Genomic DNA, 57,671 nt, shown 5'->3' on the forward strand with positions numbered 1-57,671 from the left:
ATATCCGAATCTCCCACAACATAGGTTTTACTGACATTGAGAGTCGAAAGGTAACTCTTAACAGTATCAGGCATAACATCATAAGGTACAAGAATAATTGGGATTTGCTTCATAGAAGCAATGGATGCAACCGATAAAGCATCGGGATAGTCTTCGCCAGTGACCACAAACAACGTTGCTGGCTTGGAATTGACTTGTTGAGCAACTTGAACCGCAGTGGCATACCGATCATTCCCGTAAATTCGTGTTGTCCCAAGCCCCATCGTTTGAAGTTCAGACTGGACCGCCTGAGATATCACCGCTGTTCCACCAATAATAACTACCTTTTTCACTTGCAAATCCAACAAAGCCTGTTTTGTAGTGCTTGGTAAACTTCCAGTATCCGTTAATAAGATGGGGGCATTAAATTTCTTGGCTAAAGGAGCAGCGGACAGTGCATCAGGATAATCTCCACCGAAAGCTAAAATAGCATAATCAGATTGAGACCAGCCTGACCTGGCGATCTGGGATGCCGTTTCATAACGATCAATACCTGCCAATCGAGTAATGGTCGGCGATGAATCTGCTAAAGTTACTGTAGGAATAGCCAAACTAATCAGAGTGATTACGATTAAAATTAAGCATAACTTTGAGTTCTTTTTTCTTAAAGACATTATGAGACTTCACTTCTTTCATATTTATTTATTGGCTGCGTTAAACTTCAGTGTTGATATTTTCAGTTAATGAATTCCTGTAACATCGCCGCCGTATGTAATGTATCTACTAGTTGTAGCCACCCTAATAGAATTGGTTAAGCCAAGAACATCAACACTACTCTTTAACTGGCCAATTAGAATAAAGTATACCATTTTGCCTCTTGTGTTTTTTGTCACAAAATGTTACATTTTGTCCTTAATAAAAATTTAATATTTATCCTCCCTCTCCCTTCCTCTTTGGCAAATATCTAATTCTCTGGCAGCCTGGCGGGTCATTTGGCTATGTCTATCTCTGATGCAGCCAGCAGCACCAGACTTTTGGGCTGCATCTGCCTTTGTGGCTATATCCGCGCCGAAGCCGTGAAACGTTGACCCAATTATTATTGACGCGGAAGCAAAAAAACCATATAATAAAATCACTTCCACGGAAGCAATAATAAGAAACGGAGAACGAGATTGAACATCACAGAGGACATTATTGATGCTTTGCAAAGGATGCAAGAGGATATTGAATCAATGACTCATAAGTTAGATGATACTCTTAATTTGTCAAAAATACATTGTATCCACTCCATAGGAAACATCGAAAACCCTAATGTAACCAAAATAGCGGCTGAATTGGGAATGACAACAGGCGCTATCACTAAAATTTGCAAGAAACTGTTTCGCGACAATTATATTGAGAAGTATCAAAATCCCGAAAATAATAAAGAAGTCTATTACAAGCTAACCGCAAAAGGGCATGAACTGTATGAAATCCATAAGGTTATTCATAACGAAATTTACAATTTTAAAATAGATATTATAAACAAGTACAGTTCCGAAGAACAAACTATCATTTTAAACTTTTTAAAAGACATCTATGCCATGATGAATAAAGTATCTGCGAAGGCAATAAAAAGTGTGCCTTTAGATTAAGGAGAAATGGAATGTCTAAATATGTGGTATGCCAAAATACAAGGAAACATGATGAATTAGTCCAAGCCTTAAATCAGCAAAAGATTGAGTTTGAGACGATCGATTGTATGAAGAAATGCCTAAAATGCCGTACCCGTGTAATGATTATGCAAGATGATACATGTCTTTCAGCCTCTACCGTGGAAAAATTATTAGCCAAATTGTCCGGTCCCCATCGCTAAAGCAATTATGGCAACTAAAAAGACCAAAGCCAGATGAAGCCCTCCTGAAGCCGTATTTTTTCGGTATCAGGAGGGCCATATTCACTATGGTTGATTATTATCTGTAACCTGAGACTTCCCTTTATGGTCAAATTCATCACCATTGACGAATTGAATAGCCATCAATGTCGGGGGAGGCAAGCAGTTTTATCCTCTACTCTACACAGAGCTGTACCAGCCCGTCGAGGCAAAAAAGAACGGCGGCCACGTGGCCGCCTCATCCTTTATAACAGTCTTGACAAACCCAGACCAGTTTCCAGTTCATAGTTAACTCAAGAGCCTGCCGGCGATGACCATCCTTTGCACTTGCTGAGTCCCTTCATAGATTTGCAGAATCTTGGCATCCCGCATCAGCTTTTCCACGGGATAATCCCTCATGTAGCCGTAACCGCCATGAATTTGAATAGCATCCACCGTCACTTCCATGGCTATATCCGCCGCATAGAGCTTGCACATGGCGCCGAATTTAGGGTCTACTCTCTTGGCATCGATCTCTGAAGCAGCCAGCAACACCAAACTCCGGGCCGCTTCCACCTTAGTGGCCATATCCGCCAGCATAAAAGCAATCCCTTGATGCTGGCCGATAGGCTTGCCAAACTGAGTTCTGACTTTGGCGTATTCGATGGACTCTTCCAGGGCCCTGCGCGCCACGCCGACTGCTGCCGCCCCTATACTCATCCTGGTGCGGTCCAGGGTCTGCATAGCAATTTTAAAGCCATCCCCTTCCTGTCCCAGCAGATCTTTGGCCGGAACCCGCACATCTTCGAAAATCACTTCCGCTATGTGGGAAGCCCTGTCCCCTAATTTATCTTCCACTTTTCCCATGGAGACACTGGGATTGTCACCGGATACCAGAAAGGCACTGATCTTCTTAGTCCCTTTCATCTTGGCAAACACTGTGTACATACTGGCGATGCCGCCGTGGGTGATAAAACACTTGCTGCCATTAATAATGTATTCGTCACCGACTTTTTCCGCCCGGGTGACCATGGATTTTACATCGGAACCAGCTCCGGGCTCGGTGAGACAAAAGGCCCCCAACAAGGGTTTTTCGGCAAATTGGGGCAGCCACCTGTCTTGCTGTTCTTCGCTCCCTGCGATCAGGATTGGGGTCAGAGCCAGGGTATTGCCATCCCAGGCTCCGCTGATTCCCAAACACCCATAAGCCAATTCTTCTATTAAGATAGCTTCCGTGACATGGTCCAGTTCCAAGCCATTGTATTTTTGAGGCAGATTAAAATTCCACAGGCCAATCTCAAAGCCCTTTTGAATGATGGGCCAGGGCATTTCACTTTTCTGGTCGTATGCCGCTGCCACGGGAATAATCTCGTTTTTGGTAAATTTCCGAACCATAGCCTGCAGCTCTTTTTGTTCATCGGTAAGTTCAAAGCTTATCATAATTCCACCTCCAAAAACTAGCTATAATCCTGCTCAAGAGGATCGTTATTCCACCCAGATTATTGCTCCCGCGCCCTGAGTTAAGCCGCCGCAGATGGCACAGGCCGCCAAACCTCCGCCGTTCTCTTTTAGATTGTAGGCTGCCGTCATCATAATGCGGGCTCCGCTGGCGGTATTGGGATGACCGGTGGCAATAGCGCCGCCGTTGACATTGAGCTTGTTCTTTAAATCCTGATATTTCCGGGGATCATTATCCAAAATCGGCTTTTCCGAGGCCTCTTTCACCATCTCCTGATAATCACTGCTTAAGAACCGGCCGTTGGCGAGAAGCTTGCAGGAAACCAGAGGCACACAGGCAAAGGCTTCATTAATCTCCAGGTATTTCAAATCATCCATGGTCAACTTTGCTTCAGTCAAACACTTCTTAATGGCGAAAGCGGGAGAGACGGGCATGATTCTCGGCTGCAGGGCAATGGCGGCAATGGAGACTAAGGTATAGCTTACTTCCAGCCCCAGTTCTTCGGCATGTCCTCTGGTCGTGAAAATCTGGGCGGCGGCGCCGTCATTCATTCCTGGGGCGTTGCCCGCGGTGCAGGTGGGATTGCCGAAGATCGGTTTTAACTTGGCCAGAGCTTCCAGGGTAATATCCGGGCGATATTGTTCGTCTTTGTCCAGCCTTAAATTAGAAATAACTTGGTCCTTTTTACCTTTTTTTACGATTTCCAGCGGAGAGATTTCCTTTTGAAAGAAACCTCGCTCCCAAGCCGCGCCATAGTTCCGGTGGCTGGCACAGGCCAGTTCATCCTGTTCCTCCCGTGTTACTCCATATTCAATAGCCACATTGCCGGAATCAACGGCAACGGGGGCATAATCCTTGTAGCCCAGGGGAATGATGGGGTCTTCGACCATAAAGGAGCTGTGCTTCTTGCCTTCCCAGCGAAGATCCCGCAGTAAAAAAGGCACGGTGCTGAAACTGGTGGAACCGCCTGTCATGACCACTTTAGCCTCACCTAATTTAATACTTCTGACTCCGTATTTCACAGTGGTCAAAGCCGACGTGCAGGCCTGGTCGAAGGTTACGGACGGTGTTTCCGGGGCAATCCCGGCCTTGAGCATGGTTTGCCGGGCTACCACGGGAGTAAAGGGATCTTTGCAGTTAGTGGTATCACCGTTGCCCCACCAGACTTCATCAATCAAACCCGGGTCCAGTTTGATTTTCTCCAGGGAATTCCTCATAGCAATGGCGCCCAAATCGTAAATATCAATATCTTTCATGCTCCCGCCAAAACGGCCGAAGGGCGTTCGGACAGCACTTACGCAAACAATATCATCCTTACTTTTCTTAAAACTCATCTTCTTCACTCCCCAGATTTTGTTTAAACTTGCCTGCCGGATCAGACAACCAGCCCGCCGTCAACCCCCAGCACCTGACCTGTTATATAGGAAGCGTAATCCGACGCCAGGAACAGGTAAGTGTGAGCTACGTCCTGCACTTCACCCAGCCGGTTCAGAGCTGTTTTTTCCTTCATGACTCCCAGCAGCTTCTCCGGAACCTTGGCAGTCATGTCGGAGATGATAAAGCCCGGGGCCACGGCATTCACCCGGATACCCTTTCTGCCCAGTTCTTTGGCCCAGGACTTGGTCATGCCGATGACCCCCGATTTGGTTGCGGCATAGTTGGTCTGGCCGATATTGCCAAACACGCCGACCACTGAAGAGGCGTTGAGAATAACGCCCCCTCCCTGTTCAATCATGGCAGGAGCCACAAGCTGAGTACAATTAAAGACACCCTTTAAGTTAACCCCAATGACCCTATCCCATTGAGCTTCCGTCATTTTTAGCAACATAGCATCGGCGGTAATCCCCGCATTGTTGACCAGGATGTCGATTTTACCGAAACGTCCCTTGGTTTCCTCGACCATGGCCCGGACATTATCCCTGTCTGTCACGTCCACTTGTATGAAAATGGCCCGGCCGCCGGATGTGTTGATGTCGCCGGAGGTTTTTTCTCCCGCTTCCTTATCGAAATCAGCCACCACCACTTTGGCCCCCGCACGGGCAAAGACCAGGGCAGTTTCCCTGCCGATTCCTCTCGCCCCGCCGGTAACAATGGCTGCCTTGTCTTTTAAGAGCATAGATTTCCCTCCCTTATTTTAACCTCAACCCACTGTAAACTACTGTCAACCGCATTAGGAAGCCCAATTTGCCCGTGTATCAAAGGACAATGCCTGATAGATTGTCTTCCCTTGTTTCTGTTTAAGCACGGCCCGGGCAACTTCCTTGCAACTCAGGAAAGCACCAGCGGCTTAATACGTATAGAAACCCCTGCCGGTTTTGCGGCCCAGATCACCGCCTCTGACCATCTGCTGGAGCAGCGGCGCGGGGGCGTATTTATCCCCAAAGTCCCTGCGCATGGTTTCCAGGCCATTGAGGACTATATCCGCCCCTACCAGATCAATCAGAGCCAGGGGACCAATGGGGAAGTTGCAGCAGAGCTTCATAGCCTTATCGATTTCCTCAGGATCATTGCCATCCATCACGCACTTCACCGCCTCATTGAGCATGGCGTCCAGAACCCGGCTGACGATAAATCCCGCATAGTCCACGGCTACGGCCGTTTCCTTACCTAGGGACTTGACAAACTCCAGGCTGATCTCCAGGGTTTCATCGGAAGTGTGACGACCGCGAATCAATTCCACTCCCTTCATCAAGGGAACAGGATTCATAAAGTGGATGCCTACGAATTTGTCCAGCCGTCCCGTGCCGCCGGCTATGGCCGCGATGGGAAGGGTGGATGTGTTGGAGCCAAAAATAGCGTGTTGGGGAGCGATTTCATCGATCCGCCGGAAAATATCCTGTTTGAGAGCCAGGTTTTCAAAAACCGCCTCAATCACCAGGTCGGCAGCCTGCACGGCTTCGGCCAGGTCCGTGGTGGTTTTGATCCGGCCCAGAATCTCATCCCGGGATTCAGGCGTCAGCTTGCCCTTTTCCACGCTCTTAGCCAGGGACTTGGCAATGGCTTTCAAGGCCTTTTCCAGACCGCTCTCCGCAATATCATTCAAACTGACCTGGTAACCTGCCTGAGCAGCCACCTGGGCAATCCCCAGGCCCATGGCGCCGGCCCCGATCACCGCCACATTTTTAATGTTCATGTTGCTTAGCACCCCTTTTAATCGTCATTAACCCGGAATCATTAGTCCAACGTCGTTTAGTTCAGAGTCATTTAGTCCGGAGTTACTTAATCCAACGGTATTTATCCGCAATCATGGGTCCACAATCATTTTTTCAGCTTCACCTGCCCGTAAATCTGGGCTTTCTTTTTTCCGCAAAAGCAGCCATGCCCTCTTTTTGATCAGAGGTTGAGAAGCAGGCCGCAAAACACTCGATTTCATAATCCAGCCCACCGTTAAGATCCAAACTGACGCTTTGGTTCAGAGCCGCCTTGGCCATGTTCAAGGCAAACCCGCTCTTCTCAGCGAGGCTGGCGGCCAGCTTTTTAGCTTCATCAAGCAGTGAATCTGCCTCTGCCACTTTGTTGACCAAACCTATCTCCAGGGCTTCACGGGCGTCAATAATTCTGCCGGTTAAGACCAGATCTTTGGCTCTGGCCAAACCCACCAGATGGGTCAGCCGCTGAGTTCCACCACCGCCGGGGATGATCCCCAGGTTGATTTCCGGCTGGCCGAACCTGGCTTTCTTGTCAGCAATCCGAAAATCACAGCACATAGCCACTTCGCAGCCGCCTCCCAGGGCAAAGCCGTTCACCGCCGCGATCACCGGTTTGTTCAGGGAGGCTATCTTATCCTGGGCCGCTTTAACGGTCAGGGCCAGTTTACGCCCCTCGATGATGGTCATCGTTTGCATTTGACTGATGTCTGCCCCTGCGGCAAAGGCCTTGTTACCGCTGCCGGTTAAAATCACCGCCTTAACCCTGTCGTCTGCTTCCAGTTCGGCAAAGATTCTGCCCAGTTCGCTAAAAACCTGGCCGTTCAGGGCATTCATTACCTCAGGCCGGTTGATTACAACCATAGCCACGCCTTCCTCTATCTCACAGAGAAGGGTCGTATACTCCTGATTTTCCATTCACATCACCACCTGCTCCTTTATCGTCCCGGTGAGCTTAATCAACGCTCTATGCCGGACGGAGTTAAACCTTTAAAACAACTTTAAGAGCGTTATCCACCCGGTTTTCAAAAATTTCATATCCCTTCATGATTTCAGCAAAGGGTAAAACATGAGTTATGAGAAAGTTCGTGTTTATGCGCCCTTCTTTAATCAGTTCCATGAGCAAGTTCATATGGGTAACTTCAACCAGCCCCATCTTCACCGCCAGGTTTCTGCGCCAATATTGATTAATAGGGAAATCCACCCCCATGGTGTATACCCCCAGCAGAGAGACTGTTCCTCCCGGCCGGATATAGCTGAAAGCAGCTTCGAAGCTCGCCTTGCTGCCCACTGCTTCGATGACCACATCAGCGCCCCGGCCATTTGTCAGCTCTTTGATTACTGCAAGGGGGTTGTCTGTTTGGGGATTAAGGGCCTTATCGGCGATTCCTTGTTCCAAAGCAACACCTAAGCGGTGATTGTTCAAATCAACGGCTATGATCTGCCCGGCTTCAAACAAGCGGGCCGAGATCATAGCACACATGCCCACGGGGCCGGAGCCAATCACCACAACTGTGTCGCCGGCTGTTATTTCACCGCGCTCGGCCCCGTAATACCCGGTGGAGAGTATATCCCCCACGAAAAGAACATCTTCATCGGACAAAGTATCCGGTATTTTATGCATGATTTTAGCGGCGAAAGGGATTCTCACATACTCCGCGTGGGCGCCCCTATTGTCGAGTTTTCCCGAGCCGCCGAAAACACTGCCTTGCGGGCATTGAGAGTGAAAGCCCTTTTGACAATAAAAGCACTCCCCGCAGCTGAAAGCACAGGCCACCGCGACCCTGTCACCCGGGGTGAAGCCGCCGGCCTGCTCTCCTACCTGCTCAACGATACCCACAAATTCATGGCCGATGATATTGCCGGGTTTAACTCCCATGGCTTCGCCGTGATGCTTGATATGGATATCCGAACCACAGATTGTGGAGGTGGTCACCCGTACCAGAGCATCACTGGCCTTAATTAACTGGGGCCGGGGAACCGACTCGAACCTGAGATCATCGTTGCCCTGAAAGACTACAGCTTTCATATAATCCATCTGTCTTCACCTCTTTCACTTTCAGCAGCTCAACTGAACTGTCATTTTCCGATTCTGGTTTGGCATCGTTTGGCTATTATTTCTATTTTTCAGCTATTGATTTTTGAACCTCATTATTTTTTAACTTCAGGGCATTAATCACCACGGAGTTCAGATCAATAATCAAAGGCTTCAATTGGGATGTCGATGGCCGAAGTATCCCCATGCTTAATGATCCCGGCAGTGGCCATCACATTGGGGACCACATTATTCAAATAATACTTAGCTGCAGCTGCTTTGCCGGCGTAGAAAGCATAGTCATAATGATCCGGACCTAATTCTTTAATCTTCTTCGAGGCCAGAAGAGCCTGGTCGAGAAGCAGACTGCCGGCATATAACTGGGCCGTAACCGTCAGGATTCTGCGGGAGTAAAGAGGAATCATCTCCGGCCGCTCCTCATTTTTGTAAGCTTGCATGGCAGCCTGGATCTCTCCGTAGGCCTCCAGAGCCTGGCGGAGAATTTTAAATTCTCCCCGGAAATCCTGATTGGTCTGATTGCTTGCGTAGAAATCCCTGATGCTTTGCAGGAAGTGGGCAAAGACCTGTCCTTTCTCCAGAGACCATTTGCGCCCCACCAGATCCATGGACTGGATAAAGTTCGTTCCTTCCCAAATAGAATAAATCTTGACATCCCTGGCTATCTGGCTGATGGGATATTCGTTCATGTAACCATAGCCGCCATAAGTCTGCAGGGCTTCGCCGATCAACCACCAGGCTTCGTCACTGGTATAGGCTTTGCAGAGGGGAGTGGCCACCTCAATGAGGTCAGAGGCTTTTTTGCGGGCTTCCGGGTCCGGATCACGGTGGCGCACATCAAAAGCCAAAAATGTCTTGTACATCATGGCCCGGATGGCCTCCATATGCGCCTTGCCCAGAAGCAGGGTCCTTTTGATATCTTCATGCCGGATAATCGGCACCCGGTCACCCTTGGGGTCTGCGGCCAGCCGGCCCTGGATTCTCTCCCGGCAATAGTCCCGGGCATTGTAAAAGGCATTGCCCAGACAGGAGAGGGCGGAGAGCCCTGTTTCCAAACGGGCTAAATTCATCATTTGAAACATTTGCGCCATGCCGTTGCCTTTGCCTTCGTTCTCCAGAGGATTGACCCCCAGCAGCCAGCCCCGGCAAGCATTATTTTCTCCAAAGGTCAGGGAAGCGGTAATAGAGCCCAGCAGGCCCATTTTATGTTCGATGCCGGTGGTCTGCACGTCGTTGTCTTCCAGACTGCCGTCGGCATTAACCCAGTACTTGGGGACAATAAACAGGGAAATCCCGGCGGTTCCCGGTCTGGCCCCCTCCACTCGGCCCAGAAAGAGGTGCACGATATTCTCGGTAAAATCATTGTCACCCCCGGTAATAAAAATCTTGCTGCCTTTAATTTTAAAGATCCCGGGGTCAGCGGTAGGATAGGCTTTGGAAGTGATATCCCCCACATCCGAGCCGGCGCCGGCTTCCGTCAGACACATAGTTCCCGACCAGCTGCCATCCATCATTTTCGCTAAAAACATCTTTTTCAGTTTCTCATCCCCAAAGGCCTGAATTAAATTGGCCGCTCCGTCGGTCAGCTCAATATAAGGAGTCAGGGACGGATTGGCCGCTCCGATTAACTCCCAAATCATAGCGTATAAAATATGGGGCAGGACCATAGCCTCCTCGTCCTCACTGATGTTGCTGGTTCCCCAACCTTCCTGCTGCAGGCGCCTGAACAGGTCCCCCATCCCCGGAGGAGAAACGACCTTGCCATTCTCAAACTTAGCGGGGTTTTTCAGGACTTCTTCGGCCACCGGTTCCACCACTTGTTTGCATAATTTGAGGATGGGGTCCAGAATCAACCCTATATCTTCTTTGGCATAGTAGCCCTGGAATTTGTCATAATTAAAGACTTTCTCGCTGGGAAGCCATTCTTGTATAATGAACTCCAGATCTCTGGTATTTTTATAAGCGAAATTTGCTCCCATTTTTCCTTACACCCTCTTAACATATTAATATTTACACAAATTACCTTTTTCTGGCGTTATCTTTTACAGTCACACCCGCCTGATCAGCAGCATGAGGGTCGGTTCTTCTGTCTGGCTCTGGGGCGGAGCGCTTGTCTGCACGCGTCTGCGAGTTCCGCCGCTGGCTCACTGGACGGTTCGCGAGCGCGTCCGAACCTCTGGGTATTTCTGCATGTGAACCTGCGGCGCGCTACGGGGACGCGAACCGTCTGCGCTCGCCTTAGCGCGGCTCCACTGACGCATCCGCTTAGCAGACAAGCGCTCCTTCAGCCATTTTGTTGGGAATGTAAGCAGAACTTTGAGGGGGGACTGCTTCGTGGAATCTTTTTCATCTTCTGCCGGTGCTGCCTCCACATCATGGAGGTCTACTCTGAAAAGGTTCACATCAGGTACTGCCCGGAGGTTTGGCACGAAAGTATCCGGTGGACATTTTCGCTCGAAGCGGCTACCTCCATAGAATACTTATCCGCTGAAGATAGCTCCCGCAACCGCGAGCGGGCGAGCCCCGGAATGCTGGGTGAGGGACGTGGCCGAAGCTGCCCGCCCCGACGGTATCCCCATTTTCATCCTCTGCCGGCGCTGCAGCGACATAAGCGCCTAATCACACAGCTCGATAATCGCCGCTCCAGCCGGACCGCCGCCGGAACACAATGAAGCACAGCCATACTGAACCTGACGCCTTCTCATTTCATAAATCAGCGACACGATCAGCCTGACTCCCGTACACCCGGTGGGATGCCCCAGACCAATTCCGGAACCATTGGCGTTCACCATATCCATATCGATCTTCAATTCGCGATTGCAAGCCAGCCATTGGGCCGCAAAAGCCTCATTGATTTCGAAATAACCGATCTGGTCCTGAGTCAAGCCGGCATATTTAAGCGCCCGGGGAATCGCGTAAACAGGACCAATGCCCATAATGCCGGCATCAACCCCATAATTGGCAGTGGCCACTACCTTGGCCAAAGGTTTTAAACCCAGCCCGGCTGCCTTTTCTTTGCTCATTATGATCAGAACAGCGCCCCCGTCATTCAGACCTGAAGCATTTCCCGCCGTAACCGTGCCGTCTTTTAAGAAAACCGGGGACATCTTAGCCAGTGCTTCCCTACTTATGTCGGCGCGGGGATGCTCATCATCAGCAACTATTTTTGTTCCTTTTTTGGAGCTGATCTCAACCGGAATAATCTCTTCTTTAAACTTACCTTCCCGGATAGCCTTAACCGCACGGGTGTGGCTGATAAAGGCTAATTCATCCTGCTCTTCCCGGGAAATTTTGTACTTTTTCTGTAAATTCTCAGCGGTAATGCCCATGTGGTAGCCCATAATGCCGCATTGAAGTCCATCATAAATCATCGCATCCCAGGGACCATCGTTGCCGTGAAACATCCGGTATCCCTCCCGGGCTTTGAAAAGGTAGTAAGGAGCGTTACTGAAACTTTCGATCCCCCCGACAAAGGCTGCCTCACTTTTGCCCAGAAGGATATCGTGGCAAGCTATCTCCAGGACGCGAATCCCTGAGGCGCATTGCTGGTTAACCGTGACGGCGTGTGCTCCCTGATCCATAGGGATGCCGCAATTATTCTGAATCTGACGGGCAGGGTTCCCTTTGGCCCCTGCCTGTAAAGTCTGGGCTACCACCACTTCATCAATCACACCGGGATCAACCTTAAACTTCTCCAAGGCTCCTTTACCACTGATAGTTCCTAACTCAACGGCCGTCAGTTTTTTTAAAGCTCCCTGAAAATCGCCGATAGCAGTACGGGCTGCCGCGACAATCACTACTTCCCGATTCAAACGAACTCCCCCTCTAACTTCATTAGTATCTGCTTTCTTTGCCAAGGCAGCCGGTCCAGACTTGCTGACTCAACCTGACAGTACTCTTCCTTCTTAGAGCGAAGGAATTTGGACTACCGTCTTTCTCATACTTAAACGATTTTGTTGGACCGCCGCCAGATCTTGTTTTTCTGAGCCTCTCTGATCAATTCATCGCGGAAGCTCGGATGGGCCACCTTGATCAGTTCCTCCGCTCTTTCCCAGGTACTGAGCCCCTTGAGCAGTCTGGTTATGCCGTACTCGGTAACCACATAGCTGATTAAGCTTCTGGGTACCGTGGCTATTCCGCCGGGAGTCAAAATGGGTTTTATCCTGGATATCAGCTCGCCTTGCTTATTCGTCGTAGTTGAACTCAGACAGATGAACCCTTTGCCGCCCTTGGATTTATAGGCTCCGAAATGAAAATCCAATTGTCCTCCGGTGCCGGATATCTGCCTGGTTCCCGAGGATTCCGAACAAATTTGCCCGTAGAGATCAATCTCCAGGGAGTTGTTGATGGAGACGACCTTGTCATTTTGAGCAATGACATAGGGATTGTTGGTATAATCGGCGGGAAAGCTGGCACAGGCTGGGTTGTCATCGATGAAATCATAAAGTCTCTGGGTGCCCATGGCGAAGGTATAGACTATTTTCCCTTGGTCTAGGGTTTTTCTGGCTCCGGTAATTTTGCCCGCTTCATACATGTCCACCATGGATTCCACTAGCATTTCCGTGTGAATCCCGATATCCTTGAGATCGGATTCGGCGATCAGTTTGCCAATAGTATTGGGCATGCCGCCGATCCCTAACTGGAGACAGGCGCCGTCTTCAATTTTTTCCATGATCAGGGCGGCAATGGCCTGGTCCGCTTCACTGACCCGGGCGGGAGGAATCTCAATCAGGGGCTTATTGTCCCCTTCCACGATGCAGTCAACTTGGGAAATGTGTACAGCCTCTTTAACTCCCCCCAAGCACCTGGGGATGGAGGTATTCACTTCCACAATGACCTTTTTCGCCGCGGCTAAAACATTGGGAGTCACTGAATTGGAAACACCCAGGTTAAAGTAACCGTGTTTATCCATTGGAGCTACCTTCAGCAACGCTACGTCCACAGGTATGGTGCCCAAGTCGTAGTAGCTGCCGCATTCATGATAGGTAATCGGCAGGTGGTAGCCCCTATCCTGGTCGTGTAATTTGCGGGTGGCCCCGCTCATAAAGGATTCATGCAGGATAAAGTGCTCTTTTTCCGGATCTGACAGCACTGTTTGCGGGGGAAATAAATTGGATACCGTTCTGATCACGACGTCAAAGAGTTCGTCCTTTCTCCTGGCCAAGGCTTCGTCCAAGACGTGGGAAGCCATGGCAAACTCCCCATAGTGAACGGTGTCCCCTGACTTGACCACCTTGACCGCCTCATCAGCTGTTCTAAGCTTGCTCCGGTATTCCGGCATGTAGTTCATATTTGCCTCACTCCAATCTAAGAAAACTTGGCCGGTGCCCGCAGATATTGTCTTCTCACGGGCCAGCCTGCCTGAAAGCCCGGGCCGGCGACCGCCTTTGTTGCCCTCACACTCTCGGTTATTGGCCTTTAAATTCCGGTTTTCTTTTTTCCAGGAAGGCAGCCATTCCTTCCTTTTGATCCTCTGTCGCAAACAATAATGCCCAAACCTTTTGCTCATAGAGCAGACCGGAGGATAAACTGCCGTTTGCTCCGTTATTGAGACAGCTCTTGGCCAATCTCATGGCCACCGGGGATTTGGCGGCTAATTCCCGGGCCAATTCTCCGGCCCTGGTCATCAGTTGCTCAGCCGGAAGGATTTCCGTGACCAGGCCGATCTTCAGGGCCAAATCCGCCTTAATTATCTTCCCCGTCATAATCAAATAGTTCACCCACCCTGAGCCGACGACCCGGCTGAGTCTCTGAGTACCGCCTGCCCCCGGGATGATGCCTAAGTTAATTTCCGGTTGACCGAACCTGGCATTGTCCGCGGCTATGCGGATATCACAGGCCAAAGCCAGCTCACAGCCCCCGCCCAGGGCCATTCCCGCTATGGCGGCAATCACCGGCTTGTCAAAATCAGCGATCCGGTCATAAACCTTATGGCCGAGGGCAATAAACCTCTCCATTTCCAAAGGTGTGGCCTGAGACATGTACTGAATATCCCCGCCGGCGACAAACACCTTCTCTCCCCCGGTCAGAATCAGTACTCTCACCTCTTCATCCTCTGCGATCTCGTCCAGGAGTTCTGCCAGTTCTCCTAACAGCTCGCTGTTTGTGGCATTGAATACCTGGGGACGGTTCAGAGTGATGATGCCGATATTAGCTTCCTTTTGATAAATCAAGTTTTTAAATTCAAGCATTGGCTCTCCCTCATTGCTCTTTCTCATTGCTTCGCGTAATCATAGAACCCTTTGCCGGTTTTAACACCCAAATGCCCAGCTCGGACTTTCTGCTTAAGGATCAGGGCCGGGCGGTATTTTGCTTCGCCAAATTCTTTAAAGAGATACTCCGTGACATTTAAGACCACATCCAAACCAACTAAGTCGGCCAGGGCCAGCGGTCCCATGGGCAGGCCCGCCCCCAGCTTCATGGCCTTGTCGATTTCTTCGGCACTGGCCCTGCCCTCCTGGTAAACCAGAGCTGCCTCATTCACCAAAGGGTTGAGGATGCGGTTCACCAGAAATCCCGGCGCCTCCTGGGCAATGACCGGTTCTTTTCCAATTCTTCCGGCTAATTCCACAATAGCCTGGGTGGTGCCCGGACTGGTTTCCAGACCGGGAATCACCTCAACCAGTTTCATGACGGTCACGGGATTGAAGAAATGCATGCCCAGAATGCGGTCAGCCCTTTTAGTAGCGGCAGCTATTTCCGTGATACTGAGCGCCGAAGTATTGGTTGCTAAAATTGTTTGTTCGGGACAAATATCAGCCATAGCCTGAAAAACCTTTTGTTTGACACCGATTTCTTCAACGATGGCTTCGACGACCAGATCACAGTCCCGAAACCCGGACATATCTCCGCCGCACTCAAGCAGGGCTTCCCTGGCAGCCTTGGCAGCAGTATCGATCTTTCCTTTATCTAGGGCTTTTTGCCAGGACTTCTTAATTTTCTCCAAAGCTGACTGCAGCATATTATTGTCAATGTCAACCAGTATTACTTTCAGGCCTGCTTCGGCAAAAACCTGGGCAATACCGGCTCCCATGGTTCCGGCGCCTAAGACGCCTACATGCTTAATTTCCATATGGTTACCTCCAAACGATCAGCGGAAATTTGTTAACTTTTTCAGATATTGTTAAAACATCTTGACTTGCAATACTGACTCTTCAGAAAACTTAGAGCCCATGCTTCCGTATTACCAGTTTTTAAGAGCTTAAGTTCCTTAAATCCCCAAGTTCCTAAGTTCTTAAGTTGCCTAAGGTCCTTACCAGGCATTCCATCCGCCATCAACCAGCATAGTCTGTCCTACCATGAAATTGGCCAGATCAGAGACTAAAAACACTACCGGCCCGACAACTTCCCCGATAGTGCCCAACCGCCCTATAGGAGTCCTTCTCATAATATCTTTATACCGCTCCGGATCATTTCTCATATTAGCCGTAAGTTCTGTGGCAATATAAGCCGGTGCGACGGCATTTACGTTAATGTTATGTTCAATCAGCTCCAGGGCGAGGGCCTTTGTCAATTGATTGACTCCGCCTTTGCTGGCGGCATAGGCAGACAACCCCGGCATGGCAGTAAAGCCAAACATGGAACACATATTTATGATCTTGCCGGATTTTTGTTTTATCATTACCGGAGCTACCGCTCTGCTTCCAATCCACATTCCGGTCAGATTGACGTCAATAATTCTTCTCCAATCCGCCACCTGCATGTCGATACAATTGCTTTTAGCCGCGATCCCGGCATTATTTACTAAAATATCAATCCTCTTAAATCGCTTAACAACATGCTCGACAAAGTCTTGAAACTGACCATCGTCGGTTACATCAAGATCAAAAAACTCGACGTTTCCGCCCTTAGCATTAATCTCCTGCGCAGTTTGTTGACCGATTTGCTCATTTACATCCCCAATTGCCACTCTGGCTCCAAGTGAAGCCAGTCCGGCTGCAATACCTTTCCCCAGACCCATCGCTCCGCCGGTTACGATAGCCACCTTTCCATCCAATCCCAGGTCAAAATTCATTTTTCTTAAGGCCTCCCTGCGCCTGTTTTTCTCCCGGCATTTCGAGACGCTTGATATTTTTGCTTAAACCGCTAATAATCCGCCGTCAATACTCAGAGTAATTCCCGTACAATAACTCGAGCCCGGAGAAGCAAGGAATAAGACTCCGGTCTTTAATTCATCCTCTGTACCCAGACGATGCATAGGAATCAAGTGTTGCGAAATCTCTTCATGATGCTCTTTGTTTCCGTCACTTAATTGAGATGGGAACCAGCCCGGAGCAATGGCATTAACGGTTATGCTGTATTTCGCCCATTTTACCGCTAAATCTTTGGTTAACCCGAGGAGAGCGGCCTTGCTCACCGGATAAGGCACGGCATCCATATATTCGCTGAAGGTTCCCACAAAGGCCAGGTACGAGGCTATGTTGATAATCCGCCCGTAGTTTTGCCTGGTCATGATTTGTCCGGCTTTTTGGGCCATAAGCCAGGCACCGGTCAAATTGGTTTCAATCACCTTATTCCAGCCGCTTAAGGGAAGTTCTAAGGCAGGAGCCCCCCAGGTCGTGCCCGAATTATTAATGAGAATATCCACCCTGCCAAACTCTTGCATAACCAGAGCATAGAGATCATCGATTGTTTGAGGTTTCCTTAAATCCAGGGCAACAGCAAGCACGCGTACTCCCAGTTCCTCCGCCATCTGCTTTGCAACCTCCTGGCAGCGCTCTAAATTCCGGGCCGCGATGACCAGATTAGCACCGGCTTCTCCCAGGGCATAGGCCATCTGCTTTCCGATTCCTGTTGCTCCTCCGGTTACGATGGCCACCTGACCTGTGAGGTCCAACAATTCTCTGATATGTCTCATGTACTTCTTCTCCCTTCCAGATAACTTAATTGGAATAATTGTTTTGCTATTGCAATTGTCATGCCAGGCTAATTCGCACATTTATTGATAAAATCTCCTGAGCCTTTACGATGCCTGCAAAGGAGGGGCAACCTGAAAAATTCGAATTGGCCAATCAAGGTACCATCCTCTTAAATCAAACTTGAGAAACGCCTCCAGATCACAATATCCAATAACTTCACAAACAATCAGGGGACAGTGCGTATCGTGTCCTATTATGCTACATTCATAGGTCAGGACGATTGTAACATCTTAGGACAGTGATATTTTCCAACGTCCGGCCAAAACCGGTCTTAACCTCTCCAGGGCAATCAAAGCAGCGCATCTTCCCAAGAATGGAACCGGCATCAAGAGCATCGTTGAAACTAAAAACGGGTTATGCCTAACTTTACCAGCAAAGGCAAACCCGTTGTGTTTTGATTGACCTTAAGCTTTTACACTTGGCTCCGCTACGCTTCCTTCGGCTATTTTTGCGGCCAGTTTGTTAATGCCGTGAACACCGGCAATAAAAATAATTCCGACAATCAGCTCGATAATAATCCATTGATATACATTCGTCACCGGTACCGTTGCCGCAACCGCTTTATCCGTTGCGCTTTTCATCGCAGTCATGACAGCAGGGTTTCCTCCGGCAGCAACCACCTCATTGGCATACCCTGCAACGGTATTGGCCGCTATAGCCGCCGCTGTATTCCCGCCTGAAACTGCTGCTGCGACGGTAAATAACATAAAGGCATAGCTATTGAATACCCAAGGGATAACGTCTTTTAAGAAAATAATGGCTGCCACAAAAATGCAAACATAAATCAATTTGGATTGAAACATGGCTTCGACCGTGTGAGGATCTGTAAATTTGGCCATATCCCCTCCCAAAAGCGGGACCGTAAAATCAAACCAGTATACTACCAAAACAAGATTGAGCAGTCCAAAAGCGCTGCCAATCAGAATCGCAGGCGCTTCTTTAAGATTCATATGGGCGATAAAGAAGAAAATCATGATCATGAAAGCCGGCCAAGTTGCCAGGTTCATAGGTTCTAAGACGAGAAAACCTGCGACAATCAGGATTAATAAGAGAACGAGAAAAACCAAATTAGCTTTGTTAAAAATACTTGAGAGTTTCGCCATGCCTATCCTCCTCCAAAAAATAAGTGACTGCCGAAATAGGATCTCCTCTAACTGTTACAGCTGAATTGAATCACCCCTCACTACTCTAATGTCTTATTGGAAGTTGCTGTTGATACCCCCAATGCAACTTTTGTGCCATTTATTAAAATATTATAAATATTTAATTGATTGGAATAAACATGAAGTAAGTCTTTAAATACTTCCTGCTACCAGAAAAGTTTATTTTATTAAACATTCAAAATTATTGTATAATACTAATGATTCGTAACCATTCAAAATGGCTGGATTGGAGGAAGTGTTTTGCCAAATAACACAAACCGCTTCGAAATGTTACGGCTCTGGGAGAAGTTGAATAAAGGCGAATTTGATCCTACCATTTCTATTCACAACTACATATATCAATCCTGGGAAAGAAGCAAACACTACAAGGTTGACCCTTTTAAACCCAAAAATACCGATATCCTCAGTCAGGAAGATTTCAAGCAATTGCTTAGTTCAAATCACTTCTTATTAGATTTAGCCGCCCCGTCCATGGAGGATATTTACAATTACACCAAAGGGTCAAGCTTTTGTGTCGCCTTAAGTGACAAAACCGGCAGGCTTCTTAAGGTAATCGGTGACGACGATGAGCTGGCCTTTACAAATTATAGTAATTTCAGTGAAGGTTCCAATTGGTCCGAAGATGTAATGGGAACAAACTCCATAGGACTGGCCCTGGTTCTCAATCAGCCGGTTCAAGTTTACGGGTATGAGCATTATTGCAAATGTGCGGCCCTTTCAACCTGTTCGGCGGCCCCAATTCATAATGAATATGGAGAAATTATCGGTGTGCTGGATCTCACCGGTCCTTACAAACATGTCAATATTCATACCTTAGGTATAGTTGTTGCTGCTACGAGCGCTATTGAACGGAAAATCCTGCTTGAGAAAGCCTATCATGAAGTAAACCTTGCCAATTCTTTAAAACAAACCGTTATGGAATCAATATCTGAGGGCATTATCGTCATTGATGAAAATAGGCGGGTAATCCATGTCAATAAACGTGCAGGTTATCTTTTAGGTATCGATACTAAAGATAATTTAGGCCTGGACATAGAAAGCATGCTGCCCAATAACTCATATTTTATAAATCTGATTACTTCCTGCAAGCCTATTTACGGGGAATCCGTACTTATTAAAACGTCAAAGGGCAAGAAGAAATTCATGATCAACTGTACTCCTCTGGTCAACGAACTGACACAGCAAAAAATCGGTTCTGTCTGTGTGTTCCACGAATTACACAGTGTCGTCAGTAAAATAATGAGGCCTCGAACCACTATAACCTTTGATAGTCTGATTGGAGAAACCAGCACCTTCCAATTAGCCTTGGAGCAAGCCAAAATGGCTTCCGAAACCGATTCCAATGTCCTTTTACTCGGAGAAAGCGGTGTTGGCAAAGAGTTATTTGCCCATGCCATCCACAATGCCGGCAACAGAAAGAATGAAACATTTATTACCGTTAATTGCGGCGCAATTCCCAGAGAATTGATTTCCAGCGAGCTATTTGGCTATGAGGAAGGAGCCTTTACCGGTGCCCGCAAAGGAGGGCATCCCGGAAAGTTCGAATTGGCTGATCAAGGCACGATTTTCCTGGATGAAATCGGAGAAATGCCTATAGATCTTCAAACGTCTCTGCTCAGAGTTTTAGAAGATAAAACGATAACGCGAGTTGGCGGCCATGTGGTCATTCCGACCAATATACGCCTGATTAGTGCCACCAATAAAAATTTATTGGAGGAAATCAAACATCACAATTTCCGCAGCGACTTATACTTCAGGCTTAATGTCATATCCATTACCATTCCTTCCCTGCGAAACAGAAAAGGCGATATTCCAATTCTGGCAGACCATTTTATGAAAACCATTTCCGCCAGAGTTGGCAAGACGATTGATAACATTGAACCCAACTTTATTGACCTCCTGCTGGAGCATGATTGGCCGGGAAATATCCGCGAATTGAGCAATGTCATTGAACGTGCCATCAACTTAGCCCGCAATAACACCTTAACCATTGACCTCCTGCCACCTGAAATAAACCAGAGACCATCCGGCAGTGCTATTTCTTTGTGGCGAAACACTCCCACCAAAGAAGATGTGGAAGAACAACTCATAAGGAACTACTTGTTAAAATTTGAAGCCAACAAAAGTGAAGTAGCCAAGGCTTTAAACATCTCCAGAAGTTGTTTATATAGAAAAATGTCAAAATACAATATTAAATAACTTCAATTTGCATAGTAATTTTTATAAAGCAAGATTAAAATCAAAAATCTGGATTTTTTTATGTTTTCTTATTCATATTCTTATTAAACTTTAAGTTGAAGCAAGTAAACGACAGCGATTAAATAGCCTAACTCTTAATTATTTGACGACATCAAAAAAGCCCTATAATCAGAGTCAAGGCAGTTCTTACCAAAACCTCTAATCATAAGGAGAAAGCAATACTTTATTTCCGGAAAAGCTCCGGCAGAAACGGAGAAACTCCTTTCGGAAGCGCCTTCCCGGCGAACCAGCCGCGCTGCGTGGGTTAATCGTGTCCTATTATGCTACAACCACAGGTCAAGACGAGTGTAACATCTTAGGACAGTGACTTTTCTTAAAAGTTCTGACCACGAAATTCGGTAAAAGAGGTAATTTAACCGAGATATGCTCTAAGAATCTCTTCGCTGGAGCTAATCTCTTTTCCGGAACCCTCCATAACTATCTTACCTATCTCAAGAACATAGGCCCTGTCGGAAATTTCCAGGGCCATGGCCGCCATTTGCTCAACAAGCAAAATAGTAATCCCTTCGGCACAAAGTCTATTTAACAGTGCAAAGATATCCTGCACAATAATCGGAGCCAGACCCAGGGAGGGTTCATCCAAAATCAAAAGCTTCGGCGTGGTGATAAGGGCGCGGGCTATAGCGAGCATCTGCTGCTCACCTCCGCTTAAAGTTCCGCCTAACTGATGTTTCCGGTCACTTAAAATGGGAAACATCTCATACATCTGTTGAATGCGTCTGTTCACCAATCGTTTGTCACCCTCGACGTATCCGCCAAGCAGCAGATTTTCATAGACGGTATGTCCGGGAAATATTTGCCTGCCTTCAGGTACAAGGCGCACACCCGAACGGACTAGCGCAGCGGATGATTTTTTGGTAATTTCTTCACCATCCAGCATAATCCTGCCCGCTGTGCCGCGCAGAAGGCCGACGACCGTTTTGAGGATTGTACTTTTACCTGCCCCGTTACTTCCGATAATCGTAACAATTTCTCCCTTATGCACCTGAAAGGACACATCATAAATGGCCTGAACCTTACCATAAGATACCTGCAAGTTCTCTACCTTAAGCATATTTCGCCACCGCCGTTCCCAGGTAAGCTTCACGGACAGCGCTATTTTCCTGAATTTCCTTTGGATTGCCCTCCGCGATTTTCTTGCCGTATTCCAGGACAATTATGCGATCCGATATATCCATGACCAGCTTCATGTGGTGTTCAATCAGAAGTATGGTGATACCTGAATTACGGATACGCTTTATTAGGTTGGCGAAGTAGTTTATCTCCGCTTCATTGAGCCCCGCGCAGGGTTCATCCAAAAGCAGCAGCTTGGGTTCCATCGCCAGGGCCCGGGCCAGGTCCAGAAGTTTCTGCTGCCCGTAAGAAAGGCTGGAGGCCACCTCGTTTGCCTTATCCAGCAAACCTATCGTATCCAGATAAGCAAGGGCTTTTTCCTTATTTAACGTTTCCTGATAACGCATTTTGGGCGTACGAAATAATGTGCCCAAGATGCCATAGCGAAAGGCAAGATGTTTCCCAACCATAATATTTTCCAGGACTGTCATCTTGCCGAATAAGCGGACATGCTGAAAAGTTCTGGCTATACCCAGACCGGAAATTAAATAGGGTTCAATGAGATTCAAGGTCTGATTGCGAAAAATAACTTCGCCGGTGCTTGCCCGATCCATCCCCGTTATCATATTAACCGTGGTACTTTTACCGGCCCCGTTAGGTCCTATCAGGGAATAAATAGAACCGGTTTTAATCTTAAGATTAAGGTTTGAGACCGCGGCCAATCCCCCGAAATATTTCGTTAAATTATTCAGTTCCATGATATCTTCCGATTCATCAGCACCCTGATTTTCCTCAAGGCCGCAGTCAGCCAAAGCAACGTACTTTTTGATTTCTATAGAATCCGGGATTCTCTCATAACTGTACGCCCTAAGGTATTTTTTCAGTTTACCGCTAATACCGTCAGGCATTGAAATAGTGATAACTATCAGCAATAAGCCATAGAAAAACAGCTTAATATCCGGTGAGGCATTAAAAAATTCCGGCAGTACCGTTATGATTAGGGTGCCTACGAGCGGACCGGCCAAGGTACCGGAGCCCCCAATCACGACAACCAGCAAAATATAGACCGTATAGTCAAAGCCAAAGGTATCCGGGCTGATGTATCCGCTATATCCGGCATATAAAGCCCCTGCCGTGCCTGCGAAGATGCCGCTGATTAAAATAGCGATAAACATAAACAGCCTTACGTTTATCCCGGCACTCGTAGCCGCCACGGCATCATTTTTTATGGAGCGGAAGGCACGTCCCAGGTAGCTTTTGACAATACTTCTTTGAATAATAAAACTGAGCAGCATCACAGCAAATATGAAGTAATATTGTCCCATCCAGGTTAAGGGACTGCCTAAAAACGAGACGTTCGGAAGATACATTCCGGCGGGACCGGCCGTAACACCTTTCCATTCGACCAGAACTTCCTGCACTATCTCCACCAGTCCAAGACTGATAAGTGCCAGGTAGTGACCGGAAACCCGAAAAGCCGGTATTGAAACGAACAAGCTTACAAAACACGCGGCAAGTATTCCAAACAATAATCCTACAATAAACGGCATATCAAATCTGACCATCATAACAGCGGCACCATAGGCACCTGCGGCATACATAGGGGCTGAAGCAAAGTGAACAAGCCCGCAGTAACCTGAAGAGATATTATAGCCAATGCTGATAATGATGGTAATGAACATGACAATAACATACCTGGCATAATACTGGCCGGCAAGGATGGGGAAAGCAGCCGCCAAAACCAAGATAACCGCATAGAGGGTATAAGAGATGCTCTTATAATTTAACAGCTGCGTTTTTTTGGCGGAGCTTAATTCCACTTAACACACCTCCCGGCATTAACAAAATTATTAAGATCATAATTACAAAGGAAACAGCGTCCTTTAACCCCAAAGGAATATATCTTGACAATATTGCTTCTAAAATACCTAAGGTCCACCCGCCCACAAAGGCTCCTTTCGTATTGCCCAACCCACCGATCAGGGCAGCGGCAAACCCTTTCAGTCCTACAGTCATGGTCATTGTATAACTGACAAAGGTTATCGGCGCCATTAAAATACCGCAAATTGCCGCGACTCCGCCGGCAAAACCAAAACAGAGGACCACAATCACTTCACTTTTTATCCCCATAATCCTGGCGGAATCGGGAAGTGAGGAAACAGCCCGGATCGCATTGCCCAAGGTTGTCTTTTTGATCATTGCCTGGTAAGCGATAGCGATGACTAAGGTTATGACAATCATAGCAACCTCATGGAGCAGGATTTTATAGCCCCAAAAGGTTATCTCCCGTCCTCCAAACAGATAGGGGAAAGGTTGGGGCTCCGAGCCGAACAGAACTCTTGCCAGGTTGTCAAGGATGATGCTTGCACCCAGAAGTGTGGTTATCCAACCTATATTCAGGTTGAGATTTCCGAGAATTTGGACACACGTTTTATAGAGGATTATGTTGACTGCCGCGGTCATAACAAGGGAAAACAATATGGCCAACCACAGCGGAAGTCCCACCATATTAACCAGCCAAAATCCGATGATCGCTCCGATCATAACAACAGATCCATTGGCAAAGTTAATAATTCCGGTTGTGGAGTATACTATCCCGATCGCCAGGGCCATTAGTGCATAGATACTTCCTGTGGTAAGCCCAAATAAGATATCCTGCATATTAACGTATATCTCCCCCCAAAGTAAAGTAACTCAATATGATGCCCTCCGGTTGTGTTCACCTTTAGTTAATGAGGCTCTAAATCGGACCATAGGGATAATCCAAATAAATTGGGTTATCTGGATTATCCTTTATCCGCAGGTTATGAACTGTTAAAGCCGGGAATTGGCGCCGGCTAATTCCCTAAGCGATAGGCTAATTCTCCCAGAAACTTATCATTAGAGATTTCCAGTTGCACAATTTCGTTCACATTCACGCCATCGTGGTTTGTTTTTGAAAAGACGTAATTATCCGCATAATAACCTTTAAATTGATCCCCGGACTCCAAAGCCGCCTTTACCTTGTCACTATCCAGCGATTTTGCTTTTTCTATAGCCGCTTTAAGCAGCATGACCGCATCGTACCCGGTGGCGATGGTTGAAGGGTTTATGTCTCTCTTGCCTGGTCCATAGGGTCCATATTCGGCAACAATTTTGTCGTACAGCTTCTGACGGGTATCATCAAGCTTCGGCTGTGAACGGGGGGGCGCCCAGGTATCGATCCCTATAGTGCTGCACCTGGTTGCTCCAGGGCCTGCCAGTTCTTGAAAGTTTGGCAAAGAGATGCCGGTATAACCAAGTATTTCTAAATTATTAATATAATTCACACGTTCAAGCGCTTTAACTATCTTGGCACCATCCGCCCCCAGTGCCCAGAACAAGGCGCAGTCTGCTCCTGAGTCTTTGATTTTTTGAGCGACAGGCGTCATATCCGTGGCATTGGGCGTATAGGAGACCTCCGCTACACTTTGTTGACCTGCCTGCGCCAGATACTTTTTCATGTCGGCAAGGCCGCCCGTACCCAGAGCCGATGTATCTTGAACCAGCGCTATCTTTTTAAATCCTTTAGCAAGGGCAATTTTCACCAGGGCTTCCGCTTGCATATTATTAGGAATCATTATCCGGAAAGAGTAGGGATATTTATTAGCGTCAATTAGCTCGGAAGCGGTTGCGATATTGAGAATTTGGACTTTCTTATTTTGATTGACAAAGGCCTCTGTGGCGGCAACACTTGTGGAATTGGTAGGCCCAATGATAAAGTCCGCATTTTCCTTTAAGAGTTCCTCTTCCATGTAAGTCTTAGCTTTAGTGGGATCTCCTTCATCGTCTCTATAAACCGCGCGCACAGTCATCCCCATAATTCCGCCGGCTGCGTTGATTTCTTTGATCGCCAGATCCATTCCGTCTTTTGTGCCCATTCCTAAGGTAGCTGACGGCCCGGACATAGCTCCAACCGCTCCAATCACAATCTCTTTTTTATCAGCTGTCGCAGTGGTTTTACCGCATGCGGTTACGAGCATGGCAACACTAATAATCATTATGAGCGAGCAAACGAACCTGCTATGTTTTTTCACGTTATCACCCTCCAAGAAAGCAGAATTAAGCAGCGAACCGGTTGTCCCACCTAATCCAATAAGGATAGTGACAGACTGCGCCCGGTTCCCGCGCAAACTTTCCGTACTCAACCTAAGCTTGGCATGTCTAGGAAATCAACTCCATAAAATTTTTGCCGAATATGCATTCCTTATGGCTGTCCGGAATTTTGAGGGTTTCGATCCAACCCTTTTTTTGCGTAAAGTCAAAGTGATTAAATTCGAGACATCCATAAGGTCCGTCATTGCCGAAAATAAGCTTGCGATAATCGATAACGCCCGCTCCTTTGGCAACGATCTCCCGGGTAAGATAATCACTGGAGGTATCCAGGAAAACATTGGCTTTGTCTTTCACATACTCCCACATGTTTTTCCAGTGGGGTACACCAAGATGGGCGTAAATCACCTTCAACTCAGGGTATTTTTCCGGTAAATATTGATAGGAACCTTTTTCGGCCGAGAGATGAATAAGCATAGGCTTTTTATTTTCACTGCAAAAAGCCGCTGCTTCATCCAGCGCTTTTATACTGTACTGGTGCATGAAGGGATGCGCCTTGACCCCAATAAAGCCCGGTTTCGTAAGGTAGGTTTCCACTTCCCGCATTGCCTCCGGCTGGTTGGGGTTTACCGTGACCCAGCCATAGAATTTACCGGGATATCTGGCTATTGCTTTTTCAACACAAGCATTATCCGGTTTGAAATATATGGGAAAATGTTGCCCGCCCAGGACAAAATCCCTATCCTCTACCAAAGCATTATACATATTAAAGCCATCCGGACTTCCATCAAGCAGCAATTGTCTAAAGTAGTCCAGACCGGCCTTTCCTTCGGGAGTTTCTTCGGCTGAAAACATAGTTGTATTAAATGGAGCAATGAGGGCAGCTTTCGTTATACCATTTGTCTCCATCAATTTCACCTGTTCATCAATTGTTAACATGGTCTCATCAATATGAAAATGGCTGTCAACAATCAAATTATCTTCCCCCCTTCATAAAGGTCCCTCCGCCAGGCTGACCTTGCGGCCCCCCATAGGTAAACCATCATTTCGGAAACTCTTTCAGAAATCTCCGCCTTGCAAGAGCACTTCACCTCCCTGCCACTAAGGCCTGGCCTGTTGCTTCCGAGCTGTTCACAATGTTTAATTGCAAGAGCTATGCCAATCCTAACCGGGCCGCCTTAACGTCCCGCCGCCGGTTCCGGTACAGCCGGGCCCGGGTCGATCCTGCCTGGATAGAGAAGAACGCACTTCTTAGGTAATAGCTTTATTATTGTTTAAATATTTTAAATTTTGCGATATTGCTAAGTTTTTGGCGATCTTGCAAAAATTATTGGCAATATCGCCAAGTGCTTTTGCCGTAAATGCTCCCCTTGCCTGGAAATTTTAAGCGGCAGCAGAGAATCTTTATTTATTAACTGAATATTTTCTATATTAAAAAACTTTGCTATACTAAAATTGCTCCATACCCTTGATAGAGGAGGTCATATTGCATGGAATACGAGCGCTCATTTTACGCTGAAATTTTAGACAACATCAATATTGGTATCTTTGTCCTTGACGCGGAAGGCAACTATCTCTATTTCAATGACGCTTATTGCAAGATGAATTATAGACCGCCGTCATTTTACCAAAACATTTCGGTCCCCCAGATGAAAGAGCTTGGGATCATTTCAAACGGCGCCTGGGAAAAAGTCATGCAGGAAAAGCGTCAGGCTACGGTACAGCTCACCGTTACCGATGCTGATAATGACAATGCCTATCAACTGTTTGTCTCAGGGACCCCCTCTTTCACCAGCGACGGCAGAATAAATCATGTTATTTGTCTGGCAGAATCCGTAGAAAAGCTAAACATTCGCATCCAGACCGGCATCCTGAACAAGTGCTTCAGCACGAATTCCACTCTGCCCAAACTTCAAAAAAGCATCGACATCATTGCGGAAAGCCCCAGCATGAAGCTGATCCTGAGCCAGCTTTCCATCGTGGCCAAAACAGAGGCCTCGGTCCTCATCACCGGTCCGACCGGTTCCGGCAAGGAGGTATTAGCTGAGTACATCCATCGGATGAGTGCCCGCAGCAACGGCCCGTTTATCGTGGTAAACTGCGCCGCCATACCGGAAAATCTGTTGGAATCAGAACTCTTCGGCTATGAGAAGGGCTCTTTCACCGGTGCATCCGCACTCGGCAAAAAAGGTCTGATCGAGATGGCTGACGGCGGCACGCTCTTTCTGGATGAAATCAACTCCATACCTCTCAGCCTTCAGGCAAAGCTGCTGCGCGTGCTGGAAACCCGGCGGCTTAAACGGGTCGGCTCCCTGACATCCAAGACGATTGATTTCCGTCTTTTAAGTGTGTCCAACGAGGAACTGGCAACGCTTATCAAGGAGAACCGTTTCCGTTCAGACCTGTTTTATCGCCTTAGCGTCGTACCGGTCCGCATCCTGCCCCTGCGAGAACGTAAGGAGGACATCATCCCGCTGGCCCTATACTTTCTCCAGCATTTCTGTCAAAAATATTCTTGTATGAAAGTACTCTCGGAACAGGTCATGAACTTCATGCTTTCTTATGATTGGCCCGGCAATGTCCGCGAACTGCGGAACTTCATAGAACGTCTCATCGCCACCTCACCGGAAACAGATTTGCTGGTTGAAGGCATTCCCGCCGGACTTCTGCAACTATCCGCCCAGGCGGAGCAACATCCGGTCCTTCCCTTGCCGCCCCCCGCCGGTGAACCTAAATCCCCAATCCCTTACGAGAATCAATTTTCCTATCAGGCTTACATGAACCAGTGCGAGGAACAATTGCTGCGCGATACGTTTGCGCAATTCAAAACCCCCGCCAAAGTGGCGGAGATTTTAAAACTGGACCTGTCCAATGTCTACCGGAAAAAGAAAAAGTATAATATTTAAGGCTGGCTTACGGTTTTGACCGCCGGCTGATTTTGTCTCTTGTTAATTGGCATAGTTATTGCATCAACCTTTGGTGTCTAAGGCTGAAGAAAAGCCCCGGCTTATATCCGGCAAAGGGAGATTACTGCACTGACCAGCGCGGGGCTTCAGATTAAGACTTCTATATTTTGAGGAAAGGTTGAGTGGCAATGGCTCAGATAGTGACACTGAAAGAAGCAATCCACAAGATTCAGAATGGAATGACCATCATGGTCGGAGGATTTCTCGGGTGCGGAGTTCCGGAACAACTTCTGGAAGCTGTTTGTCATAAGGAAGCCAGGGACTTGACCATCATAGCCAATGATTCGGGTATTCTCGGGGACGCCTTGTCTCACCTCATCGTCAAACGCTGCGCAAGGAAACTTATCGCCAGCCATATCGGAACCAACAAAGAAACCGGCAGGCAAATGACCGCCGGCGAACTTGATGTCAGACTCGTTCCCCAGGGAACGTTAATCGAACAGATCCGGGCGGCGGGATCAGGTTTAGGAGGAATTCTGACCCCGACGGGCATCGGAACAATTATTGAAGAAGGCAAGCAAAAATTGGTCGTCAACAGCACCGAATATCTGCTTGAACTCCCCCTCCGTGCCGATATAGCCTTAGTAAATGCCTATAAGGCGGATAAGTCCGGAAATCTCGTCTATCGCCGTTCGGCCCGCAACTTCAACCCAATAATTGCTATGGCGGCAGATATTGTTATCGCCCAGGTAAACCATATCCTTGACGATGGAGAAATCGATCCTGATGAAGTTATGACTCCCGGTATCTTTGTCGATTATTTGGTTCAGAAGCAAGCGCGGGAGGTGCCTAACGTTGGATAAGGAAGCAAGAATGGACTGGCTGATTCGACGGGTGGCCCAGGAATTCAAAACGGGAGATGTCGTCAATTTAGGAATTGGCATCCCAACAAAGGTTGCCGGAGCATTGCCGGAAAGGATAAAGATAATCCTTCAATCGGAAAACGGTTATCTGGGGGGCGGCCCGGCGCCGGAAAAGGGAAAAGAAGATCCCGATACGGTAAATGCCGGAGGACACTATGCGACTATTTTACCCGGCGGCTGCAGCTTTGACAGCGCCACCTCCTTCGCCATCATCCGCGGAGGGCATATCGATGTCACGGTACTGGGAGCCCTGCAAGTGGATGAAGAAGGAAATTTAGCCAATTGGATGATACCGGGCAAAATCGTTCCGGGAATGGGCGGGGCAATGGACTTAGTGGTGGGAGCACGGCGGGTTATCGTTGCCATGGAGCACAGCGCCAAAAACGGCAGCTTCAAAATCCTCAAGAAGTGCACCCTGCCTCTGACAGCGGCAAGACAAGTCAATTTGATCGTCACCGACATGGGAGTTATGGAAGTCACTCCCGTGGGTTTGCTTCTTAAAGAACTCGCCCCCGGTTTAACCTTCGAGGAAGTTCAAACCTGTACCGAGGCCTCTCTGATCACCCGGTAATTAATGAAGATCAACCACCCGCCTTTATAAACATCGCCATCCAGGAAAACCGGCCAATAAGGCCGGTTTTTTGGGGGCTAAGGAGAACTTTCCCAATTAATTATGTACTGCCAAAATACCTCAGTGGCCACCCTTCCCGAAGCCGGACTCAGGAAAATATTTCAGATTATCTCTGCTGAAAGCCATCTCCCCTGCCTCAATCCACCTTACGATGTTTACAACCGTCTTGTTGAAAGGGGTAGGAATACCTGCTTTCCTGCCCTCATCACAAATATAGCCATTGATCATACCTACTTCTGTTAATTTGCCTTTTTCCAGGTCTTGCAGCATGCTGGCCTTTGCCGGGCGCAAATCTTTGAGGATGTTATAGAAGATCTGCTGCGAAGTCTTGAATTCTTCCTCGCTGCCAATCCTCCCCAGAAGGGTCATGTCGATTCCCAGCAAGTCAGGCATTTTATACCCCAAAGCCTGGCAGACCGCAACGGCCTCATTGGCAATATAGCTCATACAGGCGCTTGCAGCGGGATTATCGATAATCTCTCCGAAGGTGCAGCCAAGAGCGGCTGACATACCGCTCCAGCAGCTGTTAAACATAACTTTCAGCCACCGTGCGCCCATTAGATTGTCTGTAATTCTAACCGGTCCCATGGCTTCCAGCGCCCCGGCCACTCTCTGAATACGCTCCCCAACTACACCATCAATCTCACCAATCTCAAACAAGCAGTCTGATTGGCTGATATCCTGGGTTAATTCGGAAACACCGGGCTCCACAAAGGTTGCGCCCCATAAAACAGTGCCTCCAACGGTTCTTTCCTTGCCAATAATACCAGCGACGCCCGGTTCGGGCACTCCGTTCTGCAGTGTGCAGACAATACTATCCGCATTTAGAAAAGGCAGAAGCTGATTTAAAACCTCTTTGTTAACCGTCTGCTTCGTAAGCAGAAATACCAGCTCATATTTGCCTTCCATCCGGTCGGGTGTAATAGCCTTGACCGGGACTGTGAAATCCGCACAATGGATGACACGTGCCCCTTTTTCATTCATGGCCCTGACATGCTCGGCATAGCTATCGATTAAAATCGTTTCCTGCCCGTTTTTGTTCAAATAGGCACCTAAAACCGTGCCCATTGAACCACAGCCATATATTGCAGTTCTCATTCTCTCTTCCTCCTTATTAGCGGATCAGCTGCTTGATGCCTAAAATCCCGCGGGCCTCGGCAGGGGTGGCGATCTCCTTGCCAAACTCTTTGACAACCCGGACAGCCCGTTCCACCAACATGACGTTGGTTGCCTTGACGCCCCTGGCGTACATCACATTATCCTCCAGTCCAACTCTGATCCCATCCGCACCCAAGGCTAGAGCGGCGTACATGATAGGCAAGTGGTCTTTGCCGATGCCAAAGGCAGACCATTTGGCGCCCTCCGGCATGTGCCTCACCAAATACTGAAGGTTATCCACCGTAGCCTCCATGCCGCCTAAAACGCCCAGAACAAACTGGCAGTAAATTGGGGGGTGCAAAACACCGGTTTTCAAATAATACTTGGTATTTCCCAACATACCCATGTCAAAAATCTCTATCTCAGGCTTCACATCGTAATCCTGATAGCACTTGGCCAAATCCCTGAGAAACTGGGGAGTATTGTCAAATACCACATCACAGCCCCAGTTGAAAGTGCCCGCATCATAAGAACCCATTTCAATTTCCGGAATAGTCTTGAAGTGGGCCATCCTCTCCTCCGAACTTCCGGTAGGGTAAGCCCCGGATGATGTGCAGCAAAGCACCACATCACAGTCTTTATTGGCACGCAGAAGTTCAATAGTTCTCCGGAAAAGATCAAGATTCATGGAGCCCTTTCCTTCCCCGTCTCTCATGTGCAGGTGCACAACCGACGCGCCGGCCTTCCAGCACTTGTAGGCATCCTGAGCTATTTCCTCAGGCGTAAGAGGGATATGCTCGTTAATATCCTTGGGAGTAACAGCACCGGTCAAGGCGGCGGTAATTATAACTTTATCCGACATAAAGATCCGTCCTTTCCATGTTTCAATTGAATCCGGCTCTTCGCGTTCCGGTAAGATCTGCTGCCGGTAAGATCGCTTTCCGTCCTTTGCAGATTCCGGTATTCCTGTAACGCACTACCTCAAAATAAGCAATAGTTATGCCAAATTCCGAAGAAGGTAATAGTTTTAGCTGCTTTTATGAAAGCGGTTTGCTGTTTACCGGAGTTATAAGGCAATGAATCTATTGAATGTGGTTTTATCCTCACTATCCTCACCTTAATGGCTGAGATAGGACTTAAATTTTATTGGCGCTATTACCAAAAAAGGCAACATCGCAAATGAAATTGCGATGTTGCCAAAATATTCTGTTTTTAATTCCGATTTACCAATGTTTTGCTTCGGGAGGACTGAGCTTCAACAACAAGGGGCCCGCAGCAATAGGGGCCTTTATCCTGATCACCGGCCCGACCGGTTCAGGGAAAGAGGAGCCGGCCGTATACTCTCACTTCACACGTACACGCAGTTGGGGAACCTTGCTTAAGATTGAAGAACTATTGAGTGGGCTTTCCTTTATACATTGATTTCCTCAAGTTCAAGCCCGGGTTTTACTTTCGGAGTGCCAAGAGCGCAGGCGCAGGCTATCCAGCTGGCAATGCCAAGCCATAAAAACGTCGCTATTTCCACGCCAAAAACGCTTACAAGTGTCTGTGAGGTTAATCCGGCTAAGAGCAACGACACCCAAACAGAAAAAGAAACGAAGGACCCGCCGGTACCCCTTGCTCTGGTGGGGTAGTTTTCCAGCACATAAGCCGCGACAACTCCCATATGTCCGACTGTAAAAAAGTAATATAATGCCCACCAAAGAGCCATTAAGCCCCAGGTATAGCTGCAGAAGCCAAAGAGAGCCCCGAAAACGCCCCCGATTGAGAGCCATATTATGGAGACATTGCGGCGGCCGATCTTCTCTCCGCAGAAGGCCGCAACTAAATAACCGACAGCTCCGATTCCGGTTCCCCAGGCATTGATAATCCAGGAGTCTCCCAAAGTAAAACCGTGATTCTGCGCTATCGACGGCAGGAAATAAGCCACGGAAAAAAGTCCGTAATTATAAACGAACATCCAGATCCAAAAGAGGATCGTTCTTGCGCGCAGGTCGGATTTAAACAGCTGTTTATAGGTGAATTGAAGCGCCTCGCCTTTGTTGGTCTTAAATTGGGTCTTGACCTGTGCCGCCGCGCTTTCCAGCGCTTCATGCTTTTGCCCGGCGGCCGCTCTGGACTCTTTTCTCAGCTTCGCTATGTCTTCAAAACGCGGGCTTTCTTTAACCCGGGCCCGCACCCAGAGCAGTAAAAGGATCGGGGCTAACCCTGCCCAAAAAACCCCGCGCCATCCCCAGAGAGGCACAAGACCCATTACGATCCAGGTCGTTAAGAACCAGCCAACCGGCCACCCCACCTGGGCAAAACCCGTCCACCAGCCACGCGAGTTTTTAGGTGTCCCCTCTGTCACCATCGTTTGTCCGGCCGCCCATTCGGAGGTGCTGCCGGCCATACAGACACACCTGGCAAACAACAGAGAGGCAAAACCCATTGACAGGGCACTGAGAGCGCTCCCAATGGCAGTGAATAAGATTGTCCACTGGAATATCCTCTTTCGCCCCAGATAGTCCATCAACGGTCCCACAATCAGAGTAGCGAGCATGGCGGAAAGCGCCATCGAGGAAATGATGATCCCAATCGCCGAATCAGGCAAGTGTAGGTCCTTCTGAATCAAGGGGTACACAAAGCTGAAAAATGAACCGTCGATATTGACCAAAGTCCACCCCAAGAAGGAGGTCATGGTAACGATCCAACCACCCGGCCCCATACCCAAAAATGTCTTTTCAGCAGTCTTTCCTGCTCCAGATTTAGCCAGCACAGACTTCCTCTCCTTTCCTTTGCCCTTAAGTGTCCCGGCCTCTTGCGCATTCCCCAGTTTCCGGCAGACACTCATCAGGAATATCTCCTAAGCTGTTGCAAAATTTATGCCATGACGACAACTATTCTAAAGGGCTTATTAATCCGATTTATCAGGCCCTGGCCTATGGGAGCCGGTTGTATTTACAATCTATGGACATAACAAAGGGCTGACGTGTCGCAAACACGCCAGCCCGGCAGGTTGTAGCTTTATTTAACTTTCAGCGTCCGCAGGCATCATTCTCCGATAGTCATGCCATTTTGAACTCGTTTTCTTATTTGATGCTCCCAAAGCTATAGATTTTCAGCTGTGGATCTCACTTTAACCCCTGCTGATCCTTACTATTAATGTATCAGAAGGGAGGTTGAGTCACGACGGTATTTGTTCCAGCCTTTACAGTTCCTTAGCCAATGAACAGTTTCACACAAATGATTATCCATCTCTTCTTTAATGGTAAGTTTAAGCATTTACACAAAACTCTTTACATCCTCCAAGTTCTTTAATAAACTCATCTTTCAGGATTGTAAATTCAGACTAATCCACCTTACACGGATCAATTGCCATTAATTCATCAATACGCTTATTCCATTCTTCATATGTTCCTTTACCTTCGTTAAAATCTTTTTCTACTTGATCAAGCAGAGATTTTTTATGCTCCATAATTTTATCAGACTTCATATATTTTGCTTTAATTGCAGGATCTTCTTCATTTGCCGCAAGAGCCAAATAATTTTGGGTCTCTAAGTCATCTCGCGAATAAAAGATTCTTGTTTTAAGGCTTTCTTTGGGTTGTTCAGAAGTTGGTGTTGATAATTCCTTCATTATCTGATTAGCTTCCAGTTGCATAGGCATATTTTTGAGATTATTTTCAGCTTCCCTAATCTTCTCCCAATCTTTCTCAGTATTTCTGGGCATAGCTACAATCTCTGCTTCAGTTTTACGTTGTTTATTTGAATATTCAGATTTAAGCTGTTGAAGTCGTTCTTTTTTGGCTTGAATATCAGATTTTGCTAAAACCGTATAAGAACCAGTACCAAACAATACTGCTGATATCATAACTATTGATAATATTTTAAACTTCATTATATAATTTCTCCCTAATTTTTAGTGCATAATAATGCAAAAACCATTTCTGCCATTATACACCATCTTCCGTTTTAAAGTAACGCTTCATCAGCTTTTCCATCGGATAATTCGTGAAAATTTGGGCGGCGGTACCGTCGTCGTTCATTCCCGGGGCGTTGCCCTCCGTGCAGATGGGATTGCCGAAGATCAATTTTAACCTGGCCAAAGCTTCCAGGGTAAACTAAACGACAGCCGATTAGAATATCTTCTGGCTATCATCAAGGATTTAAAGACGACTAAAATCAGTAACCTAAAAGATGCCACCGCATTTCTTACCTTTCTTCATACTCATCCTATGGGAGCCGGTTGTATTTACAATCTATAAACATAATAAAAAACTGACGTGTCGCAGACATGCCAGCCTAGCAGATTGTCTAACCGAAGGGTTAGTCTGGTTTCCTCCGATCAAACAGATAGGATTCCGTTGCAGTTATTGGGAATCCCAGCTTTATTTAACTTTCAGCGTCCGCAGGTACGCCTTTGCTTCGTCACCGATCCGGTAGCTCTCAACCGCTTTCCGGATAGCTTTGTTGTGCGTCCATTTCTCCAAACGCTGTGCCTGAATATACGGCAAAGCCGCTTCGTACTGCTTGGCCAAGGCCGTTGCAAAATACCAGGCGATCATCATGTTGACATAGTATTCGTCCGACCGGATACCTGCCACAAGCTCAAGCATCTCCGGCCGGAAAGCGTCATTGAGATAAAAGCTCATCAACATGCCGATCCCAAAGCGCACTGTATAAGTCTGGTTGGATATCAGCCAGACTTTAATTTTCTCGTAGAGTTCGGGCAGATGCTTTTTGAATATTTTCGGTGAAATCAGGTCACAGGTTGCCCAGTTGTCTATGTATGGCAGGAACCCGTCGATGGCGGCAACGGCGGCATCATAATCCCTGATTGTTTCAATCAGGAAGCCGTGCAGATTATTTTCTTCATAATACCCGTGCGGCAGGATTTTAAGGAACTCCGAAGCCTCCGGCCTTTGGGAAAACTCCCGGGCGAGCTTCCGCAAATCCGGCGTGCGGACGCCGATCACGGTTTCCGGATTCACCGTTGGCATGAGTTTGCAGGTAAACTCTTTGTATTTCAGATCCTGCAGCTCGAATAACCGGCGCCGAATCTCTTCTTCTATATTGCTCATCTCATTTTCCTTTCATCTTTATTCCTTGCAGGACGCCATTGTTCTGGTTCCTTGGTGAAAGACCATTTGCCACCTTCCATCGAGGAACTTCCAAATTGAACTGCGCAATGAATTCCGCATTTCTTCTCTGGATTCATTGGGCTTAACTGCCCGATAGGTAGCCAGTACTACATCCGCCGCTAAGACTTTGACTTGAAAATCCTCAATAATTATTAGAACTGCAGGGGAATAAGGCAATTCCTCGACAGTTTGTAATTTGTCGAATATGTACCCGGAAACTCCAAATTCAACAAAATCGTCGGCCAAAAGCCTTGAAATTTCCTCTCCGGAGCGACGAATCTCAGGTTGTAACAGCCTGTCTTCCAGATCATATATTTGTTCGCAGAGTGATGATGTCATTTTCAATATCCGCCCTTCATCATGAAAATTGTTTTCAGGATTATCACAAATGAGTTCATTTTTTGCGGTAATCTTTATGGATTTTTTATTCAGTTCATTATCTGGAAGTTTAGCGAACCGAACCCATTGAGAAGGCAGTATACTTATAAGTGTATATAGATTAATAAAGAGGTATCCCCTTATTGAGGATGCCTCTTTACCTATAAGATGTTTTGCCTTCTCGAATCCTAAAAATTATTTAAAATCTGTATCAGCATCGGATTCCGGATCCGCAGGCATATTCCCAATATTTAATGCGGTTTTGACTCCAGTTTCTTCGTCTGTTATGGAAAGAATAATGGTTTTGGCCGAATCATTTAAATCATAGGTTATTGTACAGGTCCCGTCTTTTGGTTGTAACGCTATCATTGAATTGACCGTGGAACTTAAAACAAGTTGAGATGCCGGAATTTTTGCTGTAATATCTGTTCCTTCTTTATTAAGTATCTGATATGGAAAAAGTATCGGATATGGCAATTGAGCATGGGAATTTGATGTAATCATATCTGTAATTATATCTGTAGGAAGGAAAGAGATTTGAGCGATTTTCAAATCGCTTGTTTCGCTATCCGCAGTATTGAGCGATTCTAAAGCTGCCAGATTTAGTAATGCTGAAACACCGATACCTTTTTCGTGCATTATACTAACCAGGACTTGTTGGCCAGCTTGTTGGTCACTCTTTGAAAAATCATACATTATAGTTCCTATACCTGTTGTCGGGTCTAAGCTTATAGCAGCTTCAGTGGTGCTAATTAAGGCAGTGGCCTTGAGATCTGTTGCCGGAACTGTCTTGGTGATATCCATATAATTATGGTCTAATATTTTGTATTGGAAGGTTGCTGCATCTGATTCCGTCTTTGTTAAATCACCTGAAACAAAACTAATTCTGGAAATTGCCGAAGAAGTTGTGCTCTGTACCGGGTCCGGTGCTGAATCTTCGGATATTGTCGGAGAGGTTGTGCTCTGAACTGGATCCGGAAATGGGTCTAACCCTAATGTATTTAAGACAGCAGTTATTCCAGTCTTTTTATCTCTAAGCGTAGTTCTGATAAGTTGATTTGTATTAAGGGCTTTAAAGGTAATAGTACCTGTTCCTGTCGAAGGATCTAAAGCAACGCTTGAGTCATCTGATGAACATGCTTCGATTTGGGAAGCGGGAACTTCTTGAGTAATATCATTGATAAAATTGATTATTTTATATTTGAAGGTGGCAGTGTCTGGTCCGGTCTTAGTTAAAGAATCAGAAAGAAAATGAATTTCATCAACCCTTATAAGATCATCCGCATCGGCATTGCCGATAATTAAAGTTGCCGAATCCCCCAAGCAATATCTAGGCGTCAAGTAAACTTTAATGTATTTGTCAGATTCTGAAAAATCGTAGGTCAATGTACAGGTTCCGGTTTGGGGATCCAGGCTTGCGGCGGCCCTTCCTCCTCCATTTTCCCAACCATCCTTTGAAATTCTCGCGTCTACAGTCAGATCGGAAACAGGGAACTCAGAAGTTATGTCTTTGCCATGGGCTCCAAATAATTTGTAGTGGAAAGTTCCTGTCGTTGGGCTAGTCATGTCTAAGCGATTCCCAACAATTTGAGTGGCGTAAACTTGAGTTTCCGGATAACCTGGGACTAGTGGCAACGCAAAAACATTGGCGGAGGAGATCAGTAAGAATATTAATGCCAGCACAAAGGATTTTCGAAGAATTCTCTGGGACATATCAACAAACACCTCTTTCCAGTTAATTATATAAATAAAACTCTGTTTAATGTAAAAAAGCTAATCTTTTTATTTTCTACAAGATAATGAATATACCTTCTAAATGAGTAAAATAATGGCTAAAAAATATTTAATATCTCCTTCATCATTACCAGTAAAGTTCAGGGGGGTACACCCTCCATCGTTTCATGACAGTGAAGGATAGTTAATATTCACTCCGCCGCCCTTGTTAAAAGTATCTTCGGCGGAAGTTTTTCTTAATACGAATAGATGCAAACCTCTCGAACCAGGCTTCAAAAAGATTTAATTATTTGTTTTGCAACAGACCAAAAAACCGTGGCCTAAATTTGTCTAAAAAGAACTCAAAAACTGGTATAATTAAAGTAAATGCAGAAGTTTCGAGGTGTTAACGTGCAAATCGGCTCAATTCCTAACCCTATTGTCGCTATGTCTGGTAAGGACGTGTTTCAAATAGGGCAAAAGATTATAATTGAAGTGTTAAGCCCGCCAGACAATGGCAAAGCGTCTATTTTGGTTAATGGAAAATCAATTCAAGCTTTTTTAGATATCGAAGCAAAACCTGGGGATAAATTTCAGGTTGTTGTTAAAAATATTGTGAATAATACGTTAGTACTAAGCCGGGATACTGAAGTTCAGAACCCTATTGTCGCTATGCCTGACAAGGACACGTTTCAAATAGGGCAAAAGACTATAATTGAAGTGTTAAGCCCGCCAGACGATGGCAAAGCGTCTATTTTGGTTAATGGAAAATCAGTTCAAGCTTTTTTAGATATCGAAGCAAAACCTGGGGATAAATTTCAGGCTGTTGTTAAAAACGTCGTGAATAGTACGTTAGTACTGAGCCGGGATACTGAAGTTCAGAACCCTATTGTCGCTATGCCTGGCAAGGACACGTTTCAAATAGGGCAAAAGATTATAATTGAAGTGTTAAGCCCGCCAGACGATGGCAAAGTGTCTATTTTAGTTAATGGAGAATCAATTCAAGCTTTTTTAGATATTGAAGCAAAACCTGGGGATAAATTTCAGGCTGTTGTTAAAAACGTCGTGAATAATACGTTAGTACTGAGCCGGGATGCTGAAGTTCAGAACCCTATTATTGCTATGCCTGGCAAGGACACGTTTCAAATAGGGCAAAAGATTATAATTGAAGTGTTAAGCCCGCCAAATGATGGCAAAGTGTCTATTTTAGTTAATGGAAAATCAGTTCAAGCTTTTTTAGATATCGAAGCAAAACCTGGGGATAAATTTCAGGTTGTTGTTAAAAACCTTGTGAATAATACGTTAGTACTAAGCCGGGATACTGAAGTTCAGAACCCTATTGTCGCTATGCCTGGCAAGGACGCGTTTCAAATAGGGCAAAAGATTATAATTGAAGTGTTAAGCCCGCCAGACGATGGCAAAGTGTCTATTTTAGTTAATGGAGAATCAATTCAAGCTTTTTTAGATATTGAAGCAAAACCTGGGGATAAACTCCAAGCTGTTGTTAAAAACGTTGTGAATAATACGTTAGTACTGAGCCGAGATGCTGAGGTTCAGAAACCTATTGCAGCTATGCCTGGCAAGGACACATTTCAAATAGGGCAAAAGATTATAATTGAAGTGTTAAGCCCGCCAGACGATGGCAAAGTGTCTATTTTAGTTAATGGAGAATCAATTCAAGCTTTTTTAGATATCGAAGCAAAACCTGGGGATAAATTCCAAGCTGTTGTTAAAAACCTTGCGGACAATACGTTAGTACTAAGCCGGGATACTGAACAGAAACCCGTGGAATCCGTCCTCTCAAACACCTTAAACACGGTATTGGCTAACCGCGGTTTGCCTAATAATGAGTTATTTGCTTATTTATTAAACGATGCGCAGACTGCTTCATATTCAGAAATTCTCAAAAATACTGATCTTCCCGAAGAACTATTACGAAAATTTAATGATTTGATACCCAGTTTAAAAGGACTGTCAAACCAAGAAGCAACAGGACAAATAATATCCTTTTTAAAACAACTTGGGCTAAATTATGAGCATCGGTTGTTTGACATTTTTATCAAAGGACAAGGGGGAGATTCAGAGGAGCTTGCTCAGTCAAAAGATACCATAAAAGCACAGCTGCTTAGCCTGACGGACACTCATCCCTCCTCATCAGTCATTAATCAATTCTTAGATAAGATCACAGGCCAGCAATTATGGCATGATACCGGTGTGGATGGTAATGGTTATATGTTAACCGAAATTCCTATTAGACAAGACCAGGGAGTTAGATCAATTAAGCTTGCCATTCAGGGAAGTCGCAAAAATGGTAAGATTGATCCCAAACATTGTCGCATCGCATTACAAACTGAAACACCTGGCCTTGGACCGATTGGCATTGATGCTTTCTTTTCGCTGAATCAACTTTCGTTAAGTTTATTAACGAAAAAGCCAGACGCTTTATCAATGCTTCTTGATGGTCTGATGACCGAAGTGAAAGGAAACTTTCAAATGATAGGCATTAACTTAACCTCCATTCATGTCAAACCTTTGGATAATTTGGAATTTCACACATTGCTTAAGGGAGAGGCAAAGAACGGAGTGGATGTATTGGCATGAAAGAAAAAGCAGTTGCATTGGCTTACGATAAGAGCGGGGCCTCAAAGATAGTAGCCTCCGGGCAAGGTGACGTTGCACGAACTTTGATCGAAGCTGCACAGGAACAAGGTATTCCCATACAAACGGATGCCCAATTAGTCGAAGCTTTAATGAAAATTGATATTGGTCAAGAGATCCCGCCGGAACTCTATAAAGCTGTGGCTGAAATTCTTGCGTTCATTTATAGATTGGATTCTGAATGGAGTGAAAAGGAAATAGCCGCACTGGAACAACAGCTTCTTGATATTGATGATCAAATGTCTGACCCAGTAATTTCTTGCGACTCATCAAAAGATTGAAATTATAAAATCATCCTAAAAATCAGGGCGAACAACGCCATAATTTACATGAACAGTATTGCAAATTGTTTATTATCAAATGATGCTGTAATAGCGAATTCTAATCCCGGGAGTTTGACAAAATGACGACAATAGGTTAGGATTAATTCGATATTTATCGAAGTTTAATACCAAGCTAATAGCCTTAGGGGTGACGATGTGGACGCAAATAAGATGGCAAAGATATTTAAAGCTCTTTCAAATCCCAATAGGTTAGAACTATATTTTAAGATTGCCCAGGCCCACGAGGCAGGTTTCGAAACAGGCGGGGAATGTGCCATAACAGATATTATGAGCTGTTTTAATATCGGAGCTCCAACCATCTCACATCATATTAAAGAATTGGCCAATGCAGACTTGATTACCACAGAAAAGAAGGGAAAATTCCTGATCTGCAAGGTCAATGAAAAGTTGGCATCAGAAGTGAGCAAGCTACTTGCCTTGCCCCGCCATGACTGATTCAGATGTGTTAAGCTACTTTTTTACTCTTACAATTCGATGGTTATAAAAATATCAAAACAAGAAGGTGATTACCATGCAAATATTCTATTTTACCGGTACGGGCAACAGCTTATATGTTGCTAAAAGCATTGGCCGCGAAATCCACTCTATACCCGGATTACTCGGGGAAGGGACAAGGGAATTCAAAGACGATGCCATTGGTTTTGTTTTCCCGTGTTATTGTTTTGGGCTTCCGAGAAGTGTCATTGAATTCATTAGCCAGTCAAAATTCAGCGCGAATTACTATTTTGCTGTGATGACCTATGGCAATATCGCAGCATCGGGGCTGAAACAGATGGAGGAAATTGGGGCCAAAGCGGGCATACAATTCAATTACACCAATGAAATATTAATGGTCGATAATTATCTGCCAGGATTTGACGTACAAGCTCAACTCCAAAAAGAAAAGCAGAAAAACATCGAAGGCTCCCTAAAGAAGATCGTCCAGGATATTCAGGCCAGAAAAAACTCGCTCACCAGGAAGGGTATAGTTTCCAACATTCTTTCAAAGGTGACCTATATCGCTTATAAATATATGGTCGATAGCAGCGATAAAAAGTTCATTGTTCAAGATAGCTGCAATGGATGCAAGATTTGCGCAAAGGTTTGCCCGAAAAACAATATAGTCGTGGAACGAAAACCCCGGTTTTTGCATACATGTGATTCCTGTTACGCCTGTATTCACCACTGTCCTCAAAATGCCCTGCACCTCAAGAGTGAAAAGAGTAACGAACGATTTATTAATCAAAATATTACACTGAAGGAGATAATCGACACCAATAATGCCGTCTTCTAGTCTGCCATAATCCACTTTCGTGTAGTCATTACGAATGAGTTTATATCTTATCAGTTGAGGGGGGAATTTCGTGAAAGTCATTATTTTGGGAGCTACCGGAATGGTGGGGCAGGGTGTCTTGCGGGAGTGCTTGCTTGACCCCGGTATTGAAGCAGTTTTGACTGTTGGACGCAGTGCCGCCGGTCTGCAGCATAAAAAGCTAAAGGAGATCATCCACAATAACTTTAAGGACTTGTCTGATATCGAAGATAATTTACCGGGCTATGACGCGTGCTTTTTCTGTCTCGGGGTTAGTTCAGTTGGCATGAAGGAAGAGGACTATCTGCGGGTAACCTATGACATTACAATGACGGTGGCCCATACTCTGGTCAAACTTAACCCTGAAATGATATTCATATATGTGTCCGGAGCAAGCACCGACAGCAGCGAGAAGGGACGTGTCATGTGGGCGAGAGTCAAAGGCAAAACGGAAAATTCGCTGTTGCGGCTACCGTTCAAGGCAGCGTATATGTTTCGTCCAGGCTACATTCAGCCCCTCCATGGAGTCGTGTCGAAAACGAAGCTGTACCGGGTGTTATATGCCGGGTTGGGAGTTCTATATCCTATCTTGAAGAGGCTTTTTCCGAACTATGTTACAACGACAGAAGCTTTGGGGCGAGCCATGATCAGAGTAGCCAAGGAAGGCGCTCCCGGCTCTATCATCGAAAGTAAGGACATTTTCTCTATCGCGCAGCAAAGGATTTAGCCGGAGTTATTTTTCCCGCCTATTCCTGCAAGGGTTGATCTCTTCCAGTCTGCCGTTGATGATTTGAAACTGCATATTCGCTGTATTTGAGCAAGCGTGTCTTAAGATCGTCACCGTCTGCATAAAGCTCCGGCGTAGCATCCAGCCATGAATATTTCTCCAAGAACCGGTCAGCTGACGATGGGCCAAAGGAATATTCCCCGCCTGCACTACTCAGGAGAAGGGTACTCTTGGCGAGCAACCCATTCACTTCCTCTGCAAAGGCAAGCATATTGGGCGCGTCCAGTTTATTAACGCCGTTTATATCAAACCCGATTGTGCTGCTGCGCACGACATGCTCGACGCCGCCCTCCAGAGTGAAAAGAGTATAGGTATATATACAATACCCCTGCCACATGCCTGGGAGATATCGCAAAAGATAATCTTCTCCGCCCTGTTCGCATAAGAAAAGTGAAGTCCAGCCCACATGTGAAGTGCCGGCCTGCTCGTTCCATATATCTTTGCCGTCGCTGTCACAAATATGAAGCGTGACGAATCCATTGTCTCGTTGTGATTGATCCAGATAAATAGCTTCCTTCAAGCCGTCCCTATTTAGATCAGCATTACCTAAAAGTTTCCACGGTTCATCTGATCTTTTAATCTCATATACCAACTCGTCGGTGCCATAGTAAAATACCACTGTAGACCCGTCTTCGAGCACATAACCGTCGCCATGAAGCCCCGATAACGTAAAATCAGGTTCACTCATGATTTTTAAGACTACCTCGCGCGCTGTTCCTTTTTTGATATTTTTTCCTCCCCAAGAAAATACCTCCTCTGAAACCCTCGCCCCATCGGATCTGAACGCCTCTGACGAAGAGTGCCTCTTTATAAATTCGTCAACATCGCCATATCGAATGTCAATGCCGCTGCCGCCGCTTTCCCAAATGCTTTCAAGATTCGCGCTGTCAATCTGCTTGCCGTCTGTGTGAACAAGCAGACGAAAAACGCCTTCAACACTATAGCCCATGATGTGGTAATTGAAATTGAAATTGGAGCTGAAGTCCGTGCCTTTGAAATTCTTGAAATCCTCAAAGACCAGATTGCCGCCTTTTCGCGCCAATTCCCGGACGTCTTCCAACGTCAGCGGCTCCAGCGAACGAGTTGCCGCTGAGAGTCCGTCGTTATAAATTTTGTGAATCACCGCATCTGTTTCCTTGTCGCTCTTGTATTTATATACCCCGATATAAGGCTCCTCGACGTAGTACCCGTTCCCCCGCGTATACAGATACAGCGTCTTTTTCTCCCCTTCCAGAACCAGCCTGACAATAAGGTAATTCTCCTGTGCAGGATCATCGTTGACAGATTGCGTCAGAGTTTTTCCGGCTCCGGAGAGAGCGGACAGAACGGTTTTGATGTCCCCGCTGTCCGTCACCGTCGTACGACCATCACTCGTACCCGCGTTAATCTGTTCCATTTCCATGGCAAGCACAGAAGTCGCATTGGGGAGCCCCAACTCCAACTCCGGCTTCTGCACAGGATTCGTCAACAGGCATACAGACGAGAGGATGACTGCCAATACCAAAATGATCAGGGCCCATGCTGCGGACCTTTGGAAATTCAGCACATTCTTGATTCGTCCCTTAATGTTCCCTTCGCCAACTGTGAGCGGGCTGCTGCCGATGACACGCCATGCTCGTTTTTTCATTATTATAACCATGCCTTTCGCAAGCTCAAGGCACAAAACGGAATGAAACCATTGCCTTTGAGCTTATTTTATTTAAAACCTAATTGTTCTTTAGAAGCTAATAAATTAAACTTTTACTTGATTATTTTTGTTCAATTTCCGTAACACACTGGCTTTTGATCGTTTCAACCAGAAATTGCAGGGCATCAACAACATGTGGTCTGATGTCGCCGCCTATCAGTACATACATTATGTCGTCGCCAAGTTCAAGCTGCCCTTCATTGAGCCAAACCCTGACATAGAAAATACCATCCAGCTTATAGGTTTCAGCAATCGCCCTCTCAACCTTTGCCGCATCATAAGCAAATTTCATCCCCGTCACCATTGAACCGTCATCAATGCCTTGGCGCACCTTGGCTCTAGGCGTTTGGCGCACAACACCATTATGAACTAAAAACATCCCTTCCTGTAAAGCCGCCGGGTCAGTTTTGGCTTCTTTGAGCCATTCATCCATTGAAGGCGATAGCTTTTTCATTTTTTCATTAATCATCAACTAAAACACTCCCATTCCGGATACTTTTCAACTTGCCTCGTAGTTTCAAGAGATAACATAACCAGCAGGAACAAAAGAAAACCTCAGGAAATTATGCATTCTCCTAAGGCTGAAGTTTCATGTTATGCGTTTCTGATCTTTAGTATATCATTAATAACCGCCTGACTACAGATCATTCTCCAAAATGTCAAACCACTAAAAATTTGGTTGATTATTCCACAAGAATTATGTTACTATATTCCTATCATTCAGTGAAGGAGGTGTGGTAGGATGAATCGCGATTTTGCAATGCTCCGTCTTGAACAGTTGCCCATAGCAATCTTTGGAATTATGCATGCAGTTTCATTTAAGGGGATAGCTATGCCCATTTTTAAGCAACTGAGTACGGATCAACAAAATTGCGAAATGACACACCTACCATAACCGCAAAGAAACATTGAAGCTGCGACCGTAGGGACATTTCCCTGCGGTTTTTTTATGCTTAAATTGTGAAAGTGTCATTTCCCTAGAGGAGAATGAACATGATTATTGATTTTCAACACATTAAACTATCTTTTGGCGCTAATGAAGTGCTTACCGACGTCTCCTTGGAAATTAAGCAAGGAGAGCGAGTAGGTCTGATAGGCCGTAACGGAACAGGAAAGTCCACAATTTTAAAATTAATCACAGGATCTCTTCAACCTGAACAAGGACAAATCGCCTTACGCAAAAATACCAGAATTGGTTTCTTAGCTCAGACCCCTGAATATGGCGACAAAATGATCGTCTATGAAGTATTGGAACAGTGCTTTCAGGAAGTAAAGGATTGGCAGCGGCAACTGGAACGCTTAGAGCAAAAGATGTCCGACCCCTTGAACGCCGGGAATCATACACTTAGTCAGCTTATGCTGGAATATGGCAAACTTCAGGAGAAGTTCGAAGAGGCAGGCGGATACCAAATTTCTTCCCATATCGACGGGATTGCCAACGGACTCGGTATTGCAGCGGATTACTATCCACGGCCATTTTCCTCTTTATCCGGCGGAGAAAAAACAAAGGTGGGTTTAGCAGCCTTACTCTTGACGCGGCCTGATCTTTTAATCCTGGACGAACCAACCAATCACCTGGATATGTCTGCCATTGAATGGCTGGAGACCTTTTTAAATAACTATAGGGGCACGGTCATCGTTGTTTCTCATGACCGCTACTTTTTAAATAGAGTGATCACTAAAATCATTGAACTGGAAGACGGAGAAGCCGTAACCTATCAAACGAACTATACTGACTATCAGAAGGAAAAAGAGAGCCGCCTGCTCTCAGAGTTTGCAAATTATCAGGAACAACAGAAAAAGATTAAAAAGATGCAGGAATCCATCAAACAATTAATTGAGTGGGGCAACCGCTCCAATCCACCGAATCCCGGTTTTCACCGCCGCGCCGCATCAATGCAAAAGGCCTTAGACCGTATGGTTAAATTAAAGAAGCCGCTTTTAGAGCGCAAAAAAATCGGCCTGCACCTCGAACAAAGTGACCGTTCCGGAAAACAAGTGATTTCACTGGAGGGAATCAGCAAATCTTATGCTAGCCGCTCGCTTTTCAGTCAAGTCAGTGCCCAGCTATTTTACGGCGAACGGATCATTCTCATCGGTAAAAACGGCTGCGGGAAAAGTACTCTTCTGAAATTGATCTTAGACCAGGAAAACCCGGATCACGGTGAAATACGCCTCGGCTCACGAGTTGACATCGGATATCTCTCCCAAGACAGTGCACCCCTCAAATCCGACCAAACCGTCCTTCAGTATTTCCGCACAGAACTGAATATGGAAGAAGGGGAAGCCAGAAAACAGTTAGCCAAATTTCTTTTCTACGGTTCCGATGTTTTCCAGAAGATCAGCAGTTTGTCCGGCGGAGAATGGAGCCGGCTGCAACTGGCATTACTCATGTATCAAACGCCAAATCTGTTATTGCTCGATGAGCCTACGAATCACCTGGATATTGATTCCCGGGAAGCTCTGGAAGAAGCTTTGGAGGAGTTTCCCGGCACGCTGCTGGCAGTCTCTCACGACCGCTATTTCATCAATCGTTTGGCTCACAAGGTCTGGGTGCTTGACCAAGGCGAGGTTACTGCCTACTTGGGCAATTATAATGACTATCTGGAGAGAAAGAACAAACAAATTATTAAGATCGCAGATGAAACAGACCGTCCGGCAAACCTTGCTAATAACCGGAGTCAGCAAGTTAAAACGTCTGTCGCCAGGGCAGTTGATCCGTGTCAATCAGCCACTCAACTGGAAAAGAAAATAGCCGCACTGGAACAACAGATTCTTGATCTTGAAGCTCAAATGTCTGACCCTGCAATTTCTTTTGACTCCTTAAAACTTGCTTCGTTTCAGCATGAGCGGGAGACTATTGAAAATCAGCTTAATTTATTGTACGACAAGTGGGTTACAATATCTGACAAGGCCTAGAAACCAGGGTTCCCTGATAAAAAAGCTTTTATCAGGGAACCCTAAACTAATCTCTGCGCATTCTACCATTGAGAACCTGTCGCGGGGCTTATTACTTTGGTGCAATACCTTCAGGCGATATCGCAATCTACGCAGTGGTGACGCATTATCAGCTTGTTTATTCCCCTGTGGTGATAACCTGTCTGCTGGGATATTATGCAACGGTGCTTAATAACCTTTTAAAAACGTTTTGATGTCAAAACTTCAACAAGCATATGGGCCGGATTATTTTATTAGTCTTTCTGGAATAATGCATTTTATATATTTAACTGTTCTATCTCTGAAGGTCCTTATTAGTATTATCCTTTAGTGCAGTGGCTAGATAAAAGCTATAGTTACTGTTTCCACTGGTCACTACAAGGCTGTCTCCTGTTACAATAGCGGCATCAGTTCCCAAAGTATTGCTGTTCTTATCTTTGAAAGTCAGGCTATATGAATCAGCGTTAGTTAAGCTATTTATTAAACTTGATACAGTAGTTCCTTCCGGTATTCTCATGATAGAGTTATTACCGATCATACCAAGTGAGCTGGAAATCCCAAGTGGTTTATAATCCAAATCTTGATAAACAGGCAGCTTTACCCCACTGAAATTATAAATATTATCTGGTATTACAACCGTGCCGGATATTTGGACATTTTTTGATATGCTTAAACCTTCCGGTATGTTCCATTGAACAGGTAAGTTCACAATCCCATTTGTCGTATCCATGCGCACAATTGTAGGTAAGTTTATATTACCTTCTATTCCAGTAATAGGTACAGCTATTGCTTGAGGTGGAGTTATCGATAATAACAAACTTGAATTTGACGGTGTTCCAACTAGGGTACTAAGATAATAAGTATGCGTGTATAGTCCATCGGAGATTTGTAATGAATCTCCATCGTCTACGATACTATCGTAATCTAATGTTTCGTTATATCTGTCTACGACGGTTGCAGACATTTTGTCTGTGAGGGATGCACCGTTGCCTGTTAAGTCATTTATCGCTCCCGGTATGAACATATTATAGATCTTGATATCAAAGGGTGTACCGTTGTATGTTAAGTTACTTAAAAATTCCTGTACAGTTGTAGCCGGAGGTATATTAATTATCTTGTTATCTGTGACTGCACCTAGATTGCTTTGGAGTCCCGATCCGTTATAATTTACTTTCTGAGTTACGTCTAACTTTATATTAGCAGTGTTGGAAATATTTGAAGGCAGTACGGCTTTGCCGTTTAGTTGGGTCGTTGTATTTATACTTACGCCAGCATAATCAGACCACTGTACTGATGCTAACATAGTTCCTTCCGTAGTTGTAACTAAGATATTCGAGGGTAAGTTTAAATTACTTACCATAGTAGGTTCATGTATTGTTATGTCATGAAGTGATCCCAAAGATAATAAGTTCGAGGTTGCAGTAGATGCCAGCTGATCAGCCATTATACTCTTACTTTCAGAATACAGATAAATATTTTTTGTGCTTGTTATGCCTGGTAACGAAGCTGCAAAAGCTGATGAACCAAGAGTTAAAGATAATGTAAGCGCCAGAGCTGTCGACATACAAAGTTTCATCTTCTTCATTCTAAAATATCCTCCTTGTTTGTTCCTTTGACTAACTATATTTCAAGTAAACCCTCAACATCTGCCAAACCGCTCGCGGTTTGGCTTTCAATAATAAAGAGAACTCCACCGCAAATAAATAACCACACTCCTCGCATAAATCAGGTATCTCACTGCATCGGCCACATACAAACTCCTGACCCGCTTCATAGACAACACATTGTCTGCACGGACGCCCCCAATTCCCTTGCAAATAACGATCTAACCCGACGGGTAAATTAAAAACAGGGTACCCGCTTTTAATTAATTTCTTAATCGTCGTCATAGACTGTTCTTTCTGCTCCTTATTTAAGCTCAGCTCTTCAGTTCCGGAATAGGGAGTATGAAAATTAAACGAAATGGCCTTGACGGGTTTTAGTTTGCTTGCCAGCTGAGTGACCTCACTAATTTCATGATAATTAAGCTTATTCACAGCCATGTAAAAAACCACATTGTCTGTGCTAACTCCTTGAAGATTCTCCATGATCGTGAAAAATGTCTCTCCTCTAATTAGGTCATGTGTCCTGGCTGAACCGTCAATGCTGAGAAATACTGAATCTGCTTCCGGAATATCCACCGCTATGGTGCCATTTGTCACAACACAAACCAAGACAAAACCCATCTTTTTGGCAAGTCTCACCAGATCATGAATAGTTCTTCCGCCATCCTGCCAGAGAAAAACTTCTCCACCGCAGAAGAACAGGATCTTTGTTCCCTCTTCCTTTAACTTCTTCATCAGATCAAGAGTTTCGCTGTATGTAGCAAAAGTATTCGCTTGATTGGCTACAGCACAATGACGGCAGCTTAAATTGCATTGGTCCGTCAGAATGATCGTCGCCAAAACCGGAGGTGAACTCGGGATCAAAATCGCTTTTAGTCCTGAAAGAGCCAATGAGCTAAACTTTAAAACGTCCATTTTAAGCCCCTACCCTACAATTCCAAGCGTTTGGGCCAAGGCTCCTGCCTGCTGGCATCCCAGAGGTTATTAAGGTAGCGTAAGGAATACTGTTTTTCAACGAAATGGTAACAGAAGGACCCTAACTGGGTGAGTTTTAAATCGTCTTCCTGATCTTTTGCCAGACCTAAAGTCTTTAGACCACTGACCATTAATCTAAACTCCTTGTCCAAAGATTTCCCAAATAACTCACTAAATCTTTGGCGCGAAATATTCGTATCGTAACACCGCCAAAACAGCCAAAACACTTGCTGTTCCCGATCACTCATTTGGTTAACCAGACTAATTGAGGTTCTTCCATTTTCTAAAGCTTCGATGTACTCTGCCACATTAAACGTATTGAGGTAAAAATATTTACTATAAAGCGAAGCAGCTGACGCGCCTAAGCCAAGGAACCGCTCTCTCGTTACTGAGGTGTAGCGTTTAGCCCCTTTTTTAGCATAAGTCCAGATCGACGTCCGCTGATATCCATACTCCCGGGCTAATCTATCCAACCTCTTTTGTATGCCGAATTCTTGAAATTCCCCGAAACGATGACGACCGGATGCCTTAATGCAGTCCTGGAGCGGGGTGAGCGGAAAAACAATCAGAGGATACATCGATATCTGATCAACACCGTATGACATACAAAGATGCAAATCCCTTTCCATCCCGGCAATAGTTTGGCCCGGAATATTATACATCAAGTCCACATCAACGGTAGTGAATCCCGCCTGCATGGCCAGCTGTACTGCCTGGTGACATTCCTCTGCCCCATATCCCCTTTCAAGAAAATTCAAGGCTTCTGAGTTAAAACTCTGTACGCCAATGGATACTTGGTTGATCCCAGTCTTTCTAAGCTCCTGAAACTTCTCTTTCACCCCTTCTCGTGGATGAACTTCGATACCTACATCCCCAGAAAAATTAATGTCCATTCTTAATTTGTCCAACAACTCAGTTAATTGGTCTGCGATTAATGTCGGCGTACCCCCGCCAAAATAGATGGAATCTATTTTTTTCCCTTGGAGGAAAGGCTTGTGGAGCCCCAATTCCTTGAGCAGAGCTTTACAGTACCGTTCAGCCTGCTCCAATTTATAAAGAGTTCTGTTATAGGGACAGAAGTGGCAAATCTTTTGGCAAAATGGGACATGTATGTATAAACCCAGTTCCTCCGGCACGAGAGTAAAATCAATGTCCCCCTCACGATAGGGTTCAAAGACGTATTTTCCCCATTTGTGAGCCACAATTAACTTCAGTAGTTGAGTGAGCATCTATTTCTATCCTCCGTGCGCAACACAAGACTTCCTTGCAAAATAGCTCAACGGCACAACCAACCTGGTCACTCGGTTATAATCAGCTGTAAATTCATAATTTTAGCTTATTCACAAGTAGGTTTATCTTACAGATTCCCTTAACATTTTATGGATTATGGGCTTCAATCTTCTCACTGACAAGCCTCAGCCGGCCACCTTTTACCGACCAGACCGATTCGGCCCAGGCAACTGTATTGGCATGGGCAATGAACGAAATGCCTTGCTTGCCATGAAGTTCCAGAATACCATCACCGTCATCGTCAGCAGGGTCCAGACTGATAAACACATCATCCATGACCTCGCCATCAACATACGTCTGGTCTTTAAGAAATTCACCAGCTTTATTATAGACGCCTCTGTCAATATACATTGGAACAGCCTCCCCATCATGAAAATCAGCGATGGAATTAAATCCTGTGTTTTTATCGCTAATCTTCATCTTAAACCCGGGAAGGCATACTATATTCAGATCCAAGCCTTTGTTCAGTTCCTCCTGAGATAGCACAGAAACTACCTTTTCATTTTCATATGCCATCAGAGCATATAAGACAATACCGCCGCTGCCACCGGTTTCAACCGAAACCAGGATCTCGTTTTTCTTGGCGGCAGTGAAGCTACCGATACTGAAGCGCGGCAACTCGAACCCAAAATCTTCGGGAAATAGATAGGCAGCGAACTTCCCGCTAACCCCATCCCTGACAACCACCGCCAAATTACGGGTTTGAAAGCCAAAAGGGGCACTCGTATCATCGTTTTCGCCAACCAGCAGCACATCGTCAGCCGCACCATCTCCATCGGCGTCAATTCTGGTGCTGTCATATACATATCTAGGCTTTCCGTTTTCCGGATTATTCTGTGAGAACCTACTACCGGGAACAAAATCCGGAGAATAGCGATGGGCAGTATGTGCCGCATTTCTTTCCGCAACAGTAGGCTCTGGATTTCCAGCGGAGGAAGTATTGCCGGCGGATGAATTAGTTTCGTTGGGTGCTGAATTAATGCCGTCAATGGTATTAAGGCCTGCGTCTGTTTTATTGCCGCCCGTAACATTCTGCCTGTTGTTTATATTACCGGTTACCTTGATTGCGTCTGTTTCAAAAATCTTATGATAATTGAAGGCAACGATTATCCCGGCAACACAAATTATCATGAGTGCGATGATGATCACAACAGGTAACCTGTTGAAACTATTTCTGGTTTCCATTAGCTGCAATTCTCGGCTTCACAATGATTGCACCGGCAATATGTGACGGCCAACCCCTTCCTCATCATTAATAATTTTTGAACCTCTGCACCACATTTAGGATAACTATTTGGGATAACTATTAACGCCAACTTTGCTGCTTCAGCTTTCTTTTTATGGATACTTTCGACATGCGGAGTTCTGACTTTTTATTACGCGGGACACCCTTGTGGCATCCTCTTTCTAAGAGATCGTATCACTGCAAACACTTTCTATAGTCTGAATTCTTCATTGTTCTGTAAAACCCTGCCAACAACCACTCTTTTTTACAATATTCTTTTAAACGATACACTATCGGCATGGACGTTCTGTCAGACGTTCTGTCTTGCCTAGCTTACTCCATAAAGCATAACCCTCAGCTCAGACAATTCTATGTAAGAAAAAAGGAGCGAAGCCTAGGATTTCCCTTAGTTTCACTCCCTTTATTTGTTATCCGCTCAACTGTAACTCTCTCCGGTTCTGTCTTCAGAACAGCAGCTAACTACAAAAACTTCCGTTTCACCCTACAAGGCTAAGTAAAGTAATGAGGTTTTCGCATCAGTACGCGAAAGCCTCCTCTTACTTGCTTTTATATCCGGCATCAATCTCCCGCTTGCCGCCTATTAAACTTCTTCAAGAAATTTAACCTGGATTTTACCCTCCAATAAGTCTTCGAACCTTCGGGCTGCTTCCTGAAAATAAGCTGAACTTCCATGGGCTTTGAAGGTCTCTTTATCCTTGTACTTTTCAAAGAAGACGATTTCAGCCGGATCATTCTTTACCACATGGGGTATGTACATCAAACAGTCCTTTTCCTTAGCAAGAACTTCCTTGGCCAATTGAGTACAAATTTCAATCACTTCGGCCTCTTTGCCGGGTTTTACTTTTAAGGTTGCCAGTAACGTCAACAATTCCAAACAACTCCTTTGCTTTTTCACTCGGAACGCTGTGTCATCGCTTTCAGTCAAGGCCATTGATTATGGCTGATTTAATAACTATATTCAACGCCCTGGCAACTTCTCCTGCAAGGGGTTACTTTTCTCTGCCCCACATCAAAAACCGCTATAGAGGTAACTATGCGGCTTTATCGCCACTACATAAGCAATTATTACAAACCCAAACAATGAGATAACAAACCTACGTAACTTATTCCTTATCTTGGGTAATTTAGAGGTTGCCACTATTTTGATCTAATGCTATATTTGGGGTAGCCAAACATTATATGAAAGGGTGAAGAAATTATGGATCATCTGAACGAAGGTAAGATTAATGACTACCGTGTTAATTTCCATAATAGCGGCAAAATCATCAGCATCGAAGTAACCTGCTGCGGCAAACATATCGGGGAGATGCCTTTCAAAGACGGTGAAAATAAACAATGCTTGGTTTGCGGGACGCTGCATACTTTAAAGCTGCAGCACAATCACTTTCATATCCGCCATTCCCGGCCGAAAACAATTGAAACTGAGACTTTATAACCAGGATAGCAGGGATAATTTAGAAGTATTAAATAGCTCTCACCTACAATTCGATGAGAGCTATAACTATTTAACTTCTTCACGGCAATGGCATCTCCGCGCAATGACAGCAGAAATTTAAACTTTAACTGTCTTCTTCATCACAAACACCGGTAAAGTCTTCTCCATAGCCAGCGACGCATTCCCTAAAAAACCAGCCTGACCGGTTATTTTACCGATCGAGGTCCGGGCAAGCGAGTGTGGTAAATGCATAAGCCCAGGCCTGTTCCAAAATGCACATTCATATTTGGGGCAGGCCTGGGCTTACGTAATCTAATATTCATTGTAGCTGCAGTTTAACAAAACTTGTTCTATTCGGATTTGCCCTGCAAAAGTCCCAGTGTCCAAAAAGGTTCTCCTGAGCAAGTATCTGTTTATCCTGAGTAATCCAAAATCGAAACACCTGAAAGCCGGCAAGATCTCATCCAACAAATCCTTGCAGCCTATTCTTCGAAATCTTAAAGAAAGAGTCATAGTCTAAATTAGCTATGTCATGCTGAGACACACTGGTTAACGCTGATAGACAATAGACCAGCTGTCTCCTCCGTCCGTCGTCCTAAGAAGCACTGACTGTCCATCATTGGAGATCAATAGTGCCCATCCTGTCTTATCATTTATGAAGTCGAGTTGTGTTACATCCAGCCCCTGATCGAGAAAATGTTTCAAATTCCGGTCCGGCTCGATGCCAAGCCAAGTTTTTCCCCCGTCAGAGGTATGATAGAGCTCTTTACTGGCCGAAGTATTCCACTGCCAGTTCCAGCCATGGCAAGCATCGGCGAAATCCACAATGCCTTGGAACTGTAGGGGTGTCCTGCTTTGCCACGTTTGTCCACCGTCCTTCGTGGCGTATAAAATAGTTACACTGTTGCCCTGACCGTTCTTTGGCACATATATCGCCGACAACAGGCCCTCATTGGCCGAGAAGAACACCGGGGAATCACCGACACTGAGTTCACCGCTCTCGTAACCAACCGGAAGCTTTAATTTCTGCCTCTGCCACGTAAGGCCTCCGTCTTGCGTCCGGTAGAGCAACTGGATAGAAGGGTCAATCCGCCCAACCAGCCAACCGATTTTAGGATCAGGAAAACTGATCTTCCCTCCAAAAGGAAGACCATCATTCTTAGCAAGGTCATAAACGCCGGCAATCCGGGTCCAGGTAATACCGCCATCGATGGTTTTAAACAGCTCCGCCGGGCAATTATGCTGGCTATAAACAGCCATCAACCATCCCTGCCGGGAATCAGTGAAAGTAATCGTACCCCAATAAAACACACCTCTGTCTTTGCCTCCTTGCGGCAGCTCGGTCTTATGCCAGGTCTGGCCGCCGTCAGTGGTGTGAAAAACCAGGATCTGAACCTTTTCCTCATGTCGCGCTGAGATTGCTACCCACGCTTGATTGGCATCAATAAAATCCTCAATCAGCCCGAAAGCTTCTCCCTTGTCAACCGAAGGGGTAACCGCCTGCCACAAAAAACCGCCATCAGTGGTCCTGAGAACATCCCTATTAGTTAATGCCCAGCCCGATGTCTCACTGAACATCCGGATTGAAGTAAATTGCCAAATCCCTTTAACATTCTCTGTTTGCTTAGCACTTACTTTCGGCTGATCTAATGTCCGTTTACTCATTGCCTGACAGAAATATCCTGCTGCTAGAAGGAGAGCCACCGCTAAGAAGATGAAAGCAAACGATGTTTTTCTTGACAGAAGACACCATCTCCTAATGTAGTCTTGACACTAAATCCATATCGTCCCATCAGCCCCATCACACCGCCGCCACACTTATAATAATCATTACTGCAAAGCCTTCCTCCGAGTCCGACGGCTCATCAGGGCAAGGACATGATTTTCTCTTCTAAAAATCAAGGGAATTCAGAAGAGTGTCAATGCGATTATACACTTCAGTGTCCACCTTTGTATTAGGCCCGTTTTTGCCATTTTGGATATAAGCGTCGCTATTCATCTTGAAAAGATAATAATCATGCGTCGCATTGGAATTGTTACCGCTATAAATTACCCGCAACAGATAGCACACAGCGAAGGAATCTATATCCTGTGGAGGATATAGGGTAGATTTTAGCAAGTGATTGAATACTGTCACTTCCGCAAGCTGCCTGTATGTACCCTCCAACGGGGAAAGCAGGCTTAACACCTCGCCATGTTTACCCAATTTCATTAAACCATAGGTGGTGGTAATCCCTGTAACACGTTCGAAAAAACCAGCGGGAAGCGAAGAATCGCCTTTGAAATTTTTGAAATTGTTATCAAGCCATGAATTATCAGCACTTAAATATACGTTATCAATGACAAGATAAGCGTTTCTTAGATTTTGATAAGTATGAACCAGACCTTCTTTGGTGGTGATGTACAGCGTTATGGTGCTGCCAAGTTCAGCAGGTTCGTTAACTTTTTGTCCCTTACTTGCGTTTATAATTTTTATGATTGGGCCAAATTCTTCGGCTGAAAATTTTTTGTAATGATTCTCCTTTTCTGATGGCGATATAACCATTTCAATAGACTGCACGTCGTTTACAGAAAGATTATTAGCCCAAATAAGGCTACCCTCAGTATCCTTCAGGCAATTATTTGTCACAATCACAGAGAATAATAGTACGATGCCAATAAGAAGCAATAGCCATTTTTTCATTATTCTTGC

Annotated in this window: 52 protein-coding genes; 14 read left to right on the forward strand and 38 right to left on the reverse strand. The window is 45.8% G+C overall.

Features of this window, described 5'->3' with window-relative positions; genetic code table 11:
• Positions 1-653, reverse strand: a 653-nt coding sequence (locus tag REC12_RS06325) for a cell wall-binding repeat-containing protein (protein WP_308892973.1), incomplete at its 3' end; no start/stop codon positions are given.
• A gap of 498 nt (positions 654-1,151) precedes the next feature.
• On the opposite strand from REC12_RS06325, the gene REC12_RS06330 reads away from it, so the two are divergent.
• Entirely contained in the window at positions 1,152-1,613 is a 462-nt protein-coding gene (locus REC12_RS06330; RefSeq protein ID WP_308892974.1) for a MarR family transcriptional regulator, read from the forward strand.
• 11 nt (positions 1,614-1,624) lie between these two features.
• Positions 1,625-1,834 (forward strand): hypothetical protein, encoded by a 210-nt coding sequence (locus REC12_RS06335; RefSeq protein ID WP_308892975.1) that lies wholly within the window; start codon positions 1,625-1,627, stop codon positions 1,832-1,834.
• 306 nt (positions 1,835-2,140) lie between these two features.
• Here REC12_RS06335 and REC12_RS06340 read toward each other — a convergent pair whose 3' ends face one another.
• The 14 genes from REC12_RS06340 to REC12_RS06405 all read right to left on the reverse strand — a co-directional run bounded on the left by REC12_RS06340 (position 2,141) and on the right by REC12_RS06405 (position 18,510).
• Entirely contained in the window at positions 2,141-3,271 is a 1,131-nt protein-coding gene (locus tag REC12_RS06340; RefSeq protein WP_308892976.1) for an acyl-CoA dehydrogenase family protein, read from the reverse strand.
• A 45-nt stretch (positions 3,272-3,316) separates the two neighbouring features.
• Positions 3,317-4,624, reverse strand: a complete 1,308-nt coding sequence (locus REC12_RS06345) for a thiolase family protein (RefSeq protein ID WP_308892977.1) — start codon at positions 4,622-4,624, stop codon at positions 3,317-3,319.
• Between the two features lie 41 nt (positions 4,625-4,665).
• Positions 4,666-5,406 carry a 3-oxoacyl-ACP reductase FabG gene (gene fabG / locus REC12_RS06350; protein WP_308892978.1) on the reverse strand — a complete coding sequence of 247 codons (741 nt, stop codon included), beginning with the start codon at positions 5,404-5,406 and terminating at the stop codon, positions 4,666-4,668.
• Between the two features lie 171 nt (positions 5,407-5,577).
• On the reverse strand, positions 5,578-6,423 hold the full coding sequence (locus REC12_RS06355) for a 3-hydroxyacyl-CoA dehydrogenase family protein (RefSeq protein ID WP_308892979.1): 846 nt from the start codon (positions 6,421-6,423) through the stop codon (positions 5,578-5,580).
• A 139-nt stretch (positions 6,424-6,562) separates the two neighbouring features.
• Positions 6,563-7,354 carry an enoyl-CoA hydratase/isomerase family protein gene (locus tag REC12_RS06360; RefSeq protein WP_308892980.1) on the reverse strand — a complete coding sequence of 264 codons (792 nt, stop codon included), beginning with the start codon at positions 7,352-7,354 and terminating at the stop codon, positions 6,563-6,565.
• A 64-nt stretch (positions 7,355-7,418) separates the two neighbouring features.
• Positions 7,419-8,474 carry an alcohol dehydrogenase gene (locus REC12_RS06365; RefSeq protein ID WP_308892981.1) on the reverse strand — a complete coding sequence of 352 codons (1,056 nt, stop codon included), beginning with the start codon at positions 8,472-8,474 and terminating at the stop codon, positions 7,419-7,421.
• Positions 8,475-8,629: 155 nt separating this feature from the next.
• The gene (locus REC12_RS06370) at positions 8,630-10,468 is read right to left on the reverse strand and encodes an acyl-CoA dehydrogenase family protein (protein WP_308892982.1); all 1,839 of its coding nucleotides are present in this window, start codon (positions 10,466-10,468) and stop codon (positions 8,630-8,632) included.
• Positions 10,469-11,104: 636 nt separating this feature from the next.
• Positions 11,105-12,301, reverse strand: a complete 1,197-nt coding sequence (locus REC12_RS06375; RefSeq protein ID WP_308892983.1) for a thiolase family protein — start codon at positions 12,299-12,301, stop codon at positions 11,105-11,107.
• A 131-nt stretch (positions 12,302-12,432) separates the two neighbouring features.
• Complete coding sequence (locus REC12_RS06380) at positions 12,433-13,779, reverse strand: acetyl-CoA hydrolase/transferase family protein (protein ID WP_308892984.1); 1,347 nt, start codon at positions 13,777-13,779, stop codon at positions 12,433-12,435.
• A gap of 118 nt (positions 13,780-13,897) precedes the next feature.
• Positions 13,898-14,680: an enoyl-CoA hydratase/isomerase family protein gene (locus REC12_RS06385; protein ID WP_308892985.1), complete on the reverse strand. Its 783-nt coding sequence runs from the start codon at positions 14,678-14,680 to the stop codon at positions 13,898-13,900.
• Positions 14,681-14,703: 23 nt separating this feature from the next.
• On the reverse strand, positions 14,704-15,561 hold the full coding sequence (locus REC12_RS06390) for a 3-hydroxyacyl-CoA dehydrogenase family protein (RefSeq protein WP_308892986.1): 858 nt from the start codon (positions 15,559-15,561) through the stop codon (positions 14,704-14,706).
• 180 nt (positions 15,562-15,741) lie between these two features.
• A complete protein-coding gene (locus REC12_RS06395) occupies positions 15,742-16,503 on the reverse strand; it encodes an SDR family NAD(P)-dependent oxidoreductase (protein WP_308892987.1) in 762 nt (253 codons plus the stop codon).
• Between the two features lie 63 nt (positions 16,504-16,566).
• Entirely contained in the window at positions 16,567-17,346 is a 780-nt protein-coding gene (locus REC12_RS06400) for an SDR family oxidoreductase (protein ID WP_308892988.1), read from the reverse strand.
• Positions 17,347-17,811: 465 nt separating this feature from the next.
• Positions 17,812-18,510, reverse strand: a complete 699-nt coding sequence (locus tag REC12_RS06405) for a hypothetical protein (protein WP_308892989.1) — start codon at positions 18,508-18,510, stop codon at positions 17,812-17,814.
• A gap of 300 nt (positions 18,511-18,810) precedes the next feature.
• On the opposite strand from REC12_RS06405, the gene REC12_RS06410 reads away from it, so the two are divergent.
• The gene (locus REC12_RS06410) at positions 18,811-20,769 is read left to right on the forward strand and encodes a sigma-54-dependent Fis family transcriptional regulator (RefSeq protein ID WP_308892990.1); all 1,959 of its coding nucleotides are present in this window, start codon (positions 18,811-18,813) and stop codon (positions 20,767-20,769) included.
• Between the two features lie 412 nt (positions 20,770-21,181).
• Here the strand turns inward: REC12_RS06410 and REC12_RS06415 are convergent, their stop codons facing one another.
• The 5 genes from REC12_RS06415 to REC12_RS06435 form a co-directional block, all read right to left on the reverse strand.
• The gene (locus tag REC12_RS06415; protein ID WP_308892991.1) at positions 21,182-21,883 is read right to left on the reverse strand and encodes an ABC transporter ATP-binding protein; all 702 of its coding nucleotides are present in this window, start codon (positions 21,881-21,883) and stop codon (positions 21,182-21,184) included.
• Entirely contained in the window at positions 21,876-23,702 is a 1,827-nt protein-coding gene (locus tag REC12_RS06420) for a branched-chain amino acid ABC transporter ATP-binding protein/permease (protein ID WP_308892992.1), read from the reverse strand. Before REC12_RS06420 ends, REC12_RS06415 begins: the two co-directional genes overlap by 8 nt.
• Entirely contained in the window at positions 23,659-24,543 is an 885-nt protein-coding gene (locus REC12_RS06425) for a branched-chain amino acid ABC transporter permease (RefSeq protein WP_308892993.1), read from the reverse strand. The genes REC12_RS06420 and REC12_RS06425 overlap by 44 nt, the downstream gene beginning before the upstream one ends.
• Positions 24,544-24,719: 176 nt before the next feature.
• Entirely contained in the window at positions 24,720-25,937 is a 1,218-nt protein-coding gene (locus REC12_RS06430; protein WP_308892994.1) for an ABC transporter substrate-binding protein, read from the reverse strand.
• Between the two features lie 127 nt (positions 25,938-26,064).
• Entirely contained in the window at positions 26,065-26,928 is an 864-nt protein-coding gene (locus REC12_RS06435; RefSeq protein ID WP_308892995.1) for an amidohydrolase family protein, read from the reverse strand.
• A 515-nt stretch (positions 26,929-27,443) separates the two neighbouring features.
• Here REC12_RS06435 and REC12_RS06440 point away from each other — a divergent pair.
• The 3 genes from REC12_RS06440 (at position 27,444) to REC12_RS06450 (ending at position 30,353) form a co-directional block, all read left to right on the forward strand.
• Entirely contained in the window at positions 27,444-28,859 is a 1,416-nt protein-coding gene (locus REC12_RS06440) for a sigma-54 interaction domain-containing protein (protein ID WP_308892996.1), read from the forward strand.
• A 188-nt stretch (positions 28,860-29,047) separates the two neighbouring features.
• The gene (locus tag REC12_RS06445; RefSeq protein ID WP_308892997.1) at positions 29,048-29,722 is read left to right on the forward strand and encodes a CoA transferase subunit A; all 675 of its coding nucleotides are present in this window, start codon (positions 29,048-29,050) and stop codon (positions 29,720-29,722) included.
• The gene (locus tag REC12_RS06450) at positions 29,715-30,353 is read left to right on the forward strand and encodes a 3-oxoacid CoA-transferase subunit B (protein ID WP_374214182.1); all 639 of its coding nucleotides are present in this window, start codon (positions 29,715-29,717) and stop codon (positions 30,351-30,353) included. Before REC12_RS06445 ends, REC12_RS06450 begins: the two co-directional genes overlap by 8 nt.
• Positions 30,354-30,473: 120 nt before the next feature.
• Here REC12_RS06450 and REC12_RS06455 read toward each other — a convergent pair whose 3' ends face one another.
• The 8 genes from REC12_RS06455 to REC12_RS06490 form a co-directional block, all read right to left on the reverse strand.
• Positions 30,474-31,511 (reverse strand): ketopantoate reductase family protein, encoded by a 1,038-nt coding sequence (locus tag REC12_RS06455; RefSeq protein ID WP_308892998.1) that lies wholly within the window; start codon positions 31,509-31,511, stop codon positions 30,474-30,476.
• 16 nt (positions 31,512-31,527) lie between these two features.
• Complete coding sequence (locus REC12_RS06460) at positions 31,528-32,373, reverse strand: beta-keto acid cleavage family enzyme (protein ID WP_308892999.1); 846 nt, start codon at positions 32,371-32,373, stop codon at positions 31,528-31,530.
• Between the two features lie 549 nt (positions 32,374-32,922).
• Positions 32,923-34,344: an MFS transporter gene (locus REC12_RS06465; RefSeq protein WP_308893000.1), complete on the reverse strand. Its 1,422-nt coding sequence runs from the start codon at positions 34,342-34,344 to the stop codon at positions 32,923-32,925.
• Positions 34,345-34,842: 498 nt separating this feature from the next.
• On the reverse strand, positions 34,843-35,391 hold the full coding sequence (locus REC12_RS06470) for a hypothetical protein (protein ID WP_308893001.1): 549 nt from the start codon (positions 35,389-35,391) through the stop codon (positions 34,843-34,845).
• A 55-nt stretch (positions 35,392-35,446) separates the two neighbouring features.
• Positions 35,447-35,599, reverse strand: coding sequence for a hypothetical protein (locus tag REC12_RS06475; protein WP_308893002.1), 153 nt, complete (start codon positions 35,597-35,599; stop codon positions 35,447-35,449).
• A gap of 282 nt (positions 35,600-35,881) precedes the next feature.
• On the reverse strand, positions 35,882-36,574 hold the full coding sequence (locus REC12_RS06480) for a DNA alkylation repair protein (protein ID WP_308893003.1): 693 nt from the start codon (positions 36,572-36,574) through the stop codon (positions 35,882-35,884).
• 18 nt (positions 36,575-36,592) lie between these two features.
• On the reverse strand, positions 36,593-36,973 hold the full coding sequence (locus tag REC12_RS06485; protein WP_308893004.1) for a nuclear transport factor 2 family protein: 381 nt from the start codon (positions 36,971-36,973) through the stop codon (positions 36,593-36,595).
• Positions 36,974-37,207: 234 nt separating this feature from the next.
• Complete coding sequence (locus REC12_RS06490; protein ID WP_308893005.1) at positions 37,208-38,725, reverse strand: hypothetical protein; 1,518 nt, start codon at positions 38,723-38,725, stop codon at positions 37,208-37,210.
• A gap of 411 nt (positions 38,726-39,136) precedes the next feature.
• Between REC12_RS06490 and REC12_RS06495 the strand changes: the two genes are divergently transcribed.
• From REC12_RS06495 to REC12_RS06515, 5 genes are all read left to right on the forward strand, one after another.
• Positions 39,137-41,326 carry a TP0910 N-terminal domain-containing protein gene (locus REC12_RS06495; protein ID WP_308893006.1) on the forward strand — a complete coding sequence of 730 codons (2,190 nt, stop codon included), beginning with the start codon at positions 39,137-39,139 and terminating at the stop codon, positions 41,324-41,326.
• Entirely contained in the window at positions 41,323-41,664 is a 342-nt protein-coding gene (locus REC12_RS06500) for an EscU/YscU/HrcU family type III secretion system export apparatus switch protein (protein WP_308893007.1), read from the forward strand. The genes REC12_RS06495 and REC12_RS06500 overlap by 4 nt, the downstream gene beginning before the upstream one ends.
• A 213-nt stretch (positions 41,665-41,877) precedes the next feature.
• A complete protein-coding gene (locus tag REC12_RS06505; RefSeq protein WP_308893008.1) occupies positions 41,878-42,162 on the forward strand; it encodes an ArsR/SmtB family transcription factor in 285 nt (94 codons plus the stop codon).
• Between the two features lie 76 nt (positions 42,163-42,238).
• Positions 42,239-43,000, forward strand: a complete 762-nt coding sequence (locus REC12_RS06510; RefSeq protein ID WP_308893009.1) for an EFR1 family ferrodoxin — start codon at positions 42,239-42,241, stop codon at positions 42,998-43,000.
• A gap of 70 nt (positions 43,001-43,070) precedes the next feature.
• Complete coding sequence (locus REC12_RS06515; RefSeq protein WP_308893010.1) at positions 43,071-43,745, forward strand: NAD-dependent epimerase/dehydratase family protein; 675 nt, start codon at positions 43,071-43,073, stop codon at positions 43,743-43,745.
• Positions 43,746-43,764: 19 nt separating this feature from the next.
• On the opposite strand, the gene REC12_RS06520 is transcribed toward REC12_RS06515, so the two are convergent.
• Both REC12_RS06520 and REC12_RS06525 read right to left on the reverse strand, forming a co-directional pair.
• Positions 43,765-45,432 carry a DUF5301 domain-containing protein gene (locus REC12_RS06520; protein ID WP_308893011.1) on the reverse strand — a complete coding sequence of 556 codons (1,668 nt, stop codon included), beginning with the start codon at positions 45,430-45,432 and terminating at the stop codon, positions 43,765-43,767.
• Positions 45,433-45,553: 121 nt separating this feature from the next.
• Positions 45,554-45,961: a molybdenum cofactor biosynthesis protein MoaE gene (locus tag REC12_RS06525; RefSeq protein ID WP_308893028.1), complete on the reverse strand. Its 408-nt coding sequence runs from the start codon at positions 45,959-45,961 to the stop codon at positions 45,554-45,556.
• A gap of 273 nt (positions 45,962-46,234) precedes the next feature.
• Here REC12_RS06525 and REC12_RS06530 point away from each other — a divergent pair, with 273 nt between their 5' ends.
• Both REC12_RS06530 and abc-f read left to right on the forward strand, forming a co-directional pair.
• Positions 46,235-46,387 (forward strand): RAxF-45 family protein, encoded by a 153-nt coding sequence (locus tag REC12_RS06530; protein WP_308893012.1) that lies wholly within the window; start codon positions 46,235-46,237, stop codon positions 46,385-46,387.
• Between the two features lie 98 nt (positions 46,388-46,485).
• A complete protein-coding gene (abc-f, locus tag REC12_RS06535) occupies positions 46,486-48,411 on the forward strand; it encodes a ribosomal protection-like ABC-F family protein (protein WP_308893013.1) in 1,926 nt (641 codons plus the stop codon).
• Between the two features lie 313 nt (positions 48,412-48,724).
• Here abc-f and REC12_RS06540 read toward each other — a convergent pair whose 3' ends face one another.
• The 5 genes from REC12_RS06540 to REC12_RS06560 form a co-directional block, all read right to left on the reverse strand.
• Positions 48,725-50,014 (reverse strand): hypothetical protein, encoded by a 1,290-nt coding sequence (locus tag REC12_RS06540; protein ID WP_308893014.1) that lies wholly within the window; start codon positions 50,012-50,014, stop codon positions 48,725-48,727.
• 31 nt (positions 50,015-50,045) lie between these two features.
• Complete coding sequence (locus tag REC12_RS06545; RefSeq protein ID WP_308893015.1) at positions 50,046-50,948, reverse strand: radical SAM protein; 903 nt, start codon at positions 50,946-50,948, stop codon at positions 50,046-50,048.
• A gap of 14 nt (positions 50,949-50,962) precedes the next feature.
• Positions 50,963-52,237 carry a coproporphyrinogen-III oxidase family protein gene (locus tag REC12_RS06550; RefSeq protein ID WP_308893016.1) on the reverse strand — a complete coding sequence of 425 codons (1,275 nt, stop codon included), beginning with the start codon at positions 52,235-52,237 and terminating at the stop codon, positions 50,963-50,965.
• Positions 52,238-52,385: 148 nt separating this feature from the next.
• The gene (locus tag REC12_RS06555) at positions 52,386-53,483 is read right to left on the reverse strand and encodes a YybI family spore inner coat protein (RefSeq protein WP_308893017.1); all 1,098 of its coding nucleotides are present in this window, start codon (positions 53,481-53,483) and stop codon (positions 52,386-52,388) included.
• Positions 53,484-54,124: 641 nt separating this feature from the next.
• Positions 54,125-54,412, reverse strand: a complete 288-nt coding sequence (locus tag REC12_RS06560; protein ID WP_308893018.1) for a putative quinol monooxygenase — start codon at positions 54,410-54,412, stop codon at positions 54,125-54,127.
• A 330-nt stretch (positions 54,413-54,742) separates the two neighbouring features.
• Here REC12_RS06560 and REC12_RS06565 point away from each other — a divergent pair, with 330 nt between their 5' ends.
• Positions 54,743-54,979, forward strand: a complete 237-nt coding sequence (locus tag REC12_RS06565; RefSeq protein ID WP_308893019.1) for a hypothetical protein — start codon at positions 54,743-54,745, stop codon at positions 54,977-54,979.
• A gap of 117 nt (positions 54,980-55,096) precedes the next feature.
• Here REC12_RS06565 and REC12_RS06570 read toward each other — a convergent pair whose 3' ends face one another.
• The 3 genes from REC12_RS06570 to REC12_RS06580 all read right to left on the reverse strand — a co-directional run bounded on the left by REC12_RS06570 (position 55,097) and on the right by REC12_RS06580 (position 57,662).
• The gene (locus REC12_RS06570) at positions 55,097-55,231 is read right to left on the reverse strand and encodes a hypothetical protein (protein ID WP_308893020.1); all 135 of its coding nucleotides are present in this window, start codon (positions 55,229-55,231) and stop codon (positions 55,097-55,099) included.
• Positions 55,232-55,528: 297 nt separating this feature from the next.
• Entirely contained in the window at positions 55,529-56,644 is a 1,116-nt protein-coding gene (locus REC12_RS06575; RefSeq protein ID WP_308893021.1) for a WD40/YVTN/BNR-like repeat-containing protein, read from the reverse strand.
• 226 nt (positions 56,645-56,870) lie between these two features.
• On the reverse strand, positions 56,871-57,662 hold the full coding sequence (locus REC12_RS06580) for a hypothetical protein (RefSeq protein ID WP_308893022.1): 792 nt from the start codon (positions 57,660-57,662) through the stop codon (positions 56,871-56,873).
• Positions 57,663-57,671: the final 9 nt, after the last annotated feature.

The sequence above is a fragment of the Candidatus Desulfosporosinus nitrosoreducens genome, assembly GCF_030954495.1.
GTDB classification, from domain to species: Bacteria; Bacillota; Desulfitobacteriia; order Desulfitobacteriales; family Desulfitobacteriaceae; genus Desulfosporosinus; species Desulfosporosinus nitrosoreducens.

Excerpts from the sequence above, each read along its gene's own strand:
- REC12_RS06335 (WP_308892975.1), top strand. The coding sequence starts at position 1,625 with ATGTCTAAATATGTGGTATGCCAAAATACAAGGAAACATGATGAATTA.
- REC12_RS06340 (WP_308892976.1), bottom strand. The coding sequence starts at position 3,271 with ATGATAAGCTTTGAACTTACCGATGAACAAAAAGAGCTGCAGGCTATG.
- REC12_RS06345 (WP_308892977.1), bottom strand. The coding sequence starts at position 4,624 with ATGAGTTTTAAGAAAAGTAAGGATGATATTGTTTGCGTAAGTGCTGTC.
- fabG (WP_308892978.1), bottom strand. The coding sequence starts at position 5,406 with ATGCTCTTAAAAGACAAGGCAGCCATTGTTACCGGCGGGGCGAGAGGA.
- REC12_RS06355 (WP_308892979.1), bottom strand. The coding sequence starts at position 6,423 with ATGAACATTAAAAATGTGGCGGTGATCGGGGCCGGCGCCATGGGCCTG.
- REC12_RS06360 (WP_308892980.1), bottom strand. The coding sequence starts at position 7,354 with ATGGAAAATCAGGAGTATACGACCCTTCTCTGTGAGATAGAGGAAGGC.
- REC12_RS06365 (WP_308892981.1), bottom strand. The coding sequence starts at position 8,474 with ATGGATTATATGAAAGCTGTAGTCTTTCAGGGCAACGATGATCTCAGG.
- REC12_RS06370 (WP_308892982.1), bottom strand. The coding sequence starts at position 10,468 with ATGGGAGCAAATTTCGCTTATAAAAATACCAGAGATCTGGAGTTCATT.
- REC12_RS06380 (WP_308892984.1), bottom strand. The coding sequence starts at position 13,779 with ATGAACTACATGCCGGAATACCGGAGCAAGCTTAGAACAGCTGATGAG.
- REC12_RS06385 (WP_308892985.1), bottom strand. The coding sequence starts at position 14,680 with ATGCTTGAATTTAAAAACTTGATTTATCAAAAGGAAGCTAATATCGGC.
- REC12_RS06390 (WP_308892986.1), bottom strand. The coding sequence starts at position 15,561 with ATGGAAATTAAGCATGTAGGCGTCTTAGGCGCCGGAACCATGGGAGCC.
- REC12_RS06395 (WP_308892987.1), bottom strand. The coding sequence starts at position 16,503 with ATGAATTTTGACCTGGGATTGGATGGAAAGGTGGCTATCGTAACCGGC.
- REC12_RS06400 (WP_308892988.1), bottom strand. The coding sequence starts at position 17,346 with ATGAGACATATCAGAGAATTGTTGGACCTCACAGGTCAGGTGGCCATC.
- REC12_RS06405 (WP_308892989.1), bottom strand. The coding sequence starts at position 18,510 with ATGGCGAAACTCTCAAGTATTTTTAACAAAGCTAATTTGGTTTTTCTC.
- REC12_RS06415 (WP_308892991.1), bottom strand. The coding sequence starts at position 21,883 with ATGCTTAAGGTAGAGAACTTGCAGGTATCTTATGGTAAGGTTCAGGCC.
- REC12_RS06425 (WP_308892993.1), bottom strand. The coding sequence starts at position 24,543 with ATGCAGGATATCTTATTTGGGCTTACCACAGGAAGTATCTATGCACTA.
- REC12_RS06440 (WP_308892996.1), top strand. The coding sequence starts at position 27,444 with ATGGAATACGAGCGCTCATTTTACGCTGAAATTTTAGACAACATCAAT.
- REC12_RS06445 (WP_308892997.1), top strand. The coding sequence starts at position 29,048 with ATGGCTCAGATAGTGACACTGAAAGAAGCAATCCACAAGATTCAGAAT.
- REC12_RS06455 (WP_308892998.1), bottom strand. The coding sequence starts at position 31,511 with ATGAGAACTGCAATATATGGCTGTGGTTCAATGGGCACGGTTTTAGGT.
- REC12_RS06460 (WP_308892999.1), bottom strand. The coding sequence starts at position 32,373 with ATGTCGGATAAAGTTATAATTACCGCCGCCTTGACCGGTGCTGTTACT.
- REC12_RS06465 (WP_308893000.1), bottom strand. The coding sequence starts at position 34,344 with ATGAGTGTCTGCCGGAAACTGGGGAATGCGCAAGAGGCCGGGACACTT.
- REC12_RS06470 (WP_308893001.1), bottom strand. The coding sequence starts at position 35,391 with ATGAAGTTTAAAATATTATCAATAGTTATGATATCAGCAGTATTGTTT.
- REC12_RS06480 (WP_308893003.1), bottom strand. The coding sequence starts at position 36,574 with ATGAGCAATATAGAAGAAGAGATTCGGCGCCGGTTATTCGAGCTGCAG.
- REC12_RS06485 (WP_308893004.1), bottom strand. The coding sequence starts at position 36,973 with ATGACATCATCACTCTGCGAACAAATATATGATCTGGAAGACAGGCTG.
- REC12_RS06490 (WP_308893005.1), bottom strand. The coding sequence starts at position 38,725 with ATGTCCCAGAGAATTCTTCGAAAATCCTTTGTGCTGGCATTAATATTC.
- REC12_RS06500 (WP_308893007.1), top strand. The coding sequence starts at position 41,323 with ATGAAAGAAAAAGCAGTTGCATTGGCTTACGATAAGAGCGGGGCCTCA.
- REC12_RS06505 (WP_308893008.1), top strand. The coding sequence starts at position 41,878 with ATGGCAAAGATATTTAAAGCTCTTTCAAATCCCAATAGGTTAGAACTA.
- REC12_RS06510 (WP_308893009.1), top strand. The coding sequence starts at position 42,239 with ATGCAAATATTCTATTTTACCGGTACGGGCAACAGCTTATATGTTGCT.
- REC12_RS06520 (WP_308893011.1), bottom strand. The coding sequence starts at position 45,432 with ATGAAAAAACGAGCATGGCGTGTCATCGGCAGCAGCCCGCTCACAGTT.
- REC12_RS06525 (WP_308893028.1), bottom strand. The coding sequence starts at position 45,961 with ATGATTAATGAAAAAATGAAAAAGCTATCGCCTTCAATGGATGAATGG.
- REC12_RS06530 (WP_308893012.1), top strand. The coding sequence starts at position 46,235 with ATGAATCGCGATTTTGCAATGCTCCGTCTTGAACAGTTGCCCATAGCA.
- abc-f (WP_308893013.1), top strand. The coding sequence starts at position 46,486 with ATGATTATTGATTTTCAACACATTAAACTATCTTTTGGCGCTAATGAA.
- REC12_RS06540 (WP_308893014.1), bottom strand. The coding sequence starts at position 50,014 with ATGAAGAAGATGAAACTTTGTATGTCGACAGCTCTGGCGCTTACATTA.
- REC12_RS06545 (WP_308893015.1), bottom strand. The coding sequence starts at position 50,948 with ATGGACGTTTTAAAGTTTAGCTCATTGGCTCTTTCAGGACTAAAAGCG.
- REC12_RS06550 (WP_308893016.1), bottom strand. The coding sequence starts at position 52,237 with ATGCTCACTCAACTACTGAAGTTAATTGTGGCTCACAAATGGGGAAAA.
- REC12_RS06555 (WP_308893017.1), bottom strand. The coding sequence starts at position 53,483 with ATGGAAACCAGAAATAGTTTCAACAGGTTACCTGTTGTGATCATCATC.
- REC12_RS06565 (WP_308893019.1), top strand. The coding sequence starts at position 54,743 with ATGGATCATCTGAACGAAGGTAAGATTAATGACTACCGTGTTAATTTC.
- REC12_RS06570 (WP_308893020.1), bottom strand. The coding sequence starts at position 55,231 with ATGCATTTACCACACTCGCTTGCCCGGACCTCGATCGGTAAAATAACC.
- REC12_RS06575 (WP_308893021.1), bottom strand. The coding sequence starts at position 56,644 with ATGAGTAAACGGACATTAGATCAGCCGAAAGTAAGTGCTAAGCAAACA.
- REC12_RS06580 (WP_308893022.1), bottom strand. The coding sequence starts at position 57,662 with ATGAAAAAATGGCTATTGCTTCTTATTGGCATCGTACTATTATTCTCT.